Origin of the sequence: Atopobium sp. ICM42b (assembly GCA_000564995.1) — a bacterium.
Lineage (GTDB): Bacteria > Actinomycetota > Coriobacteriia > Coriobacteriales > Atopobiaceae > Lancefieldella.
This window is the reverse complement of the sequence record JDFH01000026.1, coordinates 1-42,670: the sequence shown is the minus strand read 5'-3', so window position 1 is coordinate 42,670 and position 42,670 is coordinate 1. Positions and strand designations below refer to the sequence as shown.

Genomic DNA, 42,670 nt, shown 5'->3' with positions numbered 1-42,670 from the left:
TTCCGTAGGTGCGGAATTTGCCTATAGTTAAATCTTTTATATGACGCTATTCATTTTTTAGCATATTAGATGAAGTTTATGCATAGAGATGCATATCAGGTAGTGCGACCGCCTAGCTGCCTAGCTATCTTGATTAAGAACATGTCAATTTTTCAGCAGAACCTACCAAAGCTGCGCTATTTTGTGCGCCAGGCCTAAAAGCCGGCGCTAACACGCTGCAGAATCATAATTACCTGCATATGAACTGCCTCCCATTTCTTATGTCCAAGAAATGGGAGGCAGTTCAGAATTAATCTCACAGGCTCTTTTACGTTTAACTTACGTTGTTGTAACGTGCGTTACTGAGCGCGCTTCTTACCAAGAACACCAGCTGCAATAAGAACAGAAGATGCAGCTGCTACAGATACTACAGCAAAGGAAGCATCACCAGTTGAAGGAAGCTTAGGCTCCTTCTTCTTTGGCTGCTTTGGCTTCTTAGGAGTCTCTGAAGGTGGAGTGGTTGGAGTTGGAGGAATGTGAGTATTAGTAATAGTAAAGCCACTGGTAACATCACCTGTTACCTCAGCGGTATAACCCTCAACCTCGTCCTCAACAACGGTGTACGTAATAGCTGTTGTAGTGCCAGCCTGATTCTTATCGAGGTTGCTAAATGTTGCAGTCCAGCCATTTGCGTCAGAGAGAACCTCACTCTTACCAGTATCTACGCCGTCTGCATAAAGGTGTACGGTAACTGAAGTAGGACGAGTACCGTCAGCGTTATTTTGATCTTCCCAAACCTTGGATACAGAAACGCTTACCTGCTGCTCGCCAGTTGCAGTACCGGCACCGCGAGGATTAATCCACCAACCTTCACGAGTGAAGTTATCAGTGTTGCCATCAAAATCAAGAGTTGCTCTATTGTCTACCTGGGTAACGTTGGCTGGAACAATGGTCTTGTACTCAAGCCAGCAATCCTGGATAAGTGGTTGGAAACCAGCAAAGTTAACCTGATTATTGAGTCGAGCAAAATCAAGAGTGTAACCATTAGGAGTAAAGGTAATTGCAGGAAGAATCTGATCTGCAGAAAGAGTCTGAACAGCACCGTTAACAAGGTGGAGAACAAAAGAGTGCTTAAGATATGGACCAGCAAGCTCATCTGCTGGGTTAACACCGGTACCCGTAAGCTTTGATGTATCAACGGTATAAGGATTGACAATCTGATCCTTAACAGTGGCATTAAGCAAACCAACCTGGGTGATATCAGATGGAGTTAGGTTAACAACCCAGCTGGTAACGTAATAATCATTTCCAGTTGTAATTGTTGCACCAGAAGGAAGCGTATAGGTTGTCTCTGCAGTTGCACCAGTTCTGTTGTACTTAGTAATTGCAGTATCCATTGCAGCAATAGAACCGCCATACGTCATGTTAAGACTGGTGTTACCAATATTGAGCGTAGTGCTGCCATTGCCTCTCTGTGCAATTGCGCTTGACCAATTGAGCGAGAAAGACATCTGGCCATGAACGTTAAGAAGACCCGCAATATTGTTATTGAAGGTAACAGTCATGGTATTAGGGTTACTGGTAGGAGTTGCCGTACCAACAGAAATACTATTTCCGTTTGCATCTACACCCATAACCTCAAAAGGAGCTGGAGTATTATTCTCTAGCTCTGGAGGAAGCATAATAGTAAAGGTATCACCTGGTTGTGCAGGGGCACCATTGTTGAGCGCATAATCAAAATTTACACGCACGTTACTACCAACTAATGTTGTATAGCTAGCATTTGAAATAGTTGGTGTGTACTCAACAGCTTGTGCCTTTGTGTTGAATACAGTGAGCGCAGCAAATACAGTGAGCACAAACATAACCGCAAAGCTCAAAGACCTGCTAACTAAACCTTTAGACTGCATGATGCTCCTCACAGCTAGTTCAAAGATTTATTTATCTGCACACAAATAGCTGTACAAAACAATAAGATTTCTTTGAAACTCTACCTTCTTACTTAAAAATATAAAGTTCTAAAGTACTGATGTCAAAGAACTATCTATATCTCCATAAAAAAACTCCCGCACAGAGTGCGGGAGTTAATATTATTTTGGATTGTAAGGAAAGCTTACTTACCCAGAAGCTCCTGAACGTCAAGAGCAATCATATACTCCTCGTTGGTAGGTACAACCAGGACGCGTACCTTTGAATCTGGAGCAGAAATGTCACGGATTTCACCGGAGCGAATCTTGTTCTTCTCCTCATCAATCTTGACACCCATCCACTCAAGCTCTTTGACAACGCCAAGACGCATCTCATCGGAATTCTCACCAATTCCAGCAGAGAAAGCCATGGTATCAAAGCCATGCATAGCCTGAGCCATCTCCATGATGAGCTGAGACGTACGATAATAGAACATATCAAGTGCAAGCAGGCAGTCCTTATCGCCAGCGTGAGCGCCATCCTCAATATCACGAGAATCGGAATGGCCAGACAGAGCGAGAAGACCAGACTGCTTATTCATCATAGTGTCAATCTCATCGATGGAGTAACCACCAACGCGAGAGAGATAGAAGACAGTAGCTGGGTCAATAGTGCCGCAACGAGTGCCCATGATAAGACCATCAAGTGGAGTAAGACCCATGGTGGTCTCAAGATCGCGACCATCCTCAATAGCGGAAAGAGAAGCACCAGAACCAAGGTGGCAGCTAACCAGCTTGTGAGTCTGACCGTTGGTAAACTCATTGGTTGCGCGCCAAATGTAGCGGTGAGAAGTACCGTGAGCGCCGTATTTGCGGACGTGGTACTTATCAACAACATCGCGAGGAAGAGCATAGCGATGTGCCTTCTCTGGCATATTGAAGTGGAAAGAAGTATCGCAAACGATTACATTGCCAACCTCTGGGAAGAGCTCACGGCAAATCTCAATAACATCAGCCTCAGCATAGTTATGAAGAGGAGCAAGTGGAGCAACCTCACGAACCTGAGCCAAGACCTTATCGTCTACAACAGCAGACTCTGGGAAGTACCAACCACCCTGAACAACACGGTGACCAATGCCATCGATTGGCTTATCAATAGTCTTAAGGATGTCAAAGACATGCTTAATAGCAGTCTTGTGATCAGGAAGAGCAACCTCAAGCTTCTGCTTCTCTCCACCAAGCTCCTCGTGACCAACAAAAGAACCTTCGATACCGATACGCTCGCAGTTTCCTTTTGCGTAAACCTCGCGGGTGTCAACGTCAAGAAGCTGATACTTAAGAGATGAGCTACCTGCGTTGATAACCAGTACGTTCATGTGACTCCTCTTTCCGTGAAGCAGTGCAGACTATTAGGTCTTACTCTCCTACTTCAAATAAACATAACCGCATGACATCATAAACCCCAAGATACCCCGGAGTTAAATAGACGAGCAAAAAACTTGAATATTTTTATTTTCCGCCCATAGAATCATTCAACTGCTTGCCACCTAAAACGTGGAAGTGGACGTGATTGACTGACTGGCCACCATGCTTTCCGGTATTGGTAACAACGCGGAATCCAGTCTCCTTAATTCCTGTCTTTTCTACTACCGCAGCTATAGCCTTAGTAACACTCTCAAGGGTTGCAGCAGGAATACCATCAATGATGTTGTCGTAGTGGTTCTTTGGTACAACAAGAACGTGAACAGGAGTAATAGGATTTAGGTCATTAAAAGCTACAACGTTTTCATCCTCATAGAGAAACTCTGTAGGGATTTCTTTGTTAGCAAGCTTACAAAAAATACAATCAGACATAACCTCTCCTTTACTCGTCTAAATATGCAGTAGAAGGCGCTGCGGTTGTATCAGTAATTGCAGCTCCTGCCTGGGACTCATCAAGCAGAACCTTAACCTTCTGCTCTGCAGTATCAAGCCTTCCACGAAGATCCTTTACCAGCTCAACGCCACGAGCATACAGAGCCAAAGACTCCTCGAGCTCCAAATCTGTGCCCTCAAGCTTACGAACAATCTGCTCAAGCTCAATAGAAGCATCTTTAAAAGTCAGCTCTTCAGTCTTCTTAGTATCCATGTTGTTCCCCTTATCTATGAAAGCTCAATATCAGAAACAGTTGCCTTAATTGTTCCATCCGTCATTTTGACCAGCAATGAATCTCCAACCGAGGCGTCTTTGGCCGTTTTAATGACAGATCCCTTTTCATCTTGAACATACGCATATCCCCTTGTAAGAACCTTTAGAGGAGAAAGCGCGTCTAATTTTCCTGCAAGCGAAGACAGCAAAGCCTCATGTGGATGGAGCATGGCAGCACTAGCTCTGGTTAGCCTTTGTGACTCAACAGAAAGCGTCTCTTTCTTTCTTGCAAGAAGCGCTGGCAGAGCGTCCATAAGCCTTTGCTCAGTCTGATTAAGGTCTTCTGTTCTTGTTGAAATAATATAAGCAGGATCTTTCAAACAAGGACGATCTGATAGCTTCTCTAGCTGGTACTGTTTACTTGCTAGAGCATTTTTCATTGCCAAGTTAGAGCGTTGCTCAACAGTTGTAAGTCCTGTTTTATAGAACTGCAAAATCTTTCTTGTAGCATTTCCAAGGCGAGAAATTCTGTTGTTAAACGTAGTTTGTAACTCACTAATAGCGGGAGCCACAGACTCTGCGGCAGCAGTTGGCGTTGAAGTTCTTCTATCAGAAACCATATCTGCAATGGTGGTATCGGGCTCATGACCAATGCCTGTGATAACAGGAACTGGACATGCAGCAATAGCGCGAGCCACTCCCTCGTCATTGAAACACATAAGATCTTCAAATGAGCCACCACCACGCACCAGCAAAATTGCATCTGGCCGTGTAGTTGCAGCAACCTGGAGAGCTCTCATAATAGTTGCAGGTGCATGAGTACCTTGAACAGCACAGCCAGATACCTCAAGCTCTACAAGAGGGTTTCTGCGCGCAAGCGTACGCTTAACATCATCAATGACGCTGCCAGAAAGTGAAGTAACTACACCAATGCGTGTACAAAACTCTGGAATGTAGCGCTTTCTGGAAATGTCTGTAAGACCCTCTTTTTCTAGCTTTTTAGCAAGCTGGGCAACCTTTTGACGAAGGTCTCCTTCTCCGGCAATCTGAATAGTGCGAGCATGAAAAGAAAGCTTGCCGCTTGAAGCGTAAATATCAAACTTTCCTGTCATCTGGATTTTCATGCCGTCTTGCAACGTAATACCACTAGCAGCATAAATCTTTGACCAGACAATAACTGCCATAGAACTAACAGGGTCTTTTACGTCAAAGTAGCAATGCCCAGACTTGTAGTTTGGACCCCTAAATCCAGAAACTTCACCAACCACCGTCATAGATGGCATTGAGGCAACTTCATTTTTTGCAAAGAGCACCGCATCAGATACCGAAAGAACAGAATCTTCTTTCTCTTGAATCTGATCCATTACTAGTTCCTGCTTCTGGAAGAACCAAGCAGATATAGAAGCTGGAGTGCAGAAACCATTGCAGCGGCTACGTAAGTAAGAGCAGCGGCAATCAGTACCTTTTTAGCGCCATTGTAGTCAAAGCCTGCAGGAGCATTTGCCTTCAAAAAGGCTAATCCACGCCTTGAAGCATCAATCTCTACAGGAAGCGTAACTATATGGAATAAGAAGGTAAATGCATACAGCCAAATTGCTAGCACGGTCATGCCTGAAACATTTAGCAAGACACCAGCAATAAAGACATAGATCCATGCTGCGGATGCTAAATTAACAACAGGAACAAGGGCGGAACGAACTCGAGATGGCATGTACAGCTTAGCGGTCTGAACAGCATGACCCGCTTCATGACAAGAAACAGCAACTGAAGCTACACTGCCCTCAGAGAAGTTTGCATCAGAGAGGTGTAGGCAATTGTCACGTGGATCAAAGTTATCGGTGAGCTCACCAGAAATTCTCTTGATGCCAACATTGCCTGCTCCGTTAGTGTCCATCATGGTACGAGCAACAGAAGCGCCGGTGGCATTAAACCCTGAAGGAACTAAAGAATACTTTTTAAATTCATGCTTGATGTACCACTGAGTGCCCAATCCGAGCACCAACGAGGCAACTACTAGAACAACGTATGGGATAAACGCACCAGAGTAATACATATTTTTCTCCTATCTATGTATAAAGATGAGTATACCCAACTCACCGGACAAAAAGTCAGATTTGAATGAGCAACCACACTTGCCTTAGATTAAAGCGCCTCAATTACAACAGCTCTACTCGACCATTTTTGACGGTAAGTCCTACCTCGCCATTGAGTAGTCCAACAAGCTGCTTGCCCACTAATTGATAGCGCCATCCAGTTTTAAGTCTTGCATCAACCTTGTCCAAAAGCAGATCAGTAAGATCGTCTTTATTGGCAATCAACGGAGATGCAATTCCTTCTTTTTCTGAGACAATCCTGATAAGAGCATACATAAGCTCAACAACACCTTCAGAACCAGCTGAAGGATGAGCATGATGCTCAATTTTTGGACACTGATCAGCGGGAGTCTTTTGACCACGTTTGATTGCATCCAAAAGATGCACTACCCCACCTTGAGAAATCTGCTCGGTACCGCGAATTTTGCGTAGTCTATCAGGTGTTGTAGGCACACGACGACAAATCTCAATAATAAGTTCGTCAGAAAGCACCCACTTACGTGGAACATCTCTTTTAGCAGCAGTTTCTTCTCGCCAGGCGCACACCTCTCGAGCAATAGCAAGTTGTCTGCGCGTAAGCGAGCCAGAACGTTTTAAACGGAGATATGCCTGATAGGGGTCTCGACGATACTGCTCAATATTAGTATGTTGGTCCATCTCTGGCTTTACCCAGCTCAGACGATCAAGCTTGATGAGCTTCTCGACCATTTGATTGTAGATTGCGGGAAGATATCTCACGTCATCCTCGGCATATACCAGCTGCTCTTTATCAAGAGGTCGCTTTGACCAGTCTGTTAAAGACTCAGCCTTAGCAAGCTTGACGTTAGCAAAATTTTCTACCAGACCGGCGTAGCTCACCTGTTGACGCATGCCCAAAAATGCAGCTGCTACCTGCGTATCAAATACAGGAGCACACGCGCAGTCCATTTTTTCTAGCAAGACCTCAAGGTCCTGTGAGCACGCATGGAAAATCTTGACAATCTGCGGGTTTTCCAGGAGCTCTTTAAGAGGAGTAAGGTCATCAATAAGTAACGGATCAATCGCAGTAATCTCTGAACCTGTGGAAACCTGTACCAGGCAAAGCTTGGGAAAGTAGGTTTTCTCGCGAAGAAACTCCGTATCAACTGCAAGGATATGCGAAGACTTTGCTCGCTCACAAAATGCGGAAAGTTCTTCTGAGGTTGCTATATACAATGCGTCCATCCAATTGCCGATTAAGTATCTAACGTAAAGCGATACACTCATACGTATCAAAATGATATACCAGCTTGTCGCAAATCTTCGGAGGATATATGAGAACCCTCATCATTCACAATCCTTGCTCAGGTTTTAGCTCTGACGCAATCTTTGAATTTGAGCGCGCTCTTTTGAAAAGCGGCGACAAATGCCTGGTAAAGCTAGTTGAAAGCCATTGGCGCACAGATGAGGTTCTGAGTTCTGTTCAGCCTGAAGATTTTGACGTAGTGGTGCTCTCGGGCGGAGATGGAACCGTATCTAGCCTGCTCTACGGCCTTAGAGGATGCCAGACACCTATTCTTGTCTTCCCTTCTGGAACCGCTAATCTTCTAGCTGCAAATATTGGAAACGCTCCTGAACCTAACGCACTGGCGCTGGCCTGCAGAAACCTTCAGACCGCACAGCTTGATCTGGGTGAGATTACCTGGACCACAGTGTCGGGAGAAACCCATGTAGCTGGAGTTCCTTTAATGGCCGGTACAGGCCTTGACGCAGAAATTATGCGTTCAGCTATCCCCCACAAACAAACCTTTGGAGAAGCCGCATACTTTACTGCGGCCCTAGCCAACCTTATGCCGCCAGTTCACGACTTCAAAATTACCGTTGACGGCAAAGTACATGAGCTTCAGGGCATTGGCTGCCTTATTGCAAACAGCTCCATGATGCAAGCAGGAATTGAATTAGCCCCTGGTAATCGTATGAATGACGGTCTGCTTGAGGTTATTGTCATTGAGACTCACATGACTGCAAAACTGGTACGCCCACTGCTTTCTGGTTTCTTTGATCGCACGGGAGACTCGCTTGGTAGGCCCTACCTCAATAGCTTTAGCGGCAAAGAAATTACCGTTGAATCAACAGCACCTATGCCACTGGAAGTAAATGGCGAGGTCACCTGCCACGACATCTACGCCTATTCTGCTAGGTGTCTTCCTGGCGCAGTAAACGTAGTAGTGGACTACATGAGCCCCTACAGTGAGAAAGCATAAGAGCAGTTAAACAGCACAATAAGCACCGCCAAAGCTTGCGTTTTCTTTTCTTTCGTTTTCGTAACATTCAGCCAAAAAGATTGCACGTAACCGTCAGATTAACTAATCTTTTATAGATACATTGCTAAGGTACGCTCACGATTTTCTAATGTGTGCGCACAGTTGATGGGATATTTTTTGGTTGACGTTTCTAAAATTCGCGAGAGGTTCGATGAGCTTTCGACTCCTATTCTGAAGTCTGGAAGACTCTATCAGCTTGCAACTTTTACACAACATGGAACTACCAGCACGCTCGACCACGTTATTGCGGTTGCTTATAGCAGCCTTGCATTTGCCATGAACGCTGGCATCAAAGTTGACGAGCATGCCCTTGTACGTGGCGCGCTTCTGCATGACTACTACCTCTATGATTGGCACGATCACGAGGCCGCGCCAGACAACTGGCACGGATTTACGCACCCTCGCCATGCACTTAATAATGCTCGCGAGGATTTCCCTGATTTAACCCCTGTTGAGGAAGACATCATCTTGCATCACATGTTTCCTCTCGTTCCTATTCCACCTCATACCAAAGAGGCTTGGATTGTAACAACTTGCGATAAAGCTTGTTCAACTGCAGAAACACTAACAGGCAATCCATACAAAAAAGATGGTTTCCGCCCAACGGGTTTCTCGACACCTGAAAGCGATTTTCAGGGCACAACAAACAATGAGTCAAATGAGTTTAACGACTATATGGATTACGGAAACCTCTTGTGAGCACTATGACTGAGACACTGCGTACGCTCTTTGCACTCGATAAGAATATTGAGCTCTTTGTGCAGCATCTGCCTCAGATGGTCATAATTTTTGCACTGATTTCTTTTGGTGGTTGGGTATACGAGACCATTTACTGCTCCGTTGTTGAGGGAGAATTTACCAAGCGCGGTTTTCTTTTTGGACCTACGTGTCCCATTTATGGCATTGGCGCGCTTGCAGTTTGGCTGGTACTTGGCCAGATTTCCAATCCATTTATTGTCTTTATTATTGGCGGATTTTTGGCCACTGTTATTGAATACTCAACCGGCCTCTTTTTGGAGCGACGCTTTAAAAAGAAGTGGTGGGACTATTCCATGTTTAAGTTCAACTTGCATGGTCGAATTTGTCCCCAGGCCAGCGCGGTGTTTGGAGCTTTTTCAGTTACTTCAGTCTTTGTACTAGTTCCAGCGATGCTTGATATTTTGATGCTTTTCTCAAGGCACACTATCTCTGTACTGGCCTTTATTGTTGTCACGCTCTATTTTTTGGATACGGTTGCCAGCCTTCTTTGGAATGGGCCAACCACCCATCACAAAGTTGAAGCCGCAGCTCAGGATGCATCAATGAAAATAGAAGAGGCCGCACATAACGCATCACAGCAGGTTGATGCGATGGCTCAAAGCGCTTCGCAAAAAGTGAGCGCTGCAGCACAAAATGCTTCAGAGAAAGCAAATGCAGCTGCTCAAAAGGCAAACGCGGCAGCCCAAAAAGCAAATGCAGCTGCTCAAACTGCAACCCTTCTTGCCACTCAAAAGGCTAAAGAGGTTTCCCAGAAAGTCCAGGTAACCAAACAAAAGTTTGACGACACTACCCAGAAAGTCAAAGATCACCTGCCAAGTTCGTTCCCCTGGGACAACTAAACGGGTTTCTCGACATACCGTAATACTTCAGCAAACGCTGATTTAGAGTTTGGATTTGTATGTACACCATTGAAAGTAGAGTTAGATACAGCGAATGCGATGAAACAGGCAAACTTTCCCTGGTAGGCGTCATGAACTACCTGCAGGATTGCTCGACGTTCCATTCTGAAGATATTGGCCGCGGCTTTAAGCAGCTGACCAGCGAGGGATATGCTTGGGTTCTGGCAACTTGGCAGATTCAGGTTGACCGACTCCCCCAATTTGGCGAGAAGATCTGCGTGGGCACCTGGTCATATCAGATGAAAGGTCTTCAAGCATCAAGGTCGTTTGTCATTAATGATGCAGACGGCACAAACATCGTAAAAGCGGATTCAACCTGGTATTTAATGGACATTAAAGAAAGCAAGGCTGCTCGTGTTCCAGAAAGCGAGAGCATCTACATTACCGGCGAGCCTCGCGTAGATTTGCCACCAACTCCTCGAAAAATTGCACTTGAGGGAAACGCCGTTGATGGTCCAGCTATTCTTGTTTCTCAGCAGCATCTGGATACAAACAAGCACGTCAACAATGCTCAGTACGTGCTCATGGCTGTCGATACGCTTGTGGCCCTTGGCTATTCTCACAAGCTGCGCCGCATTGTGGTTCAGTACAGAAGTCAGGCGCGCTTGGGCGACACCATTACTCCCCAGGTATACACCGATGAGACGGGTTTCTCGGTAGTGCTCAAAGATGCCGAGAGTTCCACCGTCTTTGCAACAGTCAGGCTGGAGGGATAACATGGCCGAGGCCAAAACAGTCAATGTAGCTGCAGCTATCTTCTATAAAGACAACAAAATTCTTGCCGCTTGTAGAGCTGATGCGGATAATGCTGGCTTCTGGGAGTTTCCTGGCGGAAAAGTTGAGGCTGGAGAAACCTCAGAGCAGGCGCTGCGTCGAGAAATTCAGGAAGAGCTGCACTGTAGCGTGCAGGGAGCGTTTTTCTATGACACGGTAGCTTACTCCTACCCCACCTTTGACCTGCATATGGATTGTTATATCTGCACGCTGGGCGAGTCTGAGGAGCCTATCGCGGATCCAGAGGTTCACTCGGAGCTTCGTTGGCTTGCGCAAAACAAGCTGCTTGACGTGCAGTGGCTTCCCGCGGACATTGAGCTCATCAAGCAGCTTGGCACGTTCTGGAACGACATCTTTGCGTCGCAGCACCTGTAGGAGCCGCGGACGCGTAAACCGCGGGCGCGAGCGCTACGAGCGCGGATGCTGCGGGTGTAAGCGAGCTGCAGGCGCGAACAAGTCGTCGTGTGCAAAATACTTTGCAGAGAATGTGAAGTGACAAAAAGAGGGGTTTCTCGCCATGAAATCCTTGGGCTACGACGGGTATCATCAAAGTGTAAGCGTTTGATTGAGGATTGATGGCAAAGAAAGACGACAACCAAGATACCAGGGACAACAGGCATAAATTTGGCGGCGAGGGCCCTGACTTTGACCCAAACGATCCGTCGCAGATGCCTGACGGCTCTCCTTTCCCTGCAGGCTTGCTATTTTTTATAGTTATTATGCTGCTCTCGGGACTGGGACGTTCTTGTGTTTCGAGCAATCAGACTTCCTCAAGCCCGCTTTTTGGGGATCCCTACAGCGCTTATACTGACAGCAACTGGTAATGTACTTGGAAAAGACTTGCTATACGTACAACTAGCAGGTGTTTATTCCATTTTGAACGGTATTTTGAAGGATTGAATATGAGCAAAGCAGATCGCATTTTTATTGATATGTGTTCCGACATTATTGAAAACGGCACCACCACTGAGGGCGAGAAGGTCCGTCCTACCTGGGAAGATGGTACCTCCGCATACACAATCAAGAAGTTTGGCGTCTGCAATCGCTATGATTTGCGCGAGGAGTTTCCAGCACTGACGCTTCGTCGCACTGCGCTCAAGAGCGCCATGGATGAGGTTCTGTGGATTTACCAGAAGAAGTCCAACAACGTTAACGACCTTAACTCTCACATCTGGGATTCATGGGCTGATGAGTCTGGTTCCATTGGCAAGGCTTACGGTTATCAGGTTGGACAGGTTTCTCACTACTCCGATGGCGACTATGACCAGATGGATCGCGTGCTCAAGGACCTCAAAGAGAATCCGTTCAGCCGTCGTATTATGACCAACCTGTATACCTTTGCCGATCTTTCTGAGATGAACCTCTACCCTTGCGCATTCAACGCAATTTACAACGTTACTCAGGAGCCAGGTAAGGATAAACCTACGCTTAGCCTACTGCTTGTTCAGCGTAGCCAGGACATTCTTGCAGCTAACAACTGGAATGTTTGCCAGTACGCTATCTTGCTCATGATGGTTGCGCAGGTCAGCGGCATGGAGGCTGGTGAGCTGGTTCACATGATTGCCGACGCTCACATTTATGATCGCCACGTTGACATTGTTAAAGAATTGATTTCTCGCCCCACCTTTGATGCGCCAAAGGTGAGCCTGAACCCTAACATCACCAACTTCTACGACTTCACTACTGACGACCTCATTGTCGAGGATTATCAGCACGGTCCGCAGATCAAGAACATTCCGATTGCGGTTTAGGCGCAGTTGCTGCAGACGCGGCTGGCGCTGCAGGCGCCCGGACGGATGCTCAAGCTAAGATCATCATTTCATGTAAGACGATACTTGACAGGAGAACCACATGAACGCAATTGTTTCTGTAACACGCGATTGGGGCATCGGATGCGACGGAGATCTTCTCATCCCCAACAAGGCTGACATGAAGTATTTTGTTGAGCACACGCGCGGTTGCACGGTTGTCATGGGCAGAAAGACGCTGGAGAGCTTCCCTGGTGGACCGCTTAAAGGTCGCCGTAACATTGTCATTTCTAGAAATGCCGATTACCAGGTCGAAGGCGTTGAGGTGGTGTCGTCGGCAGAGGAAGCGCTTCGTTTAGTTGCGGATGAAGCTCCCGAGAAGGTCTGGCTTCTTGGAGGCGCTTCAATTTACCGCGCTCTTCTCGACAAGTGCTCTTACGCGTACATCACGAAGCACGACACCGTAGTTGACGCGGACACGTACTTCCCCAACCTGGACGAAGATCCTGCGTGGGAAGTTTGTAACGAGGAAGATGGCGGCGTGACTCCAGAAGGTGTCGCTTTCAAGTTTGTAATCTACCGACACGTTTAGGCGTCGTGTGGGCCTACCAAGAGCGTTTTTGTTGTTGTGCACAACCCATCAGTGCGTCCAATCGTATGAATTTTATGTTGATTGGGCGCAACGATTTATGGATTCTTTAGTTTAATTTTCATCTAAGTCCCTCTTTTACCTGATGGTATGAGAGGACTTTTTATTATGGCAAAACCAAGCCAGGGAACTTACAAATAGCTGTCAGATTGCTGACAAAGCGTGCTGATATATTCGTTTCTCAATCTAAGGAGGAGCGAATGGATATTATTTTCTCGCATGAAACTGCACTTCAAATCTGTGGTCAACTTAAGAATCACGGAAATGATGAGGTGTTATCACAACGCTCATCAAGGGATTTTCGTGCAACGTACGCTGCATGTTCAGATGAGACATATGAAGAAAAGCTTCAATTTCTTAAGAAAGAATATGGCATAGTTTTGGCTAAAACCACTCATGAAATACTCAGAGATAATTTGCGGACAAGAAATTGCGATGCGCGAGTATCTCACCAATTCAAATGCCTTTTACCCGTTGGCTCACTTATTGATTTGGGACAAAACATGTATTGTATCTCGCCTGCTTTAGCTGTTTGTATGATGTCAAGGAATAAGAGTCCTCTCCATCAAATTGTACTGGCTAATCTACTGATGGCCAGTTATGGTCATCTCGCAAACGGTGAACTTTGTGAATTTGATATGCCGTTGGTAACTTCAAACGAGCTTACGTCTCTTTTGAGTGCACTTGAACCTTTTTCTCCAGGTTTGCATACGACAAAGAAAAACATGCGCTATTTCTTCTCTGATGCGGCCTCTCCCATGGAGGTCAAAATGGCAATTAGATCTGCCATGCCCTATTGTGAAGGTGGTTTCAATCAAATGCCGATTGCGTTGAATAAATCGTATGTAATAAAAGACCAAATAAACCAAGAGGTTCAACCTAAAGAGCGAAGGTTAGATTTACTTTATGGCAAGATGTCCAAATCAAATTTGTCTGGATTGAATTTAGTAGCTATTGAATATAACGGTGCATATCATGATGACTTCTATCAGCAAAGAAAAGACAATCAAAGAACAAATGAGCTGAATTCAGTAAGTATTAAGGAGTACTTTGTAAATGCAGATATCTACAGAAACCAGCTCGCAATGCAAAATATGTTCCTAAGCATTAAAAAGGACTTGGGAGATAGCAATCTGTACCGGATTAGGCGGATGTTACGTCAGTATTCTCATGAGCAATTCATTTTGATGAATAAACTTGATTCAATATACAGATTTATGAATGAACTAATATATAAAATTTAACTATCCCTGAATTGTCCCATGCGGCAACACAGCAATGTCAGATAATCTGCAAAATTCGATGCTAATAGCACACCAAATGAAGATATTCTGCAATAAACACGCATTATTGGAGCAATGTATAGCCTTTTTTGACAGATTAAGTGACATAGATGTGTTTTGTGATTCTATGGTCACGGTTTCAATCAAAACAGCTCATTGACTGATCAGACAACGAATTTTGTTAGCTAGAAAAAGAGCCGGTTACCTGGGGTTTAGGTAACCGGCTCTTGTTTTGTGCTTTGCGCGCTACGAGTCGGAAGCGGTGAATGCGCGACGCAATGGATGTGCTACGTAGCGGCCGTGGCGGCCGCGACTGTGACGCACGCGGGGATTAGTCCTCGTAGAAGCCTGGCTCACGACCGTAGTAAGCATCCAGGTAGAGCTCGCGGAGCTCGGAGACAAGTGGGTAGCGTGGGTTTGCGCCAGTGCACTGGTCATCGAATGCCTGCTCAGACATCTCGTCAAGGGTATCGAGGAAGTACTTCTCATCTACGCCGTAGTCCTTGATGGTCTCCTTGACGCCGATGTATGCCTTGAGCTCCTCAATCTTCTTGACGAAGTTCTCAAAGACCTCACGGTCATCCTTGCCGGTAACGCCGCAGAAACGGCCTGCCTCAGCGTAACGTGCGAGGGTGTGTGGATGATCGTATTGTGGGAAGGTTCCCATCTTTGTTGGACGCTCAGCTGCGTTGTAGCGCATAACGCGAGTAAGGATAACTGCGTTTGCCCAACCGTGTGGAATGTGGTGGAAAGCGCCCAGTTTGTGAGCCATAGAGTGGTTGATACCGAGGAATGCATTAGCAAATGCAAGACCACCCAGGCAGGAAGCATTTGCCATGTGATCGCGTGCCTCAACATCGTTTGGATTGTCATAAGCACGTGGCAAGTACTCAAAGACCAGCTTCATGCCGCGAAGAGCCATGCCATCTGTGTAGTCAGATGCCATCATAGAGACAAATGCCTCGAGGCAGTGAGTAAGAACGTCGATACCAGAAGCAGAGGTCAGGCCCTTAGGCTGGCTCATCATGTTGTCGGTATCAACAATTGCCATGTTAGGCAGCAACTCGTAGTCTGCAAGTGGGTACTTAACGCCGTTGTCAGCATCAGTGATGATGGCAAATGGAGTTACCTCGGAACCAGTACCAGAAGAAGTTGGAATAGCAACGAAGAATGCCTTGTTGCCCATCTTAGGATAGTTGTAGACACGCTTACGGATATCCAAGAAGTCCGCCGCCATGTCCTCAAACTTCTCCTCTGGGTTCTCGTACATGGACCACATAATCTTACCTGCGTCCATAGCAGAACCGCCGCCGATTGCGATGATGCAGTCTGGCTCGAAGGAGCGAATGCGAGCTACGCCCTCAAGTGCGCACTGAAGGGTTGGGTCTGGAGCAACATCCCAGAATGAAGAGTGAACAATACCCAGGGAATCCAGGGTCTCCTCGATAGTCTTGGTGAAGCCACTCTTGTAAAGGAACTGGTCTGTGACAATGAAGACGCGCTTCTTGTTATAGACCTCTTTAAGCTCACGGAGAGCAAGAGGCATGCAGCCCCTCTTGAAGTAGACCTTCTCAGGTACACGAAGCCAAAGCATATTCTCTTGCCTCTCTGCAACAGACTTGTAGTTAAGCAGGTGCTGTGGGCCAACGTTGCCGGAGACGGAGTTGCCGCCCCAGGTACCGCAGCCAAGGGTTAGGGATGGAGCCATCTTGAAGTTGTAGAGGTCTCCAATACCACCCTGAGAGGAAGGAGTATTGATCAGGATACGGCAGGTTTTCATTGCCTCCTGATGCTTAGCAATCTTCTCTTTCTCGTTAATGTTGACGTAAAGAGAGCTGGTGTGACCGTAGCCACCATCAGCAACAAGACGCTCTGCCTTAGCAATTGCCTCGTCAAAAGTCTTTGCACGATACATGCCAAGAACTGGAGAGAGTTTCTCGTGAGCCATCTCTTCTGAAGGCTCAACAGAGGTTACCTCACCAATAAGAATCTTGGTCTTCTCTGGGACGTCGACGCCAGCAGTCTTTGCGATGAAGTGAGCAGACTTACCAACAATAGCTGCATTAACAGCGCCGTTGACAATGACAGTCTTACGGACAGCGTCAAGCTCCTTACCCTGGAGGAAGTAGCAGCCGCGATCAGCGAACTCCTTCTTAACCTGGTCATAAACGCTGTCAAGAACGGTAACAGACTGCTCGGAAGCGCAGATCATACCGTTATCGAAGGTCTTGGAGTGAATGATGGAGCTAACTGCAAGCTTGATATCTGCAGTATCGTCGATGATAACAGGGGTGTTACCAGGACCAACGCCCAGAGCTGGCTTACCAGAAGAGTAAGCTGCGTTAACCATACCTGGACCACCGGTTGCCAAAATGATGTCAGCGTTGCTCATGACTGCTGCAGTCATATCAATGGTAGGAGCTGGTACCCAATCGATAATACCCTTGGGGCAGCCGGCCTTCTCGGCAGCATCGCGAACAATACGAGCAGCAGCAATGGTGCACTCTTTTGCGCGTGGATGTGGGGAAATAATAATGGCATTTCTTGTCTTCAGGGCAAGAAGCGTCTTAAAGATTGCGGTAGAAGTTGGGTTAGTAGTTGGAATAACTGCAGCTACGATACCCATTGGCTCGGCTACAACTCGATAACCTGCAGCTGGATCATCCTCTACAACGCCACAGGTCTTCATGTCCTTGTACTTGTTGTAAATGTACTCTGCTGCGTAATGGTTCTTGATAACCTTGTCTTCCATTACACCCATGCCAGTTTCTTCAACTGCCATGCGAGCAAGAGGGATACGATTTTTCTCGGCCGCAAGAGCAGCTTCATAGAAAATCTTATCGACCTGCTCCTGAGTGAATGTTGCAAACTCTGCCTGTGCCTCACGCATCTCTTCGAGGCGCTTGAGCAAAGTATCAACATCCTCAATTTGAGTAGCCTTCTTTGCCATAAAATCCCCTTCTATTTAGGAACATTAGTTCAAATTATACCAAGGTATGCTAATCAAATGCTTACCGTTAACCGACTCTCTCAAAATTTATAATCTGCGTTCTGGCGTCTTCATCAGTTGCTGTAAATCTATGCCATTCACCTGGCGATTCTTTCCGCATGTAATCCACGTATGGACCAAATCCACCCACCAGCTGCGATGTTGCGCGCGCAAAGTTCGGGTCCGTCTTGAGACCCGGATAGCGCACCGCCTCGACGCGCGGATGGCACGCCAGGTACGCGGCAACCACCTGCGCCGCGTCGCTTGCCGCGTGGCGAGAAACCCGTGCACTCGCCTGCTCTTCCGCTCCCGTTGCAGAAACCGTCACGTCCTCTGCAGGACATGCTTTTGCTTCAACTGCCTCTGCTACCCACGGTATGCAGCACTTCCGCATGCACACGACAACATATCCCGGCACCCGAGCGTCCTCGGCTACTGCGATCTCTGCTCCTAGACGGCACGCGGGGCTGAATTCGGCTCCAATCGTACGCACGTCCGCCACAATCAACTCCCCTGCTGCGGCCCTGCCTTTTATGTCGCACACCTCAACGGGCACGCCAGCAAGCGGCTCCACGACGGTTGCACCGCCTGCAACCAGTGTGGCGAGAAGTTCGTCTACATAGGAAACAGGGACAAGCCGCGCACGGCCTGCCCCTGTCATTTTTACGTATTCAGCTACAACGTCGGTTGCGGTTTGTGTGACAACGTCGGTTGCGGTTTGCGTGACAACGTCGGTTGCGGTTTGCGTGACAACGTCGGTTGCGCCGACACTCTTCGTGCCGCCTGCGCCACCCTGCGCTGTGCCACCCATAACCTGCACTTTGTCCGAAACCCTATTAACCAACGCGCTCAGCATTCTCTTTGACAACCTGAGCAATAAACTCGTCAAGCTCTGCAACGTGAGTCTCGTTGGAGCGGTCGCGAACAGAAATGTTTCCTGCCTCAACCTCCTGCTCACCAAGGATGAGCATGTAAGGAACACGATCAAGTGAGCGAGCCTCACGAATCTTATAGCCAATCTTCTCGTCACGGTCGTCAACCTTAACGCGAATACCAGCAGCTGCGAGCTTCTCAGCAACCTCATGAGCATAAGGGCGAGACTTCTCGGAGACAGGAAGAACCTTGACCTGGCATGGGCTCAGCCAGACTGGGAACTTGCCTTCGTAATTCTCGGTCAGAATACCAATAAAGCGCTCGAAGGAGCCAAAACCAGCGCGGTGAATCATGATTGGCTGCTTCTTGGTGCCATCGGAGTCAATGTACTCAAGCTGGAAGTTGTGAGGCAGCTGGAAGTCAAGCTGGATGGTACCGCACTGCCAAGAACGGCCGAGGCAATCGGTCAGATGGAAGTCAATCTTAGGACCGTAGAACGCACCGTCGCCCTCGTTGACAACGTACTCAATGCCCATAGACTCAAGTGCATCACGAAGGCCCTGCTCAGCGCGCTCCCAATCCTCATCAGAACCCATAGAATCCTCTGGGCGCGTAGAAAGCTCAACGCGGTATGGGAAGCCAAACTGTGCATAGTAAGCAGTGATGAGGTGAGATGCATCCGTGACCTGCTCAGTAATCTGATCAGGGCGGATAAAGAGGTGTGCGTCGTCCTGAGTAAACTCACGAACACGGAACAGACCGTGCAGAGCACCCTTCATCTCATAACGGTGATCAAGACCAGCCTCAGCCAGCTTCATAGGAAGATCCCTATAAGAACGTGGCTTGGACTTATAAATTAAGCAAGCACCAGGGCAGTTCATAGGCTTAATGGCAAAGTCCTCTTCATCTACCGTGGTGGTGTACATATTCTCTTTGTAGTGATCCCAGTGACCAGAAGTCTCCCACAGGGAACGCGAGAGGATCAGTGGAGTCTGAACCTCCTGATAACCAAAGCGAGCCTGCATCTCATGCCAGTAATCGGTCAGAGCGTTACGCAGAGCCATACCGTTTGGAAGCCAGAATGGAGAACCTGGACCAAAGTCGGACATCATGAAGAGCTCCATCTCGCGACCAATCTTTCTGTGGTCGCGCTTCTCGGCCTCTTCAATCATCTTGAGATATTGAGCAAGCTCATCTTTGGAACCAAACGCAACGCCATAAATTCTGGTGAGCATCTTGTTGTTCTTATCGGCCTTCCAATACGCACCAGAAATGCTGGTCAGCTTAAAAGCCTTAACACCCTTGGTGTAGAGCATGTGAGGACCAACGCACATGTCGACGTATTCACCCTGCTTGTAGAAGGTGATGTGAGCGTCAGGAGCAAGATCGCCAATGTGCTCAACCTTGTAAGACTCGCCGCGCTCCTTCATGTAGGCAATAGCCTCATCACGAGGAAGCTCAAACGTCTCAATCTTGAGGTTCTCTTTGACAATCTTCTTCATCTCATCTTCGATAGCTGGGAAATCGTCCTCGTTAACCTTAGTGTCTCCAAGATCAACGTCATAGTAAAAACCATTTTCGGTTGCTGGACCATAGGCAAACTGTGCGTGTGGGTACAGACGCTTCAAAGCCTGAGCAAGCAGGTGAGCTGCATCGTGGCGAATAACCTCAAGCTCTTCAGCTGCATCGTTAATCTCGCCAACGTGGCCGTCGTTATATAAAACCTTCATGTAAAACCCCTCAGAGGTAGCTACTCATAGAAACAGGCACGGCGCCTACTCTGCTCACACGGGAGCTTAGGAGCAGACGCCTACATAGTCTCTGTTGTAAAACACCAGATTGCCATCATAAAGAACAAAACCAAACGTTATTGAATGCGAGTACGGCAGTAAGGGCAAACCTTCCAGTCTGCGTTCAGAGGACGATGGCATGTTGGGCAAACGTTTCTAACCTGCGTATTGCAGATTGGACATACGATAAAATCGCGGTCAATTGGAGCGGAGCACTTAGGGCAGATGCCGTAGTGAGAAAGCTGGTGCTCACGAAGGGCAATATCAAGGTCCTGCTCCTCGCGGTCAATGAGGTAGCTGCTTGGACGCAGAATAACGTACGCAAGCAGACCAACAACAGGAACAACAGAAATGACTGCCCACATCCACCAAGGTTCTGCGCCACGACGCTGAGCGTCGCGAATAACGTAGATGATGGAAAGGATATAAAGCATTACGACGCAAATGACCATGAGGTAAATAACCATACGTACCTCAGGTGTAATAATCTGATCAAGAATCTCCTGCATCTGACAGCCCCTTCTGCTGGCTTTTTGTTCTCTCCTAAATCGTACGACAAACCGCCTCAAAATGGAGCGAAATGTCGCAGATAAATTTATTTTACCAAAGCATCACTAAAATGTGCAGCAACCTCGCCAGCAAGTGAAATTGTTCCACATGCTACAAAGCCCTTCTCGCGCAAGGCGTCCACTGCTTCGGGAACGCTTCTGTACACAGATACCACGTTAGCGCCGCAGGCTTTGTACAGCTCAGCAAGCTCATCTGCATCCATGGCGCGATCGTTATCTGTCTGGGTTACCGCTACCTCAGGGAACTCTTTGGCGAGAAGTTCTGCGATGCCCTTAACATCTTTATCTGCAAACACCGCAGTCAAAAGCATAGGACGATTAGTAACTTCTGGCTCAATTGAGCGGATAGCAGTTAAGAATGTCTCGATTGACTGAGGGTTGTGAGCCGCGTCGATAAGGACTAAAGGCTTTGGCTGAAGCAGCTGGAACCTACCGGGTGTAGGGCACCTGGTTGTGGAGAAAAACGCTTTCTCTGCATCAAGCGGACGACCCAGAAAATCCTCAGCCAAGCAGGTTGCCAAGGCAATGTTTGCTGCCTGGTAGCTTGGTTTAAGCGCAGCAAGATCTTCGTAGGTTGCACGCGGTGTCACAACCGTAAGCTCCAGCGGGAATCCAATGCTCTTAGGCTTTTTGGTAATGAAGAAGTGTGCGTGAGGCAGCTCTGGATGGTCAGACGACTGACCAGCAGAAACCTCTCCTTCAACGTCTTCAGGCTTGTCAGCTACAAGAAGAGTTGGGACAACGTCCGCAGAAGCTGCTTGGGACAAGAATACGTCTTGGACGCTCTGAGGAGTTGTCGTTCCCACGCCAAGCACGCAGGTGCGACCAGGCTTGATAATGGCGGCCTTCTCGCCAGCAATAGCCTCGAGGGTATCGCCTAAGATGCGCGTGTGGTCCAGGCCAACACCTGTAATAGCAACGGAGGTGATGTTTTGAGCGGCGCTTGTTGCGTCCCACCTGCCGCCCATGCCGCACTCAAGCACGCAGACGTCAATCTCTGCCTCGGCAAAGACGACCAAGGCTGCAACTGTGAGCAGGTCAAACTCGGTGATGTCATAAGGACGCTCGCCCAAGGCGACTCGCTGAGCGTTGACGCGCTCCCCTGCTACCTGAGCAGCTGAAACGCCGTGAGCAAAGGCTGCCTCAGAGACGGGCGTGCCATTGATCTCCATACGCTCGGTATAGCTGATGAGCTCGGGAGACGTGTAAAGGGCGGTCTTGAGACCCTCTCCCTTGAGCAGGGCTGCAGTGTATCTGGAGGTAGACGTTTTGCCGTTGGTACCTGCAATCTGGACGCTCTTAAAGCAGAGATCAGGGTTGCCCAACTCTTTGAGCATGTCTTCCACGCTCTCCAGCAGGGGTTGAATGCCAAACTTCTTTGTATCGTGAAGCACCTTTAAAGACTGCTCATAGCTCAGCTCAGGTACAGAAAAAGGAACAGAATAACTCATTGCGCACATACCTCTTATAGACCAAGCAGACGCATAGCCTCTGCACGGGTTTTCTCGTTAGTTTTAAAAATGCCACGAACCGCAGATGTGGTGGTCAAAGCACCCGATGCCCTAATACCGCGCATGCTCATGCACGTATGCTCGGCCTCCATAACCACCAAAACGCCCAGAGGATCAAGCTCTTCTACCATGGCGTCTGCAATCTGGCCCGTTAAACGCTCCTGTACCTGCAGGCGGCGAGAATATCCGCTGACGCAACGAGCAATTTTGGAAAGGCCGGTAATACGACCATTTTGTGGAATGTAGCAAACGTGCGCCTTGCCCACAAAGGGCAGAATGTGATGCTCGCAGGTAGACGAGAAAGGAATGTCGCGGACAATAACCATCTCTTTATTGCCCTCTTCATGGAACTGTTTACGCAGGTGAGCTGCAGGATCTTCCTGCATGCCACCAAAGAGCTCCACGCAAGCACGAGCAACACGGTCTGGTGTATCAAGCAGACCTTCTCGCTCTGGATCCTCGCCAATAGCAAGCAAAAACTCCTTGACCGCGGCTTTTACGCGCTCTTGGTCAAGCTCTTTATAGTTATTTACCGCTGCCATGAGGCAACCTACCTTTCACTCTTATGCAAGCGTTCTTTGAGCTGCTGCAACAACATGGCGAGCAAGAATTGCCGTTGTCACGCTACCTACACCGCCAGGAACAGGAGTATAAGCACTTACCAGAGGAGCTACCTGCTCTGTATTAACATCGCCAACAAGCTTTTGAGCTGCTTCATCCCAGTTAATGCCCACGTCAATGATGGTCTGACCATCTCTTACGTAGTCAGCCCCAATAAGGTGCGCACGACCTGCGGCCACAACCACAACCTCTGACTGCTTAAGCGTAGCAGCAAGGTCTTTGGTCTTGCTGTGACACACCGTCACTGTAGCGTTTCTTGCACTTAAAAGCGCAGCTACCGGACGACCAATGACGTTTGAGCGACCAACAACAGCAACAGGTGCTCCCTCAAGAGGCACCTGGTAGAAATCAAGAAGTGCGAGAACTGCCTCTGCCGTGCAAGGCCCCAGTGCACCAGGAGTTCCACAAAGCGTTGCCAGCAGCATAGAATCGGTGGCGCAATCAACATCTTTTTCTGGTGATAGATACTGAAGCGCTTCATGCTCGTCAATTCCAGCAGGAAATGGACGCATAGGCAGACAACCATGCACCAATACATCAGCAGAAACATGGTCAAACGTAGCATTTACCTGCTCTTGTGTAGCGTCTTCTGGAAGCTCAATGGTCTCAACTTCAAAGCCTACCTTCTCCGCACGCGTATAAGCCGCGCGCTCATACGTAAGGTCATCGCTTTTCTGTCCAATGCGAACAATAACTAGCTTAGGAGTTACGCCTTGTGCACGAAGTTCCTGAACCTGAGCGGCAAGTTTTTCAGTTATTGCTTTAGCAACAGGAGCGCCACGAAGCTCCTGTGACAGAGTCTCTGAGCTCATGTTATGCCTCCTGTCTCAGCTGTGCGCTCACTGCATCGCTTACGGCGTCAGCTCGTGATACATAGGTGTCCAGAAGCTTATCTGCCTCATCAAGCAATGTTTGAGCATAGGCCGTATCATGCATGGAGCGTGTATTTACAAACAACGTGTGCGAAGCTGCAATCAAAGCTCCACGCGCAAGAGCGGCACCGCAACCTACGTCGGATAAAAGCATACGTGATCCCTTGATAAGCATCTCTTCGAGAAGTTCAATGGACTCGCACACTTTTCTCATAACCTTCAGCGGAGGTTGAGCTGCTTCTTTAAGAGCATCCTCAACAATCTCTACGCGCTTTGGATCATCTTTAGACACACTAAACGCGCTGGAAACCAGCAAAAACTGGCGAGAGTCTTCATCCATAAGCTCCATGAAATCTTGGCGAAGCGCTCCAGCTCGAGCAATGTATTTTGCAAGATCGTCTTCATGCTGAGCATAGGCAGGTTTTCCTTGTGCGTAGACACCGGCCATTGAAGCCAAAGATACTGCAAGTGCGCCTACATAAGCGGCAGCGCTACCACCGCCAGGAATAGGCTCTTTTGCAGCAAGGTGTTGAGCATAAGAGTCTGCGCTATAGGTTGTAAACGCTACTTCTTCAGGTGAAGAGGGATAAGACATTAGAAAAGACCCACAATTCTTCCATCATCAAGAACATCAATGTGCTCTGCAGCAGGAACCTTTGGAAGTCCTGGCATGGTCATAATAGAGCCCGTAAGACAGACTACAAAGCCAGCACCTGCAGAAACACGTACTTCTCGCACGGTAATCTTAAAGTTTTCTGGAGCACCCAATTTGGTCTGGTCATCAGTAAATGAGTACTGAGTTTTTGCCATACAAATAGGAAGCTCGCCAAAGCCAAGCTCTTCAAGCTGCTGGAGCTGCTTGGCGGCACTTGGAGCAAATTCCACACCATCGGCATGGTAAATCTTGGTAGCAATGTCTGTAATCTTCTGCTTCAAAGACTCTTTGACATCGTATGCAAAGGTGAGTTTGGACTCAGTCTGACAGAGGCGCATGACCTCTTCTGCCAAAGCTTGACCACCTTTTCCGCCTTTTGCCCAAACCTCAGACAGTACTACATTTACGCCGCGCTTCTTGCACTCCTCCTCTACCAGAGCAAGCTCTTCAGCGGTATCGGTTGGGAATGCATTGATGGCAACAACTACAGGAAGTCCATAGACGGTCTGGATGTTGTCAACGTGACGAAGCAGGTTAGGAATGCCCTCTTTAAGCGCCTCAACGTTTTGCTGGTTAAGATCTGCTTTGGCAACGCCTCCGTTGTACTTAAGAGCGCGAACAGTTGCCACCAAAACAACAGCTGAGGGAGCAAGACCAGTAGCTCTACATTTGATGTCCAAGAACTTCTCGGCACCAAGGTCTGCACCAAAACCAGCCTCGGTAACAACGTAATCAGCAAGACGAAGAGCAGTCTTTGTTGCCTCAACCGTATTGCAGCCGTGAGCAATGTTGGCAAAAGGACCGCCGTGGACAAGAGCGGGTGTGTGCTCAAGCGTCTGTACCAGGTTAGGCTGAATAGCGTCTTTGAGCAGTGCGGTCATAGCGCCCTCGGCGTGGATATCACTGACGGTAACAGGCTTGCGGTCATAGGTGTAGGCAATAACCATTCTGCCCAGACGCTCTTTAAGATCTTTGATGCCCGAAGCAAGGCAAAATACGGCCATGACCTCGGAAGCGACCGTGATATCAAAGCCATCTTGTCTTGGCATGCCATCGGCAATGCCACCAAGGCCGTCAACAACATTTCTGAGCTGGCGATCGTTCATGTCAACGCAGCGCTTCCACACCACACGGCGTGGATCAATGTTAAGGCTGTTGCCCTGCTTGATGTGGTTATCCAGCATGGCTGCGCAGAGGTTGTTTGCAGCGCCAATAGCGTGGAAGTCTCCGGTAAAGTGAAGGTTGATGTCCTCCATAGGAACTACCTGGGCATAGCCGCCACCTGCAGCACCGCCCTTGACGCCAAAGACAGGACCCAAAGAAGGCTCTCTAAGGGCCAACATGGCAGACTGTCCCAAGCTGGTCAAGGCATCTGCCAAACCAACCGAGGTAGTGGTCTTTCCCTCGCCCGCTGGCGTTGGGTTAATGGCAGTTACCAGCACAAGCTTGCCGCGAAGAGGCTTATCTGCCAAAGCGCGTGCATCAAGCTTTGCCTTATAGCGACCATAAGGCTCCAGCAAATCCTCTGGAATACCCGCACGCTTTGCCACCTCAAAGATGGGAAGCATCTCGGATGATTGAGCAATCTCGATATCGGACTTAACCTCAGACATGTTGTTCCTAACCTAAAGTGGCCTGCATGCACGTACTAAACACATGATGCGGCTGTTACACCGCATCAAGTTTTACCTATGAGAAGTCAGCAATCTGCTGCTCTAGCTGAGCAACAAGTGTAGTAAGTTCTTCTGCGCGTACACGTTTCTTCTCGATAACTTCAGGCGCTGCCTTAGCAACAAAGCCTTCGTTAGCAAGGGTACGCTCCACACCAGAAAGCTCCTTCTTTGCAGACTCAAGATCTTTCTGAAGACGCTTTGCCTCAGCAGCAAGGTCAACAAGCTCACCAAGAACAACGTACATCTCAAGGCCAGCGTCGGTGACAGAGACAGAACCAGCGGGCTTCTGAGGAGCCTCAGCAACCTCAAGCGAGCTTACACGGCCAACGTTCTGGATGAACGCTGCCTGCTCCTTTAGAGCTGCAACATCCTGTGCTGGAGCTTTGACCACAACAGCAAGGTCTGTCTTTGGAGACAGCCTATAACGAGCGCGAGAAGAACGAACAGCAGAAACAACGGTCTTAGCAAGCGAGAAGTTATGCTCAGCTGCCTCGTCAACAAAGTTGGCAAGTTTCTGTGGGTCTGGCCACTCAGAGATCATCAAGAACTCTGCATCGTGACTCAGAAGACCGGATGCAGGAAGAGCATCCCAAACGCTCTCGGTAACAAATGGCATTGCAGGATGCAGAAGCCTCATGCTGACGTCCAGGACAAAGACAAGGTTGCGCTGAACCTGCAGGCGCTCCTCAGGAGTTCCGTCTAGAAGGCGACCCTTGCAGAGCTCAATGTACCAGTCGCAGACATCATTCCAGAAGAAAGACTGAATGTTGCGAGCATACTCGCCAAAGCCATAGGTCTCAAGCTGCTCAGTTGTCTCTGCTACAACCTTAGCAAGGCGCGAGAACATCCATGCATCTTCAGGTGTCTCTGCCTTTGGCATGCCAGCAGTGTAACCGTCAAGGTTCATCTGAACAAAACGGCTTGCATTCCAAATCTTAGTAACAAAAGAACGTGCCTGATCAGTTCTTGGAGACTCAATAAGCTCACGGGTCTTCTTATCAAGAACAGCATCAAACTTGACGTCCTGGTTATTAGTAATAAGCGTAAGCAGGTTATAACGCATTGCGTCAGCACCATACTTAGCAATCAGGTCCATAGGATCTACACCATTACCCTTTGACTTGGACATACGGCTGCCGTCCTTAGCCAAAATGGTTGCGTAGATGTAGACATCGTGGAATGGAATCTCTTTGGTGAAGTAAAGCGAACTCATAATCATGCGAGCAACCCAAAGAGCAATGATATCTCGAGCGGTCACCAGGACCTGTGTTGGGTGGTGACCCTCAAGCTGCTCAGGATGATCTGGCCAACCCTGTGTAGCAAAAGTCCACAGCTGAGAAGAGAACCAGGTATCCAGAACGTCCTCATCCTGATGAACGTGATGACCGCCGCACTTTGGACAGACATCGGTGTCTTCCATAAGAGCGTCCTGCCAGCCACAATCATCGCAGTAGAACACAGGAATGCGGTGACCCCACCAAAGCTGCCTGGAGATATTCCAGTCACGGAGATTCTCCATCCAAGTGAGGTAGGTCTGAGTCCAACGCTCTGGGTGGAAGGTAACCTGACCGTCTTTAACTACCTGTGCTGCAGGCTCTTTGAGCTTATCAACGGCAACAAACCACTGCTCAGAGAGCCATGGCTCAAGAGTTGTGCCGCAGCGGTAGCAATGCATAACGGAGTGATCAAGATCTTCAACGTGATCAAGCAGGCCATGCTCTTCAAACCAAGCAACAATAGCCTCGCGAGCCTGATCTCTATCAAGACCAGAAAACTCACCGTAACCGTCAACAACAACAGCGTGCTCATCAAAAATGTTGATCTGCTCAAGGTTATGAGTCTGGCCCATAGCAAAGTCATTAGGGTCATGAGCTGGAGTTACCTTAACAAAACCGGTACCAAAACCTGCGTCAACATGCCAGTCAGAGAAAATTGGAAACTCTCGATTAACAATGGGCAGAATAACAGTCTTTCCAACAAGATCGGCCTTTTCTGGATCTTGAGGAGAGACAGCTACGCCGGTATCACCCAACATAGTCTCTGGACGAGTAGTTGCTACGGTAATGTACTCAACGCCATTAACAGGCTCTTTGAGCGGGTAACGCAGGTACCAAAGATGGCCCTTCTCATCAGCGTACTCCGCCTCATCGTCAGAGATAGAAGTCTCACAATGAGGACACCAGTTTACGATACGCTTTCCGCGATAAATGAGCTGGTCATGATACCAGTCAACAAAGACCTTACGTACTGCCTGAGTGTACTCAGGAGACATGGTGAACTTCTCGTCATTAAAATCAATGGAGCAGCCCATGCGCTTAATCTGAGAAACAATGGTTCCGCCGTACTCGCGCGTCCAATCCCAGCAAGCATCCAGGAACTTCTCGCGACCAATTTCAAGACGAGAAATACCCTCTGACTTAAGCTTTTTATCAACCTTAGTCTGAGTTGCAATGCCTGCGTGGTCAGTTCCTAGAATCCAACGAGTTGAGTAACCGCGCATGCGAGAATAACGAATGTAGGTGTCCTGGATGGTGTCATCCATGGCATGACCCATGTGAAGGATGCCAGTAACGTTTGGTGGAGGGATAACTACCGTACGGTCTTCAGTTCCTTTGCTGCGACCATAGCAATCTGCCTTTATCCACTTTTCAATGAGCTCAGGCTCAGCTGCCTGAGGATCATAATTCTTGGGCATTTCTTCCACAGTAATCTTGCCTTTCATATGCTTTTAGCAGTATTCCTATTAACCATTTGAACAGTATAATGCATTGAAACAGATGTGGTTTAGGGGAATATATTAATGTAATTTTAATATTACATATAAAAAATTACACTTTGTATAAAAAGTAGTAGTATTGATTTGTCACAACATTCAATTCAAAGTTTTAGCTGAAAGAAGCCATAACAAACATATCAAACACTAAAATTGATTGAAAAAATCAACAACATTTAAATCAAAAGTATAGTCAACAATTTTTTCTACAGGTTAAGAAGGTTTGACATGAAAAGCACTGTTAAAGAAATTCAAAACGACCTTAAACGGAGTCTTTTTTGGAGTAATAAAAAGTTGTTATTCGGCTCCTTTTTCTTTACAACTTCTTTAGAACTAGTTACGGTATGTTCACCCTACATAACTTCAATTCTCATGAATTCCGCTGTGTCAGGATCATTTAATGATTTTCTACAAGGTTGTCTATTTGCCGCCATATTAACAATCTCAGCAATTACAAATAAATTAGTGGTTCGTTATTTTGTTCCTAATTATCTCTATCATGCTGCTAACTCTTATCGCAACACCGCATTTAAATACATGCTGAAAAAAGGTATAAACTCGTTTGAAGCAAGTGGTAGTTCCGTTTATGTATCTGCACTTACTAATGATTTAAATACTATAGAGACTACATATCTTGAACAGATGTTTTCTTTGGTAAGCGATAGTATATCTTTCATTGTGGCCCTCATAATGCTAATGGTTCAAAGCATTCCATTAACTATGGTAGCTATTGCCGCTTCAATTCTTCCTCTAATCATTGGCGTAAAGCTAGGTGGAACACTCGGTAAAATTCAAAAAGAATCTTCTGCAAAAACTAGCCAATTCATTGCCCAAGTCACTGATCTAGTAAAAGGCTTTCCTTTGATAAAAGCTTACGGTGCAACAAAGGCTGCAGTGAGACTTTTTGAGAAAGACAATACCGCTCTTGAAAGCTCAAAAAGAGAAAGTAGAAAAACTACTCGATTCATTAATACTCTGAGTTGGAGTGCTTTCGGCTTATCTCAATGGGCTGTTTTGATTGCTGGTACATATCTTTGTATTTCAAATCAAGGAGTAACACCTGGTGTAATTCTTATGGCCACGTTACTTATGAACTACATTAGTCTCCCTTTACAAACAATTCCACCGGTACTCGCATCACGTAAGGCCTCAAATGATTTGATTTTAAAATTTTCTGAGACTCTTGCTGACAATGAAGAAGAAGAGGGGCAACAGACATTAGATAAAGTTACAAAAGGAATAGTCATCAACAATCTTTCATTTGCTTACGAACAAAATAAAGCTGTGCTGAAAAATTTATCAATCAAACTTCTACCTAATAAAAGTTATGCAATTGTTGGAATATCAGGATCTGGAAAATCTACTTTATTTAATCTGCTCATGGGCGGCAATTTAAGTTATCAAGGAAATATATTTTACGATAGCTTAGAGTTAAGAACTATTGATAAAAAGAGTCTCTATCAAAATGTTTCACTCGTACAACAAGAGAATTTCTTATTCAATGCATCCATTGAAGACAACATTACTATGTTCGAAAGTCACTCAAAAGATGCTATTTCTCAAGCATGTGAAAAGGCTGGGCTTACAGAGTTCATTAAACAAAATAAACTGAGCTATCAATGTGGTGAAGCAGGTTCAAACCTTTCTGGTGGCGAACGTCAAAGAATCTGTATTGCTAGAAGTTTGTTAAAGGGTTCTAACGTTCTGTTTTTCGATGAAGCTACATCAGCGCTTGACCATTCAACTACTGACCAAATTATAAATTCAATAACAAATCTCACAGGAACACTACGCCTAGTTATTACACACAACTTAGAGGAAGCTCAGCTGAAAAAATTTGACGAAATTATTGTAATGAAGGAAGGTAGTATTATCGAAATGGGTTCGTTTGAGGAACTTATGCAACAAAATCATTACTTTAAGGCCCTCTATACTCTTGAACAATAAATACTATCTGCAGATACTTTTTATGAGGAGCTCTATGTCTGCCACAATTCCTGAAGCCACTGCTCGACTTGAACTTGTTCTAGGAAAAGACCGCCTTGGACAGATTCAAAATTCCTGCGTCATGGTCTTAGGTCTTGGTGGCGTTGGTTCAAACTGTGTTCAGGCGCTGGCCAGAGGCGGTGTAGGCTCGTTTGTTTTAGTGGATGCCGATGCAGTAGAAGCATCCAACCTAAACAGGCAGGCTATTGCCTATGTGAGCACCATTGGAAAAAGAAAAGTTGACGTTACCAAAGAGATGATTCTGGACATTAATCCAGACGCTCACGTGGTCACACTTGACGCGTTTTTGCTTAAAGACAACGTTGACGAGCAGCTCTCTGCTCTTCCAAAACCAGATGTTGTAGTTGATGCCATCGATACCATTTCTGCCAAATTAGCTGTTGTGGCATGGTGTCAGAAAAACGATATCTACCTCATCTCCAGCATGGGCGGCGGCAATAAGATCCACCCAGAACTTCTGGAGATTACTACGCTTTCAAAAACGCATACCGATGCTCTTGCAAGAGTAATGAGAAAAGAGTCCAAGAAGCGTGGACTTGCCGACTTCCGTGTTCTCTACTCCCCTGAGCCAGCGCGACCAGTTTTTGCACCAGAGGGCGCAACGGGCAAATCTGCCAAGCTAGGAACTATGTCCTACTACCCTCCTATTATGGGTCAAATGATTGCCTCAGACGTTATTTTGCACTTGTCAGGGCTTGATCATGAGTAACCTCACGTATTTTGATGCGCACGTCCATGCCAACCTTATGGACTCCCCGCTCAATGTAGCGAGAAGTTCCCATGACGCCGGATTAGGTTTCTTTACCTGCGGTGTTACTCCTCACGACTACCTAGAACTTGCTCCTCAGCTTACGCAAGACAACATCCGTGTGGGACTAGGAGCACATCCCTGGTACATCTCTGATGGGCGCGTTACTCAAAAAGATATAGAGCTCCTGCTAGAGCTTATGGAGCAGACATCTTACCTTGGCGAGATTGGACTAGATTTTTCTTCTCGCTATTGTGTTGATGGGTTGCAAGATTTGCAGGTTAAGGCCTTTACAAAGATCTGCGCACGTGCAGCAGAGCTTTCACGCAACGACCAGCCACGAGTGCTCTCGATGCACACCGTGAGAAGCGTTGATACGGTACTAGATATTCTTGAGCAGACAGGTGCCGCTCAAGAGTGTGTTTCTATCATCCATTGGTTTAGCGGTAGCTCAGAAGAGCTCCAAAGGGCTATTAAGCTTGGCTGTTGGTTCTCTGTTGGCGAGATGAGCCTTAAGACTAAGCGTGGCCGTGAATACGCTAAGGTATACCCAAAAGATAAGCTTCTTACCGAGACTGACCTTCCCTCCAGTGATCACACAGATATTGACTCGACGTACATTGTGGACAGCCTTAAGCGAGCTCTTCTTGGACTCAGTGAGGCCCGTGGATACTCTGTGCAAAGTGAAGTAATGGCAAACGCAGCAGGCGTTTTTGGCGTCTAAGTGTTAAAGTCTTACGTATGAGAAGATTACGTAAAATACCCACACAACGCCTTGTTGGAACAGGCAGGGCGCAACTTTCTGGAGCAATGCTTGCAAGCTCATCCGATGAGCTGGGTCTTGCCCTTAATGACGTTGTGCTTGTTTTTGCCTGCAGCGATAACTTTGTGCCGTATTTATCTGTAGCAATTCAATCCATCATTGAGAACGTCAATCCAGAGCGTCGTTACGACATCATTGTTTTGACTCGTGACCTCACTCCTACCAGCATGATTACGCTTACTCGTCAGGCTCAGCTTGTTGATAACGTCCATGTTGGTTTCTTAGATGTTGATGCTGCTCTCGGAGATATTGAGCTTCCTCATCATGGTCACTTTAGACCAGAAACTTACTACAGGCTGCTTGCTCCCTCGCTGCTTCCTAACGTCAATAAAGCCATCTACCTTGACTCTGACCTGGTAGTTAATACCGATATTGCTGAGCTCTATGATATCGACGTCACAGGATACTTGGTAGGCGCTACGCGCGACGCAGATACTATTGGTCAGATTGATGGCTATGACGCCACAGTTGGCCCCTACCTCAAAAATGAGCTAGGTATGGATGATCCTCACGATTACTTCCAGGCAGGCGTCATTTTGATGAACCTGGAAGAGATTAGAAAGCAAATTTCTCCTGAGGAGTTTCTAAAGGTCTCAACCATGCGCGCATGGCGCTGGCTTGATCAAGATGTCCTTAACAGGTTTGTGAACGGCCATTATCTTCGTATTAATATGAAGTGGAATTACCTGGTAGACTGGCAATTCCTCCGCCGTGATCACATTGTTGCTCAGGCGCCAAAAGATGTGCGAGAAGAATACGAAGAAGCTCGTAAGAATATCTGCATTGCGCATTTTGCAGGACCAGACAACAGGCCTTGGCTCTATCCAAACTCAGATCTTGCAGGCCTTTTCTGGTTCTATGCTCGTCGCTCCCCTTACCTTGAGGAGCTCCGCTCACAGCTTGAAGAGTCAAGACGTACGGTAAGAGGTCTATCTCACCGCGTGCAAAGTGGTGTTCTTTTCCGCGGCTTGATGCCTTTGTTTGATACCGTCTTTCCACCAGGCACCAAAACCCGCACCCAACTTATTACGTCATACAACAAACTTGGTGGCGGCAATTTATAACGCAAAAGGAGGCCTTTCGACCTCCTTTTTTATTACTAAGCGAGTTATTTCTTTTTACCCTTAATGATTTCTGGAGCATTTTCTCCGCCAACACTTTCTGGAGTGACCACAACCTTTGTGATATCCAAATCTGATGGCAGGTCAAACATGGTCTCTTGTAGCGTAGACTCGCAAATTGCACGAAGACCACGAGCACCGGTGCCGCGAGCTAAAGCCTTCTTAGCAATCTCTCTGAGTGAATCCTCAGTAAACTCTAGGTCTACTCCCTCAAGCTCAAACATGCGCTTGTACTGCTTGGTAAGAGCGTTCTTTGGATCTGTGAGGATACTCATCAGATCTTCCTCACCAAGCTCACGAGTAGAAGTGATAACAGGAATACGGCCCAAAAGCTCTGGAATCATGCCAAACCTGTGCAGATCCTGAGGCATTACCTTGGCGATAAGCTCAGACTCACCTTCTTTGACATTCTGAGCAACATCAGAGTTAAAGCCAATTCCCTTTTTACCAATGCGGTCAGCAACAATCTTATCCAGGCCAACAAAAGCGCCGCCACAGATGAACAAGATATTGGTGGTATCAATGTGAATAAGCTCCTGTTGAGGGTGCTTACGGCCACCTGTTGGCGGAACACTTGCAACGGTACCCTCAAGAATCTTCAGAAGCGCCTGCTGAACGCCTTCACCAGAGACGTCACGAGTAATAGAGAGATTCTCGGCCTTGCGAGCAATCTTATCAATCTCATCGATGTAAACAATGCCTACCTGAGCTCGCTCAACATCGCCATCCGCGGCAGTAATAAGCTTAAGCAAGATATTTTCGACATCTTCACCAACGTAACCAGCTTCGGTAAGAGTTGTTGCGTCAGCAATAGCAAATGGAACCTCAAGAAAACGAGCAAGCGTCTGAGCAAGCAGCGTTTTACCAGTACCAGTTGGACCCAGCAGCAAGATGTTGGACTTTGCAATCTCAACATCCTCCTGGCCTTCCTGAGGCTCATCATTGCCCGAGAGAATACGGCGATAGTGGTTATACACCGCAACCGACATAGCACGCTTTGCGTCTTCCTGACCCATTACGTACTGAGACAGCTCATTGTAAATCTCATGCGGAGTTGGCAGGTCTTTGATAACAGGCTCATCAGAGTGAGTCTCAATCTCTGACTCTTCATCAAAGCCAAGAGACTCATCAATCATATCCGAGCAGGTAGAGACACATTCGTCACAAATGCAGACTCCACCAGGGCCCTGAATAAGCTTATTTACCTGCGACCTACTCTTTCCGCAGAAAGAACAGTGCATCTCATCTAATCCGCCAAAAGGCGAGAAGTTCTGGTCATTAGCCATAACTTAAACCCTCAATACGAGAACAATTATTGGTCGTTACGAGAAGAGATAACGCGGTCAACCAGACCGTAGTCACAAGCCTCCTGTGCACGAAGATAATTATCGCGCTCGGTGTCTACATTGACCTTCTCGATAGGCTGTCCAGTATAATCCGAAAGCAACTCATTGAGGTGCTGGCGAATCCACTTTGTCTCATCTGCAATAATCTGAATATCGGTCTGCTGACCCTGAACGCCACTGGATGGCTGGTGAATCATAACCATAGAGTTAGGAAGCGCAAGACGCTTACCCTTTGCACCGGCAGCAAGAAGAACAGCTCCCATTGATGCTGCCATACCAACGCAGATGGTAGAAACATCTGGCTTGATGAAGTTCATGGTGTCAAGAATACCCAGGCCTGCATAAACGTCTCCACCAGGAGAGTCAATGTAGAGAGAAATATCCTTGTCTGGATCCTGGCTCTCAAGGTGCAAAAGCTGTGCAATGACCAGATTTGCAGAATCGCGCGTTACAGGCTCACCCAAGAAAACAATTCGATCGTTGAGCAGTCTGGAATAGATGTCATAGGTACGCTCACCACGAGGAGTCTGCTCAATAACATACGGAATGGTTGGAGTGTTTGTTGGATAATGCATAATCCTCCTTCAAAGGTCTTTTCTTAGAAACATACCCCGGGAAGCATATCTCTAACCCGGGGTATGAAAAATTCAAAGTAACTGCAACTTTAGCGCAGTCTTTCTGGCGAGAAACCCAACCAGTTGCGGACTACTCAGCGTCCTTCTCTGCGTCCTCGTTCTTCTTAGCTGCCTTCTTCTTAGCAGGAGCCTTCTTAGCAGGCTTCTTCTCTGCCTTCTTCTCTTCCTTAGCAGCCTCAGCAATCTCGTCGACAACGGTGACGGTTGCGTTGTCACGCAGCCAATCAAGAGCCTTAGAGCGACGGATGGACTCACGGATTGCAGGAAGACGGCCAGCCTTGCGCCACTCCTCAATTGCAGACTCAACGTTAGGAACACCGGCACGCTCAAACTCTGCGCGGATGTCCTCCTCAGTTGCCTCAAGCTTAAGCTCTGCAGCTACTGCGTCAAGAGCCAGGGACTGACGTGCGCGCTCCTCAGCCTGAACGCGAAGATCAGAGATGAAGTCATCGGTCTTAATGCCGCGTGCAGCCAGGAACATATCAAGGCTCATGCCCTGCTGCTGAAGACCATTCAGAAACTCCTGAGCAATCTCGTTGAAGACCTCGTTCTTGTACTCCTCTGGGACCTCGTCAAGCTGAAGACGCTTGCCTACAGCCTCAACAACGCGGTCCTCTTTAAGAGTTGGAAGAGAATTCTTCTTGTCGGACTCAATCTCAGACTTAACAGCCTCACGGAGTTTCTCGACCGTGTCATAACCAAAGGTGTTCTTTGCAAGCTCGTCAGTCAGCTCTGGAGTGACGGACTTCTTGTGAGCAACAACCTTGACGTTGATGTCGTAATCGTGGGAGTGAACCTCATCTCCATGAGTGTGACTGTGAGTCCACTTGACCTCTTTCTCCTCACCTGGCTTCATGCCAATGAGTGCCTCCTCAAGCTCTTTTGGAGCCTGGGTGCCATTAAGGGTAAGAACGCGGTCCTCGCCCTCCATGTGAGCAGCGCCCTCAATGTTCTTGATGTCTACACCAATGGTGTCGCCCTCTTTGACAGCGCGCTTCTCCTTGGTGTTCTCAAACTTAGCCTGATAAGACAGAAGCTGCTTAATCTGGTGATCAACCTCAGCCTCAGTTGCCTCATTTGGAGGCATGTTGATTGCAGGAGCATCGTAAGAATCAAGCTTAGCCTCAGGACGAACGTTGAAGACTACCTCGTAGGAGTAATCCTGGCCCTCAACAGGAAGGTCTGCATCCTGGTTGTAATCACCACGGCCGACAGGAACAAGGTCAAGCTCCTCAAGAAGCTGTGGCTCTGCTGCGCCGAGAAGATCGTTGGTTGCCTGAGCAAGGACTGCCTCGCGGCCAACAATGCCATCAATGACAGGACGAGGTGCGCGGCCCTTGCGGAAACCCTGGAAGGAATACTTGTTTGCAATGTCCTTGTAAGCCTGCTTAATGGCAGCGTCTACCTCTGCAGCAGGAACTGTAACCTTGACGGTGAGTTTCTCGTCAACTGGCTTATCTGCGGTAACGGTGATGTTCAACGTTCCTCCAGTGTCTCGTAAAAAATGCTGGCGTACCAGCTCTTAACCAAATTTCTGCATGGTGCGGGCGGAGGGAATCGAACCCCCACGGACTTAGTCCACTAGAACCTAAATCTAGCGCGTCTGCCAGTTCCGCCACGCCCGCATATTTATGCAGCCTTGCAATAATAACAAACTTTTGCGCTCTTCACTAGGAGAACTTCGTATTCTAAACACTTCCCTCACGAAAAAAGACCGGCCTTTTTCAAGACCGGTCTTGTTCAAGTAGAAACTAATTATTCTTGCGCGCTTTAAAGGTCTTGCAGCGCAAAGGTCTCTGGCTCGCTCTTTCTTGCTGCTGCGAGTGCCTGGATAAGAGCGGTAGCTGCAGACATTGCGGTGACGCAGGTAATACCCTGGCTGACAGCTTCTGCGCGCATCTTAGTGCCGTCGCTATGAGCCTCGTGACCATGAGGCGTATTGATGATGAAGCTGACGGTCTTATCGCGCATAAGGTCAACAACATTTGGATGACCATCGGAAATGCGGTTGACAGTGGTGCAGTCAATTCCAGCTGCACGCAGCGTCTTTGCGGTACCGCCCGTGGTGTAGATGCCGTAGCCAAGGTTCTCCAGAGCCATAGCAACAGGAGCAATGGCGCGCTTATCGCGGTCGCACACACTGATGAAGACGGAGCCCTGCTCAGGCAGCTTGTTCTCAACTGCCTCGCGAGTCTTTGCGTACGCTGCTGGGAAGGTGCGGGCAATACCCATAACCTCACCGGTGGACTTCATCTCTGGGCCAAGGATTGAGTCAGCACCAGGGAACCTAGACCAAGGCATGACTGCCTCTTTGACCGCGTAGTAATCGACGGTGCGATTCTCGTCTGGAAGCAGGCCTTGTGCTCTAAGCTCACTGATCTTCTCGCCAGCCATAATGCGAGATGCGTATTTGGCCAGGGAAACGCCAGTTGCCTTTGACGAGAAAGGCACGGTTCTAGAAGCGCGAGGATTGAGCTCGATGACAAAGACGTGCTCGTCGCGGACAGCGTACTGGATGTTCAGGAGACCTCGGATACCGCAGGCAAGCGCCAGTTTTTTGGTGATGGCCCTAATCTGGTCAACAATCTTTTCAGAGAGCGAGAAGGGCGGCCAGCAGCAAGCGGAGTCGCCAGAGTGAATACCGCACTCCTCGATGTGCTCCAGGACGGAGCCTACATAACACTCCTCGGTGTCGCAGAGAGCGTCAACGTCCAGCTCAATGGCGTCCTCCAGGAAGGCGTCCAGGTAGACAGGACGATCTGGCGTGACGTGCGTCGCGGACTCCATGTAGGTGACCAGGTCGGAGTCATCGTAGACAATGGCCATGCCGCGACCACCAAGAACGTAGCTTGGGCGGACAATCAGCGGGTAACCAATGCGGCGCGCAGCGTCGCGAGCCTCGTCCATAGTAGAAGCAACTGCCGATGGTGGGCAGGCAATGTTCAGGCGGTCAAGAAGGGCTGCGAAGCGGTCGCGGTCTTCTGCCAGGTCAATTGCCTCTGGCTGAGTGCCCATGATTGGAACGCCAGCGTCCTTCAAGGCGCGTGCTAGCTTGATTGGCGTCTGGCCACCAAGGGTAACAATGACGCCTTCTGGCTTCTCAACCTCAATGACATCCATGACGTCTTCAAAGGTCAGAGGCTGGAAATACAGGCGATCAGAGGTGTCGTAGTCTGTTGAGACCGTCTCAGGATTGCAGTTGACCATGACCGTCTCATAGCCCTGCTCGCGAAGAGCGTAAGCAGCATGTACGCAGCAGTAGTCAAACTCAATGCCCTGACCAATACGGTTAGGACCAGCGGAAAGAATCATGACACGTGGCTTTTCTGCCTCAACGTACTCTGTGGCATTGCCCTTCTCGTACGTGACGTAGTGGTACTGCGTGGTTGCGCCAAACTCACCAGCACAGGTATCTACTGTCTTGACCTGTGGGCGAACACCCAGCACTTCCCTCACAGCGCGAACAACGTCTGTCTTGGTGCCGGTAAGATGCGCAAGCTGCTCATCCGAGAAGCCCAGCTGCTTGGCAGCAAGCATGTTATCGGTGGTGAGGCCAGAAAGTCCCAGCTCTTTGATGCGTTTCTCGGCGTTGATGATGCCTGCCATACGGTGTAGATACCAAGGATCAATGCCGGTCATATCGTGGATGCGCTCAACGCTCCAGTTTCTGCGCAGAGCCTCAGCAACGTAGAAAATACGCTCTGGTGTTGGCTTGCTGACCAGCTCATCAAAGTTCTTCTCGTCAAAGACATCGCGGCCGTCTGCGCCCAGACCAGCGCGATCTTGCTCCAGGGAACGAAGCGCCTTCTGCAGGGCCTCCTCAAAGGTCCTACCCATGGCCATAGCCTCACCGACCGACTTCATGCGGGTGGTCAGAACGCGGCTGGTGCCCTTGAACTTGACAAAGGCAAAGCGAGGAACCTTGACCACGCAGTAGTCGATGGAAGGCTCAAAGGCAGCAGGAGTTGCCTTGGTGATGTCGTTGGTAATCTCATCCAGCGTGTAGCCAACAGAAAGCAGCGCAGCCATCTTTGCAATTGGGAAGCCAGTTGCCTTGGAAGCCAGCGCGGAAGAGCGGCTGACGCGAGGGTTCATCTCAATAACAATGACGCGGCCGTTAGTTGGGTTAACCGCAAACTGAACGTTAGAGCCACCGCAGGCTACGCCTACACGCTCGAGAATAGCGATGGAGTAGTCGCGGAGATTCTGGAGTTCTTCATCGGTAAGCGTCTGAGCTGGCGCAACGGTGATGGAGTCTCCCGTGTGAACGCCCATTGGATCGAGGTTCTCGATGGAGCAGACAACAATACCGTTACCTGCGGTATCGCGCATGACCTCCATCTCAATCTCTTTCCAGCCCTCAATGGACTCCTCTACCAGTACCTCGTGCTCTGGAGAAAGCAGGAGGCCCTGCTCAACAATCTCTACGAGCTCTTCTGGAGTGTGCGCAATGCCGCCGCCTGCACCGCCAAGGGTGAAGCTTGGGCGAATGACCACAGGATATCCCAGCTCAGCAACAATACGCTGGGCGTCTTCCATGGAGTGAGCGATGTCTGCGCGAGCAACCTCCAGGCCAATGTCCTGGACTGCCTCGCTGAAGAGCTCGCGGTCCTCGCCGGTACGAATGGACTCCAGGTTGCAGCCGATCACCTCAATGTTGTACTTGTCAAGAACGCCCGCCTCGCCAAGTCCGATAGTGCAGTTCAGAGCAGTCTGGCCGCCCATGTTTGGCAGGAGCGCATCAGGACGCTCGCGCTCAATGACGCGGGTCACCGACTCAACGGTGATTGGCTCAACGTAGGTCCTGTCTGCAGTTTCTGGGTCGGTCATGATGGTTGCTGGATTTGAATTGACCAGAACAACCTCAAAGCCCTCTTTGCGAAGGGCGCGGCATGCTTGCGTGCCAGAATAGTCAAACTCGCAAGCCTGACCAATAACAATTGGACCAGAGCCAATGACTAGGATTTTCTTTATATCAGTACGCTTTGGCATTAGAAGCGCCTCCCCTCACGAACGTCGATGGCAAGATAGTCAGACTGTCCCTCCATCAAACGAGCAAACGCCTTGAACAAGTAGGATGAATCGTGAGGTCCTGGGCTTGCCTCAGGGTGATACTGGACGGAAAACGCTGGGATATCCAGGAACTGAATGCCCTCTGGAGTTCCGTCATTAAGGTTGACGTGTGTGAGTCTGACGCGGCCAAACTCCTTTGTCTGGACAACAGGAGCAATGCGCCTTGCGGACCACTCACAGAGGTTGTCAAAGTGCTCGGAGATTCCACCAGACTCCTCAGCAATAAGCTTGCCCAAGCTTGGGAAAACCAGACCATAGTTGTGGTTTTGAGCAGTAATCTCAACCTTACCGGTCAGAAGATTCATAACTGGTTCGTTGCCACCATGGTGTCCAAATTTGAGTTTCTCGATATCTGCACCTGCGACAATGGAGAGCATCTGGTTGCCCAGGCAGATACCAAAGACGGGAACCTTACCCAGAACGCCGCGAGCAGCCTCCTGCGTAGCGTCAACCTGCTCTGGGTCACCAGGGCCGTTGGAGAAGAAGATGCCGTCTGGGTTGTAGGCCAAGGCGTCCTCAGCAGGTGTGTTCCACGGTACAACCGTGACCTCGCAGCCGTTTGCCGCAAGACCCTGGAGAATGCCGTTCTTCTCGCCACAGTCGTATGCGACAACGTTGAAGCGCTTCTTGGACGTAGCGGGAACCACGTGGGGTGCGTCGACGGACACGTCGGGGACAAAGTTGTGCTCGGAGATGTTGGGCGATGCCTGGACGCGCGCGAGCAAGTGGGCGGGGTCCAGGTCCTCGGTGGAGATGGCTGCCTTCTGTGCGCCAAAATCGCGCAGGTGCATGGTCAGCGCACGAGTATCGATGCCCTCGATGGCAACGACGCCGTTTTCCTGCAGAAACTCTGGCAGGCTCTGCTTGGACGTCCAGTTGCTTGGTTCGTAGCACATGTCGTGGACGACAAAACCACGCAGGTGCAAAACGTCTCGCTGCATGACCGCAGGATCGATGCCGTAGTTGCCTACCTGCGGATAGGTCAGTGTGACAATCTGGCCGGCATAACTTGGATCGGAGATAATCTCCTGGTAGCCGGTCATAGACGTGTTAAAAACAATCTCGCCGAAGGTCTCTCCACTAGCACCACAGCACCTCCCCTCGAAGGTTGTTCCGTCTTCGAGAACAAGCAGCGCACGAGGCTGTGAGGTGGCACTTGCCAGTGGATTCATATACTCTCCGATCTGCGTAGGAGCATGCCGAGCCATAAAAAAAGAGCACTCCTTGTGGAGGCTCAACAGCGAACATGCGCACTCAACGCTATGGGCCTTGCCGGTGTCTCGCACCGTCCTTAAAGGTTGGTAGTATTGTAACGCATAACCAATAAAGGAGATGGCATGTTTCCAGATTTTCTAGAGAATCCCTCAGATGTGGCCGCGCCGCTGCTGCTGGGATGCACTCTGACAAGGACAATTACGCTTAATGGCGAGAAACACAAACTAGTTGCAAGAATTGTGGAGACCGAAGCTTACGACCAAGACGATCCGTCGAGTCATGCGTTTGGCGGTCCTAGCGAGCGCAATGCAGCCATGTTTGGACCTGCAGGTCATCTGTACGTTTATGTTTCGTACGGAATGCATCACTGCTGCAATGTGGTGTGTGGTCCTGAGGGCTTTGGCAGCGGTTGCTTGGTGCGCGCGGTTGAGCCTCTTGAGAGTGTAGAGGTGATGCGCGAGCTCCGTGAAGCAGGGCGTGCGTACAAGCACCCGCTCAAGCTGCACGACCTCACTAACGGGCCAGGTAAAGTGTGCGCTGCACTTGGCATTGACAAGGGACTCTATGGACATGATCTAACGAATGAACCGCTTGTGCTGGGCTTTGCTCCCCTGTTACCAGGAGAAACAATGGGGTGTTCACCTCGCGTAGGCATTAGCAAAAACGCTAATGCTCAGAAGCGCTTTTTCATCGAGGGAAACGCGTTTGTTTCAAGAGCTTAGGTCATTTCAAGAGCGCAAGACGGGACCAAAATACTATCAATGGGCAGCACAAAAAAGGACCTTGGGAGATGATGTGACCCCCAAAAGTTAGACTTTTATAGCGTAGCAGTTTATATGACTGCTACGCTATTTTTATGCAGCCAAGAGTCTAAG

The 42,670-nt window shown here is 48.4% G+C and carries 36 protein-coding genes and 1 tRNA gene; 14 read left to right on the top strand and 23 right to left on the bottom strand.

The genetic code is table 11. The features are described 5' to 3' along the window. Positions 1–338: 338 nt before the first annotated feature. From HMPREF1493_RS06920 to rnd, 7 genes are all read right to left on the bottom strand, one after another. A complete protein-coding gene (locus HMPREF1493_RS06920) occupies positions 339–1,889 on the bottom strand; it encodes a Cna B-type domain-containing protein (RefSeq protein WP_051485335.1) in 1,551 nt (516 codons plus the stop codon). Positions 1,890–2,092: 203 nt separating this feature from the next. Beyond that, complete coding sequence (locus tag HMPREF1493_RS06425; protein ID WP_035428761.1) at positions 2,093–3,262, bottom strand: acetate/propionate family kinase; 1,170 nt, start codon at positions 3,260–3,262, stop codon at positions 2,093–2,095. Positions 3,263–3,395: 133 nt separating this feature from the next. Beyond that, the gene (locus tag HMPREF1493_RS06420; protein WP_035428759.1) at positions 3,396–3,740 is read right to left on the bottom strand and encodes a histidine triad nucleotide-binding protein; all 345 of its coding nucleotides are present in this window, start codon (positions 3,738–3,740) and stop codon (positions 3,396–3,398) included. A 10-nt stretch (positions 3,741–3,750) separates the two neighbouring features. Continuing rightward, positions 3,751–4,014 carry an exodeoxyribonuclease VII small subunit gene (gene xseB, locus HMPREF1493_RS06415; RefSeq protein ID WP_035428758.1) on the bottom strand — a complete coding sequence of 88 codons (264 nt, stop codon included), beginning with the start codon at positions 4,012–4,014 and terminating at the stop codon, positions 3,751–3,753. Positions 4,015–4,028: 14 nt separating this feature from the next. Further along, positions 4,029–5,378 (bottom strand): exodeoxyribonuclease VII large subunit, encoded by a 1,350-nt coding sequence (xseA, locus tag HMPREF1493_RS06410; protein ID WP_035428757.1) that lies wholly within the window; start codon positions 5,376–5,378, stop codon positions 4,029–4,031. Between the two features lie 2 nt (positions 5,379–5,380). Beyond that, entirely contained in the window at positions 5,381–6,067 is a 687-nt protein-coding gene (locus HMPREF1493_RS06405) for a zinc metallopeptidase (protein ID WP_035428756.1), read from the bottom strand. A 103-nt stretch (positions 6,068–6,170) separates the two neighbouring features. After that, positions 6,171–7,310, bottom strand: coding sequence for a ribonuclease D (gene rnd / locus HMPREF1493_RS06400; protein ID WP_198013772.1), 1,140 nt, complete (start codon positions 7,308–7,310; stop codon positions 6,171–6,173). 89 nt (positions 7,311–7,399) lie between these two features. Between rnd and HMPREF1493_RS06395 the strand changes: the two genes are divergently transcribed. The 9 genes from HMPREF1493_RS06395 (at position 7,400) to HMPREF1493_RS06355 (ending at position 14,462) form a co-directional block, all read left to right on the top strand. Further along, the gene (locus HMPREF1493_RS06395; RefSeq protein WP_035428755.1) at positions 7,400–8,329 is read left to right on the top strand and encodes a diacylglycerol/lipid kinase family protein; all 930 of its coding nucleotides are present in this window, start codon (positions 7,400–7,402) and stop codon (positions 8,327–8,329) included. A gap of 177 nt (positions 8,330–8,506) precedes the next feature. Beyond that, entirely contained in the window at positions 8,507–9,088 is a 582-nt protein-coding gene (locus HMPREF1493_RS06390; protein WP_232215533.1) for an HD domain-containing protein, read from the top strand. 5 nt (positions 9,089–9,093) lie between these two features. Further along, positions 9,094–9,987: a putative ABC transporter permease gene (locus tag HMPREF1493_RS06915; protein ID WP_232215534.1), complete on the top strand. Its 894-nt coding sequence runs from the start codon at positions 9,094–9,096 to the stop codon at positions 9,985–9,987. A 59-nt stretch (positions 9,988–10,046) separates the two neighbouring features. Then, entirely contained in the window at positions 10,047–10,763 is a 717-nt protein-coding gene (locus tag HMPREF1493_RS06380) for an acyl-[acyl-carrier-protein] thioesterase (RefSeq protein ID WP_035428753.1), read from the top strand. 1 nt (position 10,764) lies between these two features. Continuing rightward, positions 10,765–11,196, top strand: a complete 432-nt coding sequence (locus HMPREF1493_RS06375; protein WP_035428752.1) for a (deoxy)nucleoside triphosphate pyrophosphohydrolase — start codon at positions 10,765–10,767, stop codon at positions 11,194–11,196. A 200-nt stretch (positions 11,197–11,396) separates the two neighbouring features. Next, positions 11,397–11,645, top strand: a complete 249-nt coding sequence (locus HMPREF1493_RS06370) for a hypothetical protein (protein ID WP_035428751.1) — start codon at positions 11,397–11,399, stop codon at positions 11,643–11,645. A 78-nt stretch (positions 11,646–11,723) separates the two neighbouring features. Continuing rightward, a complete protein-coding gene (thyA, locus tag HMPREF1493_RS06365) occupies positions 11,724–12,572 on the top strand; it encodes a thymidylate synthase (RefSeq protein ID WP_035428750.1) in 849 nt (282 codons plus the stop codon). A gap of 100 nt (positions 12,573–12,672) precedes the next feature. Further along, positions 12,673–13,161: a dihydrofolate reductase gene (locus HMPREF1493_RS06360; RefSeq protein WP_035428749.1), complete on the top strand. Its 489-nt coding sequence runs from the start codon at positions 12,673–12,675 to the stop codon at positions 13,159–13,161. 257 nt (positions 13,162–13,418) lie between these two features. Continuing rightward, on the top strand, positions 13,419–14,462 hold the full coding sequence (locus tag HMPREF1493_RS06355; RefSeq protein WP_035428748.1) for a putative endonuclease domain-containing protein: 1,044 nt from the start codon (positions 13,419–13,421) through the stop codon (positions 14,460–14,462). A 370-nt stretch (positions 14,463–14,832) separates the two neighbouring features. Here the strand turns inward: HMPREF1493_RS06355 and adhE are convergent, their stop codons facing one another. From adhE to HMPREF1493_RS06305, 10 genes are all read right to left on the bottom strand, one after another. Next, positions 14,833–17,451 carry a bifunctional acetaldehyde-CoA/alcohol dehydrogenase gene (gene adhE / locus HMPREF1493_RS06350; RefSeq protein ID WP_035428747.1) on the bottom strand — a complete coding sequence of 873 codons (2,619 nt, stop codon included), beginning with the start codon at positions 17,449–17,451 and terminating at the stop codon, positions 14,833–14,835. 67 nt (positions 17,452–17,518) lie between these two features. Beyond that, positions 17,519–18,301, bottom strand: coding sequence for a PLP-dependent transferase (locus HMPREF1493_RS06345; protein ID WP_198013771.1), 783 nt, complete (start codon positions 18,299–18,301; stop codon positions 17,519–17,521). Positions 18,302–18,326: 25 nt separating this feature from the next. Then, a complete protein-coding gene (thrS, locus tag HMPREF1493_RS06340; protein WP_035428745.1) occupies positions 18,327–20,093 on the bottom strand; it encodes a threonine--tRNA ligase in 1,767 nt (588 codons plus the stop codon). 137 nt (positions 20,094–20,230) lie between these two features. Further along, positions 20,231–20,662 (bottom strand): zinc ribbon domain-containing protein, encoded by a 432-nt coding sequence (locus HMPREF1493_RS06335; RefSeq protein WP_012808713.1) that lies wholly within the window; start codon positions 20,660–20,662, stop codon positions 20,231–20,233. Between the two features lie 86 nt (positions 20,663–20,748). Next, positions 20,749–22,173 carry a bifunctional folylpolyglutamate synthase/dihydrofolate synthase gene (locus tag HMPREF1493_RS06330; protein ID WP_035428743.1) on the bottom strand — a complete coding sequence of 475 codons (1,425 nt, stop codon included), beginning with the start codon at positions 22,171–22,173 and terminating at the stop codon, positions 20,749–20,751. A 14-nt stretch (positions 22,174–22,187) separates the two neighbouring features. Beyond that, positions 22,188–22,775 carry a GTP cyclohydrolase I FolE gene (gene folE, locus HMPREF1493_RS06325; protein WP_035428742.1) on the bottom strand — a complete coding sequence of 196 codons (588 nt, stop codon included), beginning with the start codon at positions 22,773–22,775 and terminating at the stop codon, positions 22,188–22,190. A gap of 21 nt (positions 22,776–22,796) precedes the next feature. Continuing rightward, positions 22,797–23,666: a bifunctional 5,10-methylenetetrahydrofolate dehydrogenase/5,10-methenyltetrahydrofolate cyclohydrolase gene (locus tag HMPREF1493_RS06320; RefSeq protein ID WP_198013770.1), complete on the bottom strand. Its 870-nt coding sequence runs from the start codon at positions 23,664–23,666 to the stop codon at positions 22,797–22,799. Position 23,667: 1 nt separating this feature from the next. Then, on the bottom strand, positions 23,668–24,321 hold the full coding sequence (locus HMPREF1493_RS06315; RefSeq protein WP_035428741.1) for a cyclodeaminase/cyclohydrolase family protein: 654 nt from the start codon (positions 24,319–24,321) through the stop codon (positions 23,668–23,670). Then, positions 24,321–25,994, bottom strand: coding sequence for a formate--tetrahydrofolate ligase (locus HMPREF1493_RS06310; protein ID WP_035428740.1), 1,674 nt, complete (start codon positions 25,992–25,994; stop codon positions 24,321–24,323). Before HMPREF1493_RS06310 ends, HMPREF1493_RS06315 begins: the two co-directional genes overlap by 1 nt. A 76-nt stretch (positions 25,995–26,070) precedes the next feature. Then, positions 26,071–28,758: a valine--tRNA ligase gene (locus tag HMPREF1493_RS06305; RefSeq protein WP_035428767.1), complete on the bottom strand. Its 2,688-nt coding sequence runs from the start codon at positions 28,756–28,758 to the stop codon at positions 26,071–26,073. A gap of 297 nt (positions 28,759–29,055) precedes the next feature. Between HMPREF1493_RS06305 and HMPREF1493_RS06300 the strand changes: the two genes are divergently transcribed. From HMPREF1493_RS06300 to HMPREF1493_RS06285, 4 genes are all read left to right on the top strand, one after another. Next, positions 29,056–30,774 (top strand): ABC transporter ATP-binding protein, encoded by a 1,719-nt coding sequence (locus HMPREF1493_RS06300; protein WP_035428739.1) that lies wholly within the window; start codon positions 29,056–29,058, stop codon positions 30,772–30,774. 34 nt (positions 30,775–30,808) lie between these two features. Next, positions 30,809–31,543, top strand: coding sequence for a tRNA threonylcarbamoyladenosine dehydratase (locus HMPREF1493_RS06295; RefSeq protein ID WP_035428738.1), 735 nt, complete (start codon positions 30,809–30,811; stop codon positions 31,541–31,543). After that, positions 31,536–32,306: a TatD family hydrolase gene (locus HMPREF1493_RS06290; protein ID WP_035428736.1), complete on the top strand. Its 771-nt coding sequence runs from the start codon at positions 31,536–31,538 to the stop codon at positions 32,304–32,306. Before HMPREF1493_RS06295 ends, HMPREF1493_RS06290 begins: the two co-directional genes overlap by 8 nt. A gap of 86 nt (positions 32,307–32,392) precedes the next feature. Further along, the gene (locus HMPREF1493_RS06285) at positions 32,393–33,469 is read left to right on the top strand and encodes a glycosyltransferase family 8 protein (RefSeq protein WP_035428735.1); all 1,077 of its coding nucleotides are present in this window, start codon (positions 32,393–32,395) and stop codon (positions 33,467–33,469) included. Positions 33,470–33,513: 44 nt separating this feature from the next. Here HMPREF1493_RS06285 and clpX read toward each other — a convergent pair whose 3' ends face one another. From clpX to carA, 6 genes are all read right to left on the bottom strand, one after another. Then, entirely contained in the window at positions 33,514–34,812 is a 1,299-nt protein-coding gene (gene clpX, locus HMPREF1493_RS06280) for an ATP-dependent Clp protease ATP-binding subunit ClpX (protein ID WP_051485332.1), read from the bottom strand. Positions 34,813–34,838: 26 nt separating this feature from the next. Further along, positions 34,839–35,447, bottom strand: a complete 609-nt coding sequence (locus HMPREF1493_RS06275; protein WP_035428733.1) for an ATP-dependent Clp protease proteolytic subunit — start codon at positions 35,445–35,447, stop codon at positions 34,839–34,841. 130 nt (positions 35,448–35,577) lie between these two features. Beyond that, complete coding sequence (gene tig, locus HMPREF1493_RS06270; RefSeq protein ID WP_084058377.1) at positions 35,578–36,987, bottom strand: trigger factor; 1,410 nt, start codon at positions 36,985–36,987, stop codon at positions 35,578–35,580. 59 nt (positions 36,988–37,046) lie between these two features. Continuing rightward, positions 37,047–37,132 (bottom strand) — tRNA-Leu (locus HMPREF1493_RS06265). Between the two features lie 145 nt (positions 37,133–37,277). Continuing rightward, on the bottom strand, positions 37,278–40,499 hold the full coding sequence (gene carB / locus HMPREF1493_RS06260; RefSeq protein WP_035428732.1) for a carbamoyl-phosphate synthase large subunit: 3,222 nt from the start codon (positions 40,497–40,499) through the stop codon (positions 37,278–37,280). Further along, positions 40,499–41,752 carry a glutamine-hydrolyzing carbamoyl-phosphate synthase small subunit gene (carA, locus tag HMPREF1493_RS06255; protein ID WP_035428762.1) on the bottom strand — a complete coding sequence of 418 codons (1,254 nt, stop codon included), beginning with the start codon at positions 41,750–41,752 and terminating at the stop codon, positions 40,499–40,501. Before carA ends, carB begins: the two co-directional genes overlap by 1 nt. Positions 41,753–41,917: 165 nt before the next feature. On the opposite strand from carA, the gene HMPREF1493_RS06250 reads away from it, so the two are divergent. Further along, positions 41,918–42,517: a DNA-3-methyladenine glycosylase gene (locus HMPREF1493_RS06250; RefSeq protein WP_035428731.1), complete on the top strand. Its 600-nt coding sequence runs from the start codon at positions 41,918–41,920 to the stop codon at positions 42,515–42,517. The last annotated feature ends 153 nt before the right edge of the window (positions 42,518–42,670 follow it).

Coding starts and splice junctions, on each gene's coding strand:
- HMPREF1493_RS06920 (WP_051485335.1), bottom strand. CDS start 1,889: ATGCAGTCTAAAGGTTTAGTTAGCAGGTCTTTGAGCTTTGCGGTTATG.
- HMPREF1493_RS06425 (WP_035428761.1), bottom strand. CDS start 3,262: ATGAACGTACTGGTTATCAACGCAGGTAGCTCATCTCTTAAGTATCAG.
- HMPREF1493_RS06420 (WP_035428759.1), bottom strand. CDS start 3,740: ATGTCTGATTGTATTTTTTGTAAGCTTGCTAACAAAGAAATCCCTACA.
- xseB (WP_035428758.1), bottom strand. CDS start 4,014: ATGGATACTAAGAAGACTGAAGAGCTGACTTTTAAAGATGCTTCTATT.
- xseA (WP_035428757.1), bottom strand. CDS start 5,378: ATGGATCAGATTCAAGAGAAAGAAGATTCTGTTCTTTCGGTATCTGAT.
- HMPREF1493_RS06405 (WP_035428756.1), bottom strand. CDS start 6,067: ATGTATTACTCTGGTGCGTTTATCCCATACGTTGTTCTAGTAGTTGCC.
- rnd (WP_198013772.1), bottom strand. CDS start 7,310: ATGGACGCATTGTATATAGCAACCTCAGAAGAACTTTCCGCATTTTGT.
- HMPREF1493_RS06395 (WP_035428755.1), top strand. CDS start 7,400: ATGAGAACCCTCATCATTCACAATCCTTGCTCAGGTTTTAGCTCTGAC.
- HMPREF1493_RS06915 (WP_232215534.1), top strand. CDS start 9,094: ATGACTGAGACACTGCGTACGCTCTTTGCACTCGATAAGAATATTGAG.
- HMPREF1493_RS06380 (WP_035428753.1), top strand. CDS start 10,047: ATGTACACCATTGAAAGTAGAGTTAGATACAGCGAATGCGATGAAACA.
- HMPREF1493_RS06375 (WP_035428752.1), top strand. CDS start 10,765: ATGGCCGAGGCCAAAACAGTCAATGTAGCTGCAGCTATCTTCTATAAA.
- HMPREF1493_RS06370 (WP_035428751.1), top strand. CDS start 11,397: ATGGCAAAGAAAGACGACAACCAAGATACCAGGGACAACAGGCATAAA.
- thyA (WP_035428750.1), top strand. CDS start 11,724: ATGAGCAAAGCAGATCGCATTTTTATTGATATGTGTTCCGACATTATT.
- HMPREF1493_RS06360 (WP_035428749.1), top strand. CDS start 12,673: ATGAACGCAATTGTTTCTGTAACACGCGATTGGGGCATCGGATGCGAC.
- HMPREF1493_RS06355 (WP_035428748.1), top strand. CDS start 13,419: ATGGATATTATTTTCTCGCATGAAACTGCACTTCAAATCTGTGGTCAA.
- adhE (WP_035428747.1), bottom strand. CDS start 17,451: ATGGCAAAGAAGGCTACTCAAATTGAGGATGTTGATACTTTGCTCAAG.
- HMPREF1493_RS06345 (WP_198013771.1), bottom strand. CDS start 18,301: ATGGGTGGCACAGCGCAGGGTGGCGCAGGCGGCACGAAGAGTGTCGGC.
- thrS (WP_035428745.1), bottom strand. CDS start 20,093: ATGAAGGTTTTATATAACGACGGCCACGTTGGCGAGATTAACGATGCA.
- HMPREF1493_RS06335 (WP_012808713.1), bottom strand. CDS start 20,662: ATGCAGGAGATTCTTGATCAGATTATTACACCTGAGGTACGTATGGTT.
- HMPREF1493_RS06330 (WP_035428743.1), bottom strand. CDS start 22,173: ATGAGTTATTCTGTTCCTTTTTCTGTACCTGAGCTGAGCTATGAGCAG.
- folE (WP_035428742.1), bottom strand. CDS start 22,775: ATGGCAGCGGTAAATAACTATAAAGAGCTTGACCAAGAGCGCGTAAAA.
- HMPREF1493_RS06320 (WP_198013770.1), bottom strand. CDS start 23,666: ATGAGCTCAGAGACTCTGTCACAGGAGCTTCGTGGCGCTCCTGTTGCT.
- HMPREF1493_RS06315 (WP_035428741.1), bottom strand. CDS start 24,321: ATGTCTTATCCCTCTTCACCTGAAGAAGTAGCGTTTACAACCTATAGC.
- HMPREF1493_RS06310 (WP_035428740.1), bottom strand. CDS start 25,994: ATGTCTGAGGTTAAGTCCGATATCGAGATTGCTCAATCATCCGAGATG.
- HMPREF1493_RS06300 (WP_035428739.1), top strand. CDS start 29,056: ATGAAAAGCACTGTTAAAGAAATTCAAAACGACCTTAAACGGAGTCTT.
- HMPREF1493_RS06295 (WP_035428738.1), top strand. CDS start 30,809: ATGTCTGCCACAATTCCTGAAGCCACTGCTCGACTTGAACTTGTTCTA.
- HMPREF1493_RS06290 (WP_035428736.1), top strand. CDS start 31,536: ATGAGTAACCTCACGTATTTTGATGCGCACGTCCATGCCAACCTTATG.
- HMPREF1493_RS06285 (WP_035428735.1), top strand. CDS start 32,393: ATGCTTGCAAGCTCATCCGATGAGCTGGGTCTTGCCCTTAATGACGTT.
- clpX (WP_051485332.1), bottom strand. CDS start 34,812: ATGGCTAATGACCAGAACTTCTCGCCTTTTGGCGGATTAGATGAGATG.
- HMPREF1493_RS06275 (WP_035428733.1), bottom strand. CDS start 35,447: ATGCATTATCCAACAAACACTCCAACCATTCCGTATGTTATTGAGCAG.
- carB (WP_035428732.1), bottom strand. CDS start 40,499: ATGCCAAAGCGTACTGATATAAAGAAAATCCTAGTCATTGGCTCTGGT.
- carA (WP_035428762.1), bottom strand. CDS start 41,752: ATGAATCCACTGGCAAGTGCCACCTCACAGCCTCGTGCGCTGCTTGTT.
- HMPREF1493_RS06250 (WP_035428731.1), top strand. CDS start 41,918: ATGTTTCCAGATTTTCTAGAGAATCCCTCAGATGTGGCCGCGCCGCTG.